General features: G+C 68.3%; 51 protein-coding genes, 1 tRNA gene, 1 rRNA gene and 1 pseudogene. 34 read left to right on the top strand and 20 right to left on the bottom strand.

What is annotated here, in order from left to right; genetic code table 11:
* The 4 genes and pseudogenes from FFS56_RS20715 to FFS56_RS17810 all read left to right on the top strand — a co-directional run.
* Positions 1–260, top strand: a pseudogene (locus FFS56_RS20715) (conjugal transfer protein TrbL); the annotation flags it as partial.
* 3 nt (positions 261–263) lie between these two features.
* Complete coding sequence (locus FFS56_RS17820) at positions 264–1,730, top strand: SCO6880 family protein (RefSeq protein ID WP_137772335.1); 1,467 nt, start codon at positions 264–266, stop codon at positions 1,728–1,730.
* 54 nt (positions 1,731–1,784) lie between these two features.
* Entirely contained in the window at positions 1,785–2,576 is a 792-nt protein-coding gene (locus tag FFS56_RS17815; protein ID WP_137772213.1) for a hypothetical protein, read from the top strand.
* Positions 2,573–4,057, top strand: coding sequence for an ATP-binding protein (locus FFS56_RS17810; RefSeq protein ID WP_137772212.1), 1,485 nt, complete (start codon positions 2,573–2,575; stop codon positions 4,055–4,057). Before FFS56_RS17815 ends, FFS56_RS17810 begins: the two co-directional genes overlap by 4 nt.
* Before the next feature lie 140 nt (positions 4,058–4,197).
* Here FFS56_RS17810 and FFS56_RS17805 read toward each other — a convergent pair whose 3' ends face one another.
* A complete protein-coding gene (locus FFS56_RS17805; protein WP_137772211.1) occupies positions 4,198–4,566 on the bottom strand; it encodes a nuclear transport factor 2 family protein in 369 nt (122 codons plus the stop codon).
* 168 nt (positions 4,567–4,734) lie between these two features.
* On the opposite strand from FFS56_RS17805, the gene FFS56_RS17800 reads away from it, so the two are divergent.
* The 5 genes from FFS56_RS17800 to FFS56_RS17780 all read left to right on the top strand — a co-directional run bounded on the left by FFS56_RS17800 (position 4,735) and on the right by FFS56_RS17780 (position 9,119).
* A complete protein-coding gene (locus FFS56_RS17800; protein ID WP_137772210.1) occupies positions 4,735–5,250 on the top strand; it encodes a hypothetical protein in 516 nt (171 codons plus the stop codon).
* Positions 5,247–7,025, top strand: a complete 1,779-nt coding sequence (locus FFS56_RS17795; RefSeq protein ID WP_137772209.1) for a TraM recognition domain-containing protein — start codon at positions 5,247–5,249, stop codon at positions 7,023–7,025. The genes FFS56_RS17800 and FFS56_RS17795 overlap by 4 nt, the downstream gene beginning before the upstream one ends.
* 81 nt (positions 7,026–7,106) lie before the next feature.
* A complete protein-coding gene (locus FFS56_RS17790) occupies positions 7,107–7,697 on the top strand; it encodes a hypothetical protein (protein ID WP_137772208.1) in 591 nt (196 codons plus the stop codon).
* Positions 7,694–7,906: a helix-turn-helix domain-containing protein gene (locus FFS56_RS17785; protein ID WP_137772207.1), complete on the top strand. Its 213-nt coding sequence runs from the start codon at positions 7,694–7,696 to the stop codon at positions 7,904–7,906. Before FFS56_RS17790 ends, FFS56_RS17785 begins: the two co-directional genes overlap by 4 nt.
* The gene (locus tag FFS56_RS17780) at positions 7,890–9,119 is read left to right on the top strand and encodes a site-specific integrase (protein WP_137772206.1); all 1,230 of its coding nucleotides are present in this window, start codon (positions 7,890–7,892) and stop codon (positions 9,117–9,119) included. Before FFS56_RS17785 ends, FFS56_RS17780 begins: the two co-directional genes overlap by 17 nt.
* Before the next feature lie 208 nt (positions 9,120–9,327).
* Here the strand turns inward: FFS56_RS17780 and FFS56_RS17775 are convergent.
* Positions 9,328–9,401: transfer RNA gene (locus tag FFS56_RS17775), tRNA-Pro, on the bottom strand.
* A 197-nt stretch (positions 9,402–9,598) separates the two neighbouring features.
* On the opposite strand from FFS56_RS17775, the gene FFS56_RS17770 reads away from it, so the two are divergent.
* From FFS56_RS17770 to FFS56_RS17750, 5 genes are all read left to right on the top strand, one after another.
* A complete protein-coding gene (locus FFS56_RS17770; protein ID WP_127012021.1) occupies positions 9,599–10,189 on the top strand; it encodes a GNAT family N-acetyltransferase in 591 nt (196 codons plus the stop codon).
* Between the two features lie 33 nt (positions 10,190–10,222).
* A complete protein-coding gene (locus FFS56_RS17765) occupies positions 10,223–10,678 on the top strand; it encodes a hypothetical protein (RefSeq protein WP_127012020.1) in 456 nt (151 codons plus the stop codon).
* Positions 10,675–11,400 (top strand): lysoplasmalogenase, encoded by a 726-nt coding sequence (locus FFS56_RS17760; protein ID WP_233437397.1) that lies wholly within the window; start codon positions 10,675–10,677, stop codon positions 11,398–11,400. The genes FFS56_RS17765 and FFS56_RS17760 overlap by 4 nt, the downstream gene beginning before the upstream one ends.
* Complete coding sequence (locus tag FFS56_RS17755; protein ID WP_171011041.1) at positions 11,400–11,771, top strand: RNA-binding S4 domain-containing protein; 372 nt, start codon at positions 11,400–11,402, stop codon at positions 11,769–11,771. The genes FFS56_RS17760 and FFS56_RS17755 overlap by 1 nt, the downstream gene beginning before the upstream one ends.
* Positions 11,772–11,833: 62 nt before the next feature.
* Positions 11,834–13,261 carry an HNH endonuclease signature motif containing protein gene (locus FFS56_RS17750; RefSeq protein WP_127012019.1) on the top strand — a complete coding sequence of 476 codons (1,428 nt, stop codon included), beginning with the start codon at positions 11,834–11,836 and terminating at the stop codon, positions 13,259–13,261.
* 51 nt (positions 13,262–13,312) lie between these two features.
* Here the strand turns inward: FFS56_RS17750 and FFS56_RS17745 are convergent, their stop codons facing one another.
* The 13 genes from FFS56_RS17745 to FFS56_RS17685 all read right to left on the bottom strand — a co-directional run bounded on the left by FFS56_RS17745 (position 13,313) and on the right by FFS56_RS17685 (position 26,742).
* On the bottom strand, positions 13,313–14,218 hold the full coding sequence (locus FFS56_RS17745) for an NUDIX domain-containing protein (RefSeq protein WP_127012018.1): 906 nt from the start codon (positions 14,216–14,218) through the stop codon (positions 13,313–13,315).
* 61 nt (positions 14,219–14,279) lie between these two features.
* Complete coding sequence (gene der, locus FFS56_RS17740; RefSeq protein ID WP_218867908.1) at positions 14,280–15,752, bottom strand: ribosome biogenesis GTPase Der; 1,473 nt, start codon at positions 15,750–15,752, stop codon at positions 14,280–14,282.
* Between the two features lie 40 nt (positions 15,753–15,792).
* Entirely contained in the window at positions 15,793–16,512 is a 720-nt protein-coding gene (cmk, locus tag FFS56_RS17735; protein ID WP_127012017.1) for a (d)CMP kinase, read from the bottom strand.
* Positions 16,505–17,641: a prephenate dehydrogenase gene (locus tag FFS56_RS17730; protein WP_127012016.1), complete on the bottom strand. Its 1,137-nt coding sequence runs from the start codon at positions 17,639–17,641 to the stop codon at positions 16,505–16,507. The genes cmk and FFS56_RS17730 overlap by 8 nt, the downstream gene beginning before the upstream one ends.
* Entirely contained in the window at positions 17,638–18,480 is an 843-nt protein-coding gene (locus FFS56_RS17725) for a pseudouridine synthase (protein ID WP_233437396.1), read from the bottom strand. Before FFS56_RS17725 ends, FFS56_RS17730 begins: the two co-directional genes overlap by 4 nt.
* Positions 18,477–19,085 carry an SMC-Scp complex subunit ScpB gene (gene scpB / locus FFS56_RS17720; protein WP_046749372.1) on the bottom strand — a complete coding sequence of 203 codons (609 nt, stop codon included), beginning with the start codon at positions 19,083–19,085 and terminating at the stop codon, positions 18,477–18,479. Before scpB ends, FFS56_RS17725 begins: the two co-directional genes overlap by 4 nt.
* Complete coding sequence (locus FFS56_RS17715) at positions 19,075–19,932, bottom strand: ScpA family protein (RefSeq protein WP_046749373.1); 858 nt, start codon at positions 19,930–19,932, stop codon at positions 19,075–19,077. Before FFS56_RS17715 ends, scpB begins: the two co-directional genes overlap by 11 nt.
* Positions 19,916–20,749, bottom strand: a complete 834-nt coding sequence (locus FFS56_RS17710) for a ParA family protein (RefSeq protein WP_168441067.1) — start codon at positions 20,747–20,749, stop codon at positions 19,916–19,918. Before FFS56_RS17710 ends, FFS56_RS17715 begins: the two co-directional genes overlap by 17 nt.
* Positions 20,750–20,925: 176 nt before the next feature.
* On the bottom strand, positions 20,926–21,828 hold the full coding sequence (gene xerD / locus FFS56_RS17705; RefSeq protein ID WP_127012015.1) for a site-specific tyrosine recombinase XerD: 903 nt from the start codon (positions 21,826–21,828) through the stop codon (positions 20,926–20,928).
* A gap of 2 nt (positions 21,829–21,830) precedes the next feature.
* A complete protein-coding gene (locus tag FFS56_RS17700) occupies positions 21,831–22,412 on the bottom strand; it encodes an NUDIX hydrolase (RefSeq protein ID WP_046749375.1) in 582 nt (193 codons plus the stop codon).
* Positions 22,405–24,099 (bottom strand): CTP synthase, encoded by a 1,695-nt coding sequence (locus FFS56_RS17695; protein ID WP_127012014.1) that lies wholly within the window; start codon positions 24,097–24,099, stop codon positions 22,405–22,407. The genes FFS56_RS17700 and FFS56_RS17695 overlap by 8 nt, the downstream gene beginning before the upstream one ends.
* Before the next feature lie 17 nt (positions 24,100–24,116).
* On the bottom strand, positions 24,117–25,808 hold the full coding sequence (recN, locus tag FFS56_RS17690) for a DNA repair protein RecN (protein ID WP_046749377.1): 1,692 nt from the start codon (positions 25,806–25,808) through the stop codon (positions 24,117–24,119).
* A gap of 13 nt (positions 25,809–25,821) precedes the next feature.
* Positions 25,822–26,742 carry an NAD kinase gene (locus FFS56_RS17685; RefSeq protein ID WP_046749378.1) on the bottom strand — a complete coding sequence of 307 codons (921 nt, stop codon included), beginning with the start codon at positions 26,740–26,742 and terminating at the stop codon, positions 25,822–25,824.
* Positions 26,743–26,899: 157 nt separating this feature from the next.
* Here FFS56_RS17685 and FFS56_RS17680 point away from each other — a divergent pair, with 157 nt between their 5' ends.
* The 20 genes from FFS56_RS17680 (at position 26,900) to FFS56_RS17595 (ending at position 43,818) form a co-directional block, all read left to right on the top strand.
* Complete coding sequence (locus FFS56_RS17680; protein WP_127012013.1) at positions 26,900–27,946, top strand: tyrosine-type recombinase/integrase; 1,047 nt, start codon at positions 26,900–26,902, stop codon at positions 27,944–27,946.
* Between the two features lie 944 nt (positions 27,947–28,890).
* On the top strand, positions 28,891–29,586 hold the full coding sequence (locus FFS56_RS17675) for a hypothetical protein (protein ID WP_127012012.1): 696 nt from the start codon (positions 28,891–28,893) through the stop codon (positions 29,584–29,586).
* Positions 29,583–29,783, top strand: coding sequence for a hypothetical protein (locus tag FFS56_RS17670; RefSeq protein WP_127012011.1), 201 nt, complete (start codon positions 29,583–29,585; stop codon positions 29,781–29,783). The genes FFS56_RS17675 and FFS56_RS17670 overlap by 4 nt, the downstream gene beginning before the upstream one ends.
* Positions 29,780–30,034: a hypothetical protein gene (locus tag FFS56_RS17665; RefSeq protein WP_127012010.1), complete on the top strand. Its 255-nt coding sequence runs from the start codon at positions 29,780–29,782 to the stop codon at positions 30,032–30,034. The genes FFS56_RS17670 and FFS56_RS17665 overlap by 4 nt, the downstream gene beginning before the upstream one ends.
* Complete coding sequence (locus FFS56_RS17660; protein WP_127012009.1) at positions 30,031–30,357, top strand: hypothetical protein; 327 nt, start codon at positions 30,031–30,033, stop codon at positions 30,355–30,357. Before FFS56_RS17665 ends, FFS56_RS17660 begins: the two co-directional genes overlap by 4 nt.
* 25 nt (positions 30,358–30,382) lie before the next feature.
* Positions 30,383–30,517, top strand: coding sequence for a hypothetical protein (locus tag FFS56_RS20955; protein WP_267901556.1), 135 nt, complete (start codon positions 30,383–30,385; stop codon positions 30,515–30,517).
* A complete protein-coding gene (locus FFS56_RS17655) occupies positions 30,514–30,768 on the top strand; it encodes a hypothetical protein (RefSeq protein ID WP_127012008.1) in 255 nt (84 codons plus the stop codon). The genes FFS56_RS20955 and FFS56_RS17655 overlap by 4 nt, the downstream gene beginning before the upstream one ends.
* 3 nt (positions 30,769–30,771) lie before the next feature.
* Entirely contained in the window at positions 30,772–30,927 is a 156-nt protein-coding gene (locus FFS56_RS20635; RefSeq protein ID WP_164734088.1) for a hypothetical protein, read from the top strand.
* An 86-nt stretch (positions 30,928–31,013) separates the two neighbouring features.
* Positions 31,014–32,573 carry a hypothetical protein gene (locus FFS56_RS17650; RefSeq protein WP_127012007.1) on the top strand — a complete coding sequence of 520 codons (1,560 nt, stop codon included), beginning with the start codon at positions 31,014–31,016 and terminating at the stop codon, positions 32,571–32,573.
* A gap of 158 nt (positions 32,574–32,731) precedes the next feature.
* Positions 32,732–33,823, top strand: coding sequence for a hypothetical protein (locus FFS56_RS17645; protein WP_212742681.1), 1,092 nt, complete (start codon positions 32,732–32,734; stop codon positions 33,821–33,823).
* Entirely contained in the window at positions 33,820–35,535 is a 1,716-nt protein-coding gene (locus tag FFS56_RS17640; protein ID WP_127012005.1) for a hypothetical protein, read from the top strand. Before FFS56_RS17645 ends, FFS56_RS17640 begins: the two co-directional genes overlap by 4 nt.
* Positions 35,536–35,552: 17 nt before the next feature.
* Positions 35,553–36,179, top strand: a complete 627-nt coding sequence (locus tag FFS56_RS17635) for a hypothetical protein (protein ID WP_127012004.1) — start codon at positions 35,553–35,555, stop codon at positions 36,177–36,179.
* A complete protein-coding gene (locus FFS56_RS17630) occupies positions 36,169–36,588 on the top strand; it encodes a hypothetical protein (protein ID WP_127012003.1) in 420 nt (139 codons plus the stop codon). Before FFS56_RS17635 ends, FFS56_RS17630 begins: the two co-directional genes overlap by 11 nt.
* Positions 36,589–36,599: 11 nt before the next feature.
* Positions 36,600–36,998, top strand: coding sequence for a hypothetical protein (locus FFS56_RS17625; protein ID WP_127012002.1), 399 nt, complete (start codon positions 36,600–36,602; stop codon positions 36,996–36,998).
* A 3-nt stretch (positions 36,999–37,001) separates the two neighbouring features.
* Positions 37,002–37,508, top strand: coding sequence for a hypothetical protein (locus FFS56_RS17620; RefSeq protein ID WP_127012001.1), 507 nt, complete (start codon positions 37,002–37,004; stop codon positions 37,506–37,508).
* On the top strand, positions 37,508–39,178 hold the full coding sequence (locus FFS56_RS17615; protein ID WP_127012000.1) for a hypothetical protein: 1,671 nt from the start codon (positions 37,508–37,510) through the stop codon (positions 39,176–39,178). The genes FFS56_RS17620 and FFS56_RS17615 overlap by 1 nt, the downstream gene beginning before the upstream one ends.
* The gene (locus FFS56_RS17610; protein WP_127011999.1) at positions 39,175–39,537 is read left to right on the top strand and encodes a hypothetical protein; all 363 of its coding nucleotides are present in this window, start codon (positions 39,175–39,177) and stop codon (positions 39,535–39,537) included. The genes FFS56_RS17615 and FFS56_RS17610 overlap by 4 nt, the downstream gene beginning before the upstream one ends.
* Positions 39,538–39,540: 3 nt before the next feature.
* Positions 39,541–42,813 (top strand): hypothetical protein, encoded by a 3,273-nt coding sequence (locus FFS56_RS17605; protein ID WP_127011998.1) that lies wholly within the window; start codon positions 39,541–39,543, stop codon positions 42,811–42,813.
* Between the two features lie 15 nt (positions 42,814–42,828).
* A complete protein-coding gene (locus FFS56_RS17600; RefSeq protein ID WP_127011997.1) occupies positions 42,829–43,026 on the top strand; it encodes a hypothetical protein in 198 nt (65 codons plus the stop codon).
* Positions 43,027–43,086: 60 nt separating this feature from the next.
* Positions 43,087–43,818: a fibronectin type III domain-containing protein gene (locus FFS56_RS17595; RefSeq protein WP_137772204.1), complete on the top strand. Its 732-nt coding sequence runs from the start codon at positions 43,087–43,089 to the stop codon at positions 43,816–43,818.
* A 78-nt stretch (positions 43,819–43,896) separates the two neighbouring features.
* Here FFS56_RS17595 and FFS56_RS17590 read toward each other — a convergent pair whose 3' ends face one another.
* The 5 genes from FFS56_RS17590 to rrf form a co-directional block, all read right to left on the bottom strand.
* Positions 43,897–44,694 carry a TlyA family RNA methyltransferase gene (locus FFS56_RS17590; RefSeq protein WP_127011995.1) on the bottom strand — a complete coding sequence of 266 codons (798 nt, stop codon included), beginning with the start codon at positions 44,692–44,694 and terminating at the stop codon, positions 43,897–43,899.
* The gene (locus tag FFS56_RS20630) at positions 44,691–44,867 is read right to left on the bottom strand and encodes a hypothetical protein (protein ID WP_164734087.1); all 177 of its coding nucleotides are present in this window, start codon (positions 44,865–44,867) and stop codon (positions 44,691–44,693) included. Before FFS56_RS20630 ends, FFS56_RS17590 begins: the two co-directional genes overlap by 4 nt.
* Before the next feature lie 51 nt (positions 44,868–44,918).
* Positions 44,919–45,956, bottom strand: coding sequence for an HAD-IIA family hydrolase (locus FFS56_RS17585; protein ID WP_127011994.1), 1,038 nt, complete (start codon positions 45,954–45,956; stop codon positions 44,919–44,921).
* Positions 45,956–47,863: a primosomal protein gene (locus FFS56_RS20885; RefSeq protein WP_249352999.1), complete on the bottom strand. Its 1,908-nt coding sequence runs from the start codon at positions 47,861–47,863 to the stop codon at positions 45,956–45,958. The genes FFS56_RS17585 and FFS56_RS20885 overlap by 1 nt, the downstream gene beginning before the upstream one ends.
* A 72-nt stretch (positions 47,864–47,935) precedes the next feature.
* A 5S ribosomal RNA gene (gene rrf, locus FFS56_RS17575) occupies positions 47,936–48,040 on the bottom strand; the annotation flags it as partial.

The raw sequence follows: 48,040 nt of genomic DNA, 5'->3' as shown, positions 1-48,040 counted from the left end.
GTGCCGGGGCGGGTGCTGCTGCGGCGGGTCCCGCGGCTGCGGTCGTCGTCGGTGCGCAGGTCGCCAAGGGAGCCGCCGAAGCCGGGCCGAGGGCCGGCAAGGCGGTCGCGGGCCAGGCGGAGACCGCCGCGAGCGGCGCCGAGGGGCAAGCCGGTGGTGGGGGCGCGGCGCCGTCGAAGACGCCCCCGCCGCCCTCCGCGCCCCAGCCGCGCACGCCCGCACCGTCCAAGCCGGCGCCGCCGCGCACCGGGAAGGAGTGACGCATGTCCACGAGGGAACGGAAGGCGCCCGGGAGCGAGCTGACCCCGGTGAAGTTCTCCCGTCTCACCCGGCGGGGTGTGCTGCTGGGCCTGTCGGTCTCCCAGCTCGTGGCCGCAGGCATCGGCGGGCTGACGCTGCTGGCGGCGTTCTATGCCGGCGCGGGGATGGTACTGGCCTACACCGCCCCGATCTGGGTGCTGGCCGCGGTGCTGACCTGGATGCCCATCGCCGGGCGGCCGATGGTCGAATGGCTCCCCGTCGTGTGCTGGTGGCTGTGGCGCTCCACCGGCGGGCAACTGCTGTATCGGCGGCGGATCGTCAGACCCCGCCCGGCAGGCAATCTCGCGCTGCCCGGCGACATGGCCCGGCTACGGGAGCATCTGGACCCCGAAACCGGGGCGTGCATGATCCACGACCCCCGCCAGCGCAGGCTCACCGTGGTCTGCGAGGTCACCCATCCCGCGTTCGTGCTGCTCGATCCCGGCGAGCAGGAACGCCGGGTCACCTCCTGGGGGCGGGTGCTCGCCACGGTGTGCCGGTCGGGGCGGATCGCGACGCTGCAAGTGCTCGAACGCACCCTGCCGGACTCCGGGACCGGGCTGGCCGAATGGTGGGCCGAGCACGGCACCGCCGACGAATCCTGGGCCGCGACCACCTACGCCGAACTGATCGAGCGGGCCGGTCCCGCCGGGGAACGGCACGCCACCACGATCAGCCTAAGCCTGGACATGAAGACCAGCGCCCGGCAGATCAGGACCGCCGGCGGCGGCATCCGCGGCGCCGCCGCGGTGCTCCGCCAGGAGATGGCGACCCTGACCGCCGCGCTCCGGTCGGCGGACCTGACCCCGGTCGGGTGGCTCGGCCCCGGCCAGGTCGCGGTGATCCTGCGCTCGGCCTACGACCCGGCCGTGGCCGCGACGCTGGAACGGCACGGACGGCTCGGCCAAGACCTCGCCACCGCCGGCCCTGTGGCTGTCACCGAGAGCTGGGGCACCCTGCGCACCGACTCCGCTTGGCATGCCGTCCTGTGGGTATCGGAGTGGCCGCGGTCGATGGTCTATCCGGGGTTCCTCGCCCCGGTGCTGCTGTCCACCGGCATCCAACGGTCGGTGTCGCTGATCTACACCCCGATGCGCTCCGACCAGGCCGCCCGCGACATCCGCAAGAAGAAAGTCGAACACATCTCAGACGCCGCCCAGCGCGCCCGGATGGGACAGATCGAGGACGCCGCCCAGACCGCCGAGTACCAGGACGTGCTGCAACAGGAAGCCGACCTGACCGCCGGACACGGGGTGCTCCGCGTCTCCGGCCTCATCAGCGTCTCCGCGCCCACCCTCGACGAGCTGGAAGCCGCAACCGCGGCGGTCGAGCAGGCCGCGATCCAAGCCTCCTGCGAGACCCGCCGGCTCGTCGGCCAGCAAGCGGCGGCGTTCACCGCGGCAGCGCTGCCGCTGTGCCGGACGGTGTGACCTGCGGGCTCACCTGGCCGGCATCGAGAGACCCTGCACGGATGGAGGCCCGTGATGCCCACGTTCACCGATCCCGCCCGCGACGCCCATGAGGCGTACGAGGCGTTGCGCGGGCTCGCGCACGCCACCCGCACGATCGAGGATCCGTCCGATACCTACGCGGTGATCGGTGACCTGCTGGGTGGGATGCGCTCGCTCCGGCAAGTCCTGGATCAGCTCGCCGCCGTCCATCTGAACCATCAGCACCAGGTCATCGACGAAGCCCGCGACTTGGCCGGCGGCGCGGTGGAGGCGCAGTCGGCGGCCGACGAGCTGCACCAGACCGGCACGCTCATCGACCAGGCCCACGACCGCCTCAACGCCGCAATGACCCACTCCGGCCGGATCGTCTGGAACCCCCACGGGCCGCTGACGGAACGGTGGGTCGGGATCGTGTTCCTGCACGGTGAGGAAGCCGACCGGGTGCTCGATCTCATCGACCGCGAGGGGCCGGAGGCGGGGATCGAGCATTTGTCCGGATGGGACTACGGGACCGAGACCACTGACGCCGCCTTGGACAACGGCGACCTACACGACAGCGCCCCGGTCTACGCCGGGGACCGTCAGGCCGAGACCGGCGACTACGCGATGACCTACAACCCGCAGGCCGGGCACGTCGCCCTCTACCGGCGACACCTGATCCGCCCCGAAGACGCCATCGACCCGCCCGCCGAAACGTCCGCGTTGGTTCGGCGTTCGCCGACCGCGACCCGCGAGACCACACAGCGTAGCGGCGGCCGCGACAAGTCGTGGTTCGGGCATCCCGGTGTCGCGTCGGTCAAGCAGAGCCGGGGGCTGTCGCTGTGAGCCGCGACGAGAAGCTGCACACCGCTGTCCTCGTCGCGCCCGCCTCCGAGCGGCGGCGGGCGCGCAAGCAGCGACGACACGCCGCCGCCCGGCTGGTCGCGGAGCAGCGCCAGGCCGAGAAGGCGACAGCGCGAGCCCGGATGGAGGCTGAGCGCGCGGAACGTCGCGCCACGGTCTACCTGCCGCCGGCGGGTGAGCCCGGCCCGGCACAGCTCCGCACACCGGGACGGTTCCGACTGCCGAGGCATCAGGACACCAGCGCCGTACTCGCCGGCCACTACCCGTTCCTCGCCGAAGCCGGGCTCGGGCCGCAGGGAATGTTCATCGGCCAGGACCTCTACAGCGGGTCGTCGTTCGTGTACGACCCGTGGGTGCTGTACCAGCGGGGCATCATCACTGCCCCGAACCTGATCCTGGCCGGGATCGTCGGCTCCGGGAAATCGTCGCTCGCCAAGAGCCTCTACACCCGCAGCCTGCCCTTCGGCTACCGCGTCTACGTTCCCGGCGACCCCAAAGGAGAGCACAGCGGCGTCGCCGAAGCCGTAGGCGGCAAGGCGATCATCCTCGGGCACGGGATGGGCAACCGCCTCAACCCGCTCGATGAGGGCTACCGACCCGCCGGGCTCAGCGACCAGGAATGGGCTATCACCCTCGCCGCGCGGCGCCGTGATCTGCTCGGCGCGCTCACCGAGACCGTGCTGGACCGCCCGCTCGCGCCACTGGAACACACCGCGATCGACACCGCCCTGGCCGGGGCGGTGCGCAACGCCGACGTGCCGATCCTGCCGATGGTGGTCGAGCGGCTGCTGCGCCCCGACCCCGCCGACGACCCAGACGGGCGGCTCACCGAAGACGGCCGCCAAGTCGGGCACGCGCTCCGAAGGCTCGTCGCCGGTGACCTGGCTGGCCTGTTCGATGGACCGAGCACCGTCCGGTTCGATCCGTCGCTGCCGATGGTCAGCCTGGACCTGTCCCGCGTCACCGAGAACAGCACCCTCATCAGCGTCCTGATGACCTGCTCATCGGCATGGATGGAAGCCGCGCTGCTGGACCCGAACGGCGGACGCCGATGGGTCATCTACGACGAGGCCTGGCGGCTCATGTCACATCCGGCGCTGCTGCGGCGGATGGACGCCCACTGGCGGCTCGCCCGCCACTACGGGCTGGCGAACCTGCTCGTGTTCCACAAGCTCACCGACCTGGAGAACGTCGGCGACCTGGGCTCGGCGAACCGTGCGCTGGCGAACAGCCTGCTGGCGAACGCCGAGACCCGGATCGTCTACCGGCAAGAGACCGACCAGCTCGGCCCCACCGCCGCCGCCCTCGGGCTCACCGGCACCGAGCAACGTCTCCTGCCGGGACTCGGCACCGGGCAAGGGCTCTGGCGGATCAAGGACAGGTCGTTCGTCGTGCAGCACCAGCTCCATCCCGCCGAGCTGGCCGCGTTCGACACCACCGCCCGCATGACCGGGAACGTCTAGAAGTTCGCATGAACATTGACGGTTCTGGCGGGAACTTCAATGTCCAGGAGGTCTCTGGGCTGGGTGGGGGTGGATGTTTGCGGAACATCCCGGCGCTCGGTAGCCGGGTTGGCGCTCGGGGCGCCCCGAGGGGTGTGGTTCTACGGCTGGGTCGGGACGGGTGTCTGCTGATAGAGGGCGAGTCGCCAGGTGCCGTCCTGTCGGGTGTAGACGCTGGACATGAGGGCGACGAACGCGGGCTCGTCCTCGTCGCGGTAGGCGCGGCCGGTGTAGACGAGGATCGCGTGATCTTCGCTGAGGGCGATGAGTTGCTCGTCAGTGATGTCGTAGGTCCGCCACGGGGGCGCTTCGTTCAGGGAGTCGATGACGGCCTTCCGGTCGAAGACCTGGCCGTGGGCGAGGATCATGACGCCGTCGCTGGACATGATCTGCCCGTAGAAGTCCGCGCCGGTGCTGTCACAGAGGGACTTCCATCCCTGGTGTTCGAGGTCGAGCAGCTCGTCGAGCACGGTGTGTCTCCTTCGATCGCCGGGGCTTCAAGCCTACGAGGTGAGGTCGAGGTGTTCGCGGGTGTCGAGGTAGCGGTTGGTGCTCCCGGTTGGTTCCCCGGACGTTCACGAATCCTGACCTGAGCCGCGCCGCTTTCACGCAGGAGGACTCTGGCTCACCTCGCGGCCATGAGGAAGCCCGAGCCCGAATCTGTTCCCGTATCCATTCCGCTCATCGTGCTCGACGTGCATGAGGACGGGACCGTAGCGGTCACGGTCGACGGGAATCCGCTGGTCCCGGACCCGGCCACGGGGTCGTGGCGGCGTTCCTCGTTCGGACAGATCATCGACCGCGCCACCAACGAGCGGACGATCCCGTCGCGGGTCGAGGTCCGCGAGGCGGACGGAACGACCTTCACCGACATCATCGCGCCCCAACGCCGCCGACCCTCCCGCCCACCACCCGCACCAGAGTCAGCGTCGGATTCGCTGCCGGTGTTCCACACCGTCACCGGTGACGGGTTCGTTCCTGGCGAGGACGTCGCGGTCGCCGTCGTCACCGGGCACACCGACGCCTCCGGCACCGGCACCGCCCGCGCCCTGATCGACCCTGCCCGACTCGGGCCGGATGCTCCGGGCGGGGTCGTGGAGGTGCTGCTGGTCGGTCGCATCTCCGGCACCACGATCATCCGGCGGCTGCCATGAACAGTCAGGGCCGGCAGACCGGCTCGTTCGGAGACGAGCTGACCAACGCCGCGATGATCGGGCTGGTCGGCCTGTTCGGCGCCGCTCTCGTGCTACGCGGTGCCGGATCGGTCGCGGCTTGGTTCACCGGCGCCGGTCAGCCCGCCGGCGGTCCCGCGTCCGGGATCGGTGTGCTGTTCGATCCTGGCGATCCGGCCGCTGCCCTGGACGCGCCCGGCCTGAGCCCGGTCGTCTACTGGCTCGTCACGAGCGTCCTGCTCGCCGTGCTCGTCACCGGCGCCGTGTGGGTCTGGTCGCGGCTGCGGCGGCACACGCACCGGGTCGAGCAAGACCCGCGACGCATGGCAGGCATCGCCACCCGGCATGAGGTCATCACCGCCGCGTCCGAGAAGGCGCTGCTGCGCCGCGCAGGGAACCTGCGCCCCGGCCTGGATGATCCCCGGCCACGAGATGTCGGCTACCGTCTCGGCGTCTCCAAGGGCGCGAGCGTGTGGGCGTCGGTCGAGGACTCGATCATGGTCATCGGCCCGCCCCGCTCCGGTAAAGGCCTGCATCTGGTGATCCCGGCGATCCTCGACGCGCCCGGGGCCGTCGTGGTGACCTCGACCCGTCCCGACAACCTGACCGCGACCATGCGCGCCCGCCGCCGGGTCGGGCCGGTCGCGATCTTCGACCCGCAACACCTCGCCGAGGGCCTGCCGGCCGGGATGCGGTGGTCACCGATCCGAGGCTGCGATTCCCCGCAGACCGCGATGATCCGCGCCACCGGGCTCGCCGCCGGCACCGGCCTCGCCTCGGGCGGCGTCGATGGCGGCGGGTTCTGGGAAGGCAAGACCCGGGCCGCGCTGCAATCGCTCCTGCACGCCGCCGCGATCGACCACCGGCCACCGGCTGAGCTGTTCCGCTGGACCCTCGACCCGACCGCGGCCGCCGACGCGGTGGCGATTTTGACCGGCTCCACCCAGGCGGCGACCGGATGGGCCGAGTCGCTGGAAGCGATGATCGACTCCGACCCCCGCACCCGAGACTCCATCTGGCAAGGCGTGTCCCTCGCCCTCGGATCGCTCGCCGACCCCAGAGTGCTCGACGCCGTCTCACCCGGTCCCGGTGAGGGCTTCGACCCCGAGCACTTCATCCAGAACCGCGGCACCCTGTTCCTCCTGGCAACCGGCTCCGGTGCAGGAGCCAGCGCCGCCCTCGTCGCCGCTCTGGTGGAAGACCTGATCGAGACCGCCCGCCGCCTCGCTGCGCGCTCACCCGGCGCGCGGCTCGATCCGCCGATGCTGCTGGCACTGGACGAGATAGCCAACCTCAGCCCGTTGCCGTCGCTGCCGACCCTCATGGCCGAAGGCGGCGGCTCGGGCATCACGACGATGCCGGTGCTCCAGTCGCTTGCGCAGGCGAGGGATAAGTGGAACGAGCACCAGGCCGGCGCGATCTGGGACGCCTCGATCGTCAAGGTGATCCTCGGCGGCGCGTCCAACAGCCGCGATCTGCAAGACCTGAGCGCACTGGTCGGGGAACGCGACGAGTACACCGACAGCGTGACCCTCGGCGACCACGGCACCCGCTCCAACCAGCGCTCCGTCCGCCGCATCCCGATCTTCCCGCCCGACCGCATCCGCCGAATCCCGTTCGGCACCGGGATCGTGCTGCTGCGCTCCGCGCCCCCGATCGTCACGGACCTGCACCCGTGGCCCAAGCGACCCGATGCCGCCCAGCTCACCGCCGACCGTGCGGAGATCGAGGCGCTGCTGCGCCGCACCGACGCCTGAACGTGCAGACGCGTCGTGGCCCACCTGCTTGCCACAGCGAGCCCCGGCATGACCGGGTGCGTGAGCAGACAGGAGCAGAGCATGTCCGACACCCCGCACGAGGACCCCGCCCTGGACGAGGTTCCCGACCCGGACCTGGACGACACCGACGACGGCTTCGAGGACCCGCTGGTCGCCGAGCCGCCTCACCCGGTCAACTGGAACCTGCTCAACGCCGACGACGCCGAGGTCGAGTGGCTGGAACTGAACCGGTGGGTGGACTGGCTCCGGCACACCTACGGCCTGCCCGCCGCCGTGATCCCGCCGGCTTGGTACGCCCACCCCGAGCTGCTGTGGGAGCTGTCCGCGCTGCACCTGCACTGGCTGTGCGCCTACGACCCCGAGCAAGAAGGCTCCGCCCCGCTCGGCTGGCACCGCGACTTCGCCGACGCCCGCCAACGTCTCCGCGAATGGGTCGCAGCGTCGGGCACCAAGCTCGACCACGACCGCCCCACCCGGCAGACCGTCTGGCCCGGCGAGGACCCCGCCGACCCGATCGAGGACATCCCGATCATCGACCGCGACGCCGAGTTCGTGGAGTTCGTCATGGCCGACGTCCAAGACCGCCGCGACGCCGAGGACGCCTTCTACCGCGACCTCGACCCCGACACCGACACCGGAGAAGTGTCGTGAGCGACAACGGAACGCTCCTGGTGTCTCCGCTGATGCACAGCCGGGAAGTCGCCACGTACTTGAAGGTGTCGGAGTCCACGCTGTCGCGGTGGCGCTCAGCCGGCACCGGGCCGCCGTTCCTACGGCTCGGCGGGATCGCCCGCTACCGGCTCGATGCCGTGGACCGCTGGCTGGACGAGCTGGAACACGACCATGCCGCGGAGAGCTGAGCCGCAGCCGACCGCTGAGCCCAAGCCGGTCCCGCCGATCGGGGTGAAGGTCTCCACGGACATGGAACGCCGCTCCTACGGCATCCGCGCCCGCGCCCGATGGACCGACCCGAACACCAAGCGCCGCGTGATCCGCTCGGAGATCGTGCGGGACGAAGCGGCCGCCCACGCCTTCTTCGACCAGCTCCGCAACTCCTCGACCAAGGGCATGGACGTGTCCATGACGCTGCTGGAGTTCGTCACCTCCATCGGAGACAGGTGGGCACGCGGCCTGGACCCGACCTCCACCGGCGAGACCTACGGGTACGGGCTGAAGCTGCGGGTGCTGCCCGCGCTCGGGCACCTGCCGGTCACCCAGATCACCGCGGGCATCATCGACCGCACCATCGATGAGTGGGAGAAGCGGCACGGGGCGTCCACGATCAAGAACACCATCGCTCCGCTGGTGCGGGTGCTGGACGAGGCGGTGCGCGATGGGCTGCTGACCATCAATCCGGCGAAGAACCGGGCCAAGCGGAGCCTGAACCGCAACGCCTTCCGCGGACAGTCCGCCGAACACGCCTCCCCGCGGGCGCACGCGATCCCGGACATGAAGACCCTCAACCGACTCGCCACGGCGTGCGGGAAAGTGCATCAGTCCTACAGCGACTTCGTGATGCTCGCGGCGCTGCTCGCGGCCCGTTCCTCGGAGGTGTCCGGGTTGCAGGTCGGGGACGTGGACTTCGGCAAGAACCTCGTCGTGATCCGCCGGCAGGTCTTCCCCGGCAAGGGCGGCCTGGTCACCAAGCCGACCAAGAGCCGCAAAGAGCGCCGCGTGCCGATCCTGGAACCTCTCCGGCCCGTGCTGGAACGCCTTGCCGACGGCAAGCAGCCGGAGGACTCGTTGCTGGTCGGCCCGAAGGGCGGCTACCTCACCACCGCGACCGTCCGCGACGCCACCAACTGGGACGGCATCGTCGCCAAGCTCGGCCTGCCCGACCTCACCCGCCACGGGCTGCGGCACACCGGGGCGACCTGGATGGCCGACGCCGGCATCCCGCTGCACGTACTCCAGGACATCCTCGGGCACGCCTCGATGGAGACCACTCGCGGCTATCTACACCCCGACGACCGCCACCTCGCGTCGGCGGCCGAGCAGGCCAACGCCTTCCTCTCCGCCGCCGGACAGCGCAGGCAGGCCCGCCGCGGCAGCCCCGCGGCCAGGACTCTGTGATGCGCTCCGCAGCCAGCGGGAGTGGTCCCGGAAGCGCTCTGGTCCCCTTTTGGTCCCCTTATCCACAGGAAGCCGGTCCGCGGCACCCTGCGCGTCCACAGGCGGTCGTCCCGCACCATGCCGGGGGGACCAGAGGGGGACCAAAGAAAACCACCCCCGGACATGATGAAGCCCAGGCGAGAAACCTACTCTCACCTGGGCTTTTACGTCGGGCTGACAGGATTTGAACCTGCGACCCCCTGACCCCCAGTCAGGTGCGCTACCAAGCTGCGCCACAGCCCGTGGCATCGATTTTCAGTTGTTTTGGGCCGCCCGGGAGGGGTAAACCCCTTAACCCCCAGTCAGGTGCGCTACCAAGCTGCGCCACATCCCGTTGTTCTGCGCTCTCGCGCAGGCAACTCCCCTATCTTAGCCGTATCCGCACCCCCTCCGCGAACCGAGGCGTTGCGAGTGTCGGATGCCCCGCGTAGCGTCGCGTCATGGCGACGATCACGACCGAGCTGGCGACGACGGCACGCTGGGATGATGTCCAGCACGCGCTCACGGGTGGCGGGGACGGCGCCAGTTGCCAGTGCATCTGGCCCGTGCTGAGCAACAAGGACTGGAGCGCGACCACGACGCCGCAGCGCACCGAGATGTTCCGCACCGAGATCGACGAGGGGCCGCCTCCGGGGATCGTCGCCTACGTCGACGGCGAGGCTGCCGGTTGGATCCGCATCGGCCCCCGCACGCGCCAAGCCAGGGTTCCTCGCACGCGCATCATCGCTGCGGCGAGCACCGAGCCGTTCGATGACGAGTCGGTCTGGGCGGTGACGTGCTTCGTCGTGCGCCGAGAGCACCGTGGCGGCGGGCTCAACCTTGAGCTCTTGCGCGCGGCCGTGGAGTACGCCCGAGAATCCGGGGCGCGCCTCATCGAGGGGTATCCCGTCGATACCCGCGGCGAGAAGCAGCGCTCCAACGACCTCTTCCACGGCACGCTCGGGACGTTCCTCGCAGCCTGCTTCATGGAACGGGCCGAGCTCAAGCCGGGCCGCACGCTCGTGGCACTCTCCTTCGATGACGACGGATGATCGCAACCGATGAGAAGCCGCTAGCGTGAAGTCATGAGCAACGAGACTCCGACCATCGACGATCCCGAGCTCGGCACGTTCACGCGTGCACGCTCGGAGCTCACCGATGGGACGGTGCTGACACACGATTGGTTCGTCGGCACGATCTCGGTCCACGGCACCGACCTCGAGTTGATGATGGAAGGCACGGCCCCTGATGAGGTCGAACCTCTGCTCCCCCGACTGCGCGACACGGTGAAGCGACTCGACATCGTGCGACGCATCGCCACGGATGCCGTCGTCACGAAGTTCAGCGCCGGCGAACCGGGAAGTCTCGAGCTCGACGAGGCCAGCACAGACCTCGCCGTTGAGGCCATCGAAGCGGCCGCCGACGGCACGGTCGTTCTCCATCTGACCGACGGCTGCGGCGAGCACTTCCCCGAGGGATACTGGCCGGCTGTGCATCTCGGTGTCGACGACAGCGTCGTCGAGGTCACCGTCGAATCGTGAACAGCAGCGCCATGCGGGACGGGTCGCAGGTGCCGTCAGCGCCGCGACACGACGACGAACTCCAGCGGCGCCGCGTGCTCTTCGCCTCGGCGTTCCTCCCCTACGCCGTCGTGTCTCTCCTCCACATCATCCTGCTGGCGGTCGACAGCCCGCTCGCCGCGCCCACCAAGCTGCTCCTGATGCCGCTGCTGGCTGTTCCGGTCGTGGTCTCTGCGCGACGCCTCGTTCCGCCCTCCGCGCTGATCCTGCTGCTTGCTGCCGTGTTCTTCTCCTGGCTCGGCGACGGAGCCGGAACATTCTTCCCCGGCGGCCCCGAACTGCCCCTGATGCTGCTGTTCTTCGGCATCGCCCACGTGGCCTACATCCTGCTCTTCGCACGTCACCTGTCGACCCGGCGCATGCCCTGGTGGGCTCTCGTGTACGCCGGCTGGTGGGTCGCCATGATCGCCGTGCTCGGTCCGCACACCGGTGGCCTTCTCGTCGCCGTCGCTCTCTACGGACTGGTGCTCGCGGGGACCGCCGCCTTCTCCGCGCGCTGCCATCCCGTCATCGCCGTCGGAGGGTCGTTCTTCCTCGCGAGCGACACGATCCTCGCTTTCCGACTCTTCCTCCCCGATTCACTGCCGCCCTGGAGCAGCCCCGCCGTGATGCTCACCTACACGATCGGGCAGGGACTGATCGTGTCCGGCGCTCTCGTGGCACTGAGGAAGAGGAGTTCCTGATGGATGCCGCACGCATCGACAGCTGGCTCTGGGCGATCCGTGTCTACAAGACGCGCTCGGCGGCGACGACGGCATGCCGCGCGGGGCATGTACGCGTGAACGGAGACAGGGTGAAGGCCGCGCAGCAGATCCGGGTCGGCGACGAGGTCCGCATCAGGATCGCCGGGTTCGATCGAATCCTCTTCGTCCGCCAGCTGCTCGTGAAGCGTGTCGGCGCTCCCGTCGCCGCTCTCGCCTACGACGACCGGACGCCCGAACGAGAGCCTCAGGCAGCACTGGGCGTACGCGACCGCGGAGCGGGGCGACCGACCAAACGCGAACGACGCGACATCGATCGGTTGCGCGGCCGCAACGACGATCTCCCGAGCTGATATCTCGGCATGCATCGCGGCCGCACCTTCTCGCTTTCGAAGCTTTGTTCTAAACTGAGTGCATGGCGAACGATAAGAAACCCGACCTCGACCTCGATCTCGAGGAACGTCGTCGAGTTCTCGACGCCTGGGTCGCGACCCGTCGCCGCATCGCCGCACTCGAAGCCGAGGCAGCCGAGCTGCTCACGGAGCAGATCGCCATCCACGATGCCGATGTCGCCTCGAGCCCGTTCCACCGCGAGGCGATCTACCGGTCGATGGTCGCGGAGTTCTCGGCCGCCGGCCGCCTGCCGAAGGGGTCCATGGAGTTCGCCTTCGCAGACGCCCAGGCCCTGGTCGGCCATCTCCCCGCGACCCGCGCTTCGTTCTCGCGCGGCACTGTCAGCGCTGGACACGTTCGCGAGATCGCCAGGGCCAGCGCCATCGTGGCCGAGGCCATCCGCAACCGCAAGATCGATCCGGCAGTCATGGAGCTGTTCGAGACGGCGGTGCTGGTGGTCGCCGAGCAGGACACCGCGGCGCGCACCAAGGCGCACGCTCGACAGGTCGTCGCCGCCCTCGTCGGCGAGACGCTCGTCGACAGACACCGACGTGCGGCCGAGGAACGGTGCGTGACGGTGAAGTCGCTCGACGACGGGCTCGCGCTGCTCACCGCCGTGCTGCCCGAGTGGATAGCCACCGCCATCGCCGACCGACTGAATCAGATGGCACGAGCGGTCGTACGCGCCCGGGATGACAGAGATGTCGTTCCTCCGCCCTGGTGGTTCGACGACGGGCGTGAGGGCATCAGCCCCGAGGACATCCCCCTCGACGATCCGGTGTTCGACATCCTCGATGACCGTGTGATCCGTGGCATCGACGTGAGCACGTTCACGGCCGACCCCGACGTCGTGCGTTTCCCGGCGGACACCCGTACGTGGGCACAGACCCAGGCCGACCTCTTCGCTGATCTGCTCCTCACTGCAGACCCGAGCGCCGCCCACGGGGACGGCCTCGACGGCATCCAGGCCCGCGTGCAGGTGACGATCGCAGCCAGCACCCTCACCGGCGCTGACGATGACCCGGCGGAGCTCGACGGGCACGGAGCGCTGCACCCCGACGTCGCGCGCGAGCTCGCAGCGCGCAACACGGGCTGGAGCCGCCTGTTCCTCGACCCGTCCGGCATGGTCGTGGAGACCGACACCTATACGCCGACCGAGGGCATGCGGCGTTTCCTCCGCGCGCGCGACCGACACTGCCGGTTCCCGGGATGCCGGATGCCGGTGCACCGCTGCGAGATCGACCACAACCACGATCATGCGAAGGGCGGCACGACCGCGCTCGACAATCTCGCGCACTTCTGTCGGAATCACCACACGCTCAAGCACCCGGACATTCCGGAGGCGCATCGGTGGACCGCTCAGCAGGAGAAAGACGGCAGCGTCACCTGGCACAGCCCACTGGGCCGGGACTACGCCGATTCGCCCCCTCGAAGGGTGATATTCGTCTGACGCCGGGCTTCCGGGTCGACGGTGACCGGACCGCGACGCAGGGACTCCACGTCAGCCCTGCGCGTCGAGCAACTCGAGCAGCCATCCCGCCGAGCTGATGTGCGCGGCGCCCGCGTGATCGGCCCGTTCCCTGAGGCCGCGGTCGCTGGTGACGGCGACGACGGATTCCTCGCGCGCGACCCGACGCTCGATCTCAGCGACGATCGCGTCGTCGCCCTCAGCCTCGGCACGTACCAGGCGGACGGGTCCCGGTTCGTCGGGGATGCCTCGCGCCTGTCCCTCGACCACCAGCGAGACCTCGGGGAACCACACATCTCCCCCGAGCTCCAGCTCCTCGGCGGGAACAGCCAAGCGTTCGAGACGGCCGCGAAGTCGAGCCGCCGCTCCGGCGCGGTCCTTCCACCAGCCGTCCGGGACCGAACCGACGACGTTCGCCGCATCCACCACGATCGCAGGACGCGTCCCGAGCAGCGCCCGCAGCGCAGGCCACGACGCCCCGAACCCCGGGTGCAAAGGGCGGGCGTCGACCTCATCCACCGGCACCCATTCCAGGGCGACGCTCTCGGGGTCGCTGATCACCGGCTCGAACGGCACCTGCACGTCGGCGATGACGGTCGTGTACGACCAGATCCCGAGGTCGAGCACGCTCGTGAACCGGGCGCGCACAGCACCGTCGGGCACGCCGGCCTCTTCCTGGGCTTCGCGGACGGCTCCGTCGATCGCGCTCTCCCCCTCGTGCAGCGCCCCGCCGGGAAGCCCCCACGTCCCCCCGAAGTGGCTCCAGGAGACGCGGTGCTGCAGCAGGATCCCGCGCGCGGGATCGTAGGCGAGAAGACCGGCGGCGCCGAAGCGCCCCCAGTACTTCTCCCCCGACTCCGAGATCACCCAGGCATCGCCGGGATTCCGCGGCCCCTCGGGGCGACGCGGCTCACCGGAAGCAGGAGGTACGACAGTCACACCCTCAGCCTTTCACAGCATCGGGGCGACGGCACCACGGCGCGACATGCGCCGGAACAGATCAGCGCTGACGCTTCTCGCGCACGCGCATGTTGATCACGATCGGCGTGCCCTCGAACGAGTAGAGCTCGCGCAGACGCCGCTGGATGAACCGGCGGTACCCGGGGTCGAGGAAACCGGTCGTGAACAGCACGAACGTCGGCGGGCGCGTCGATGCCTGCGTACCGAACAGGATGCGCGGCTGCTTGCCTCCACGCAGCGGGTGCGGGTGCTCCGCCACGAGTTCCGCGAGGAACGCGTTGAACTTGCCCGTCGGAATACGACGGTCCCAGTTCTCCAGCGCGGTCTCCAAGGCGGGAACGAGCTTGTCGAGGTGACGCCCGGTCTTCGCGGAGATGTTCACGCGCGGGGCCCAGGCGACGTGTGCGAGGTCCTGCTCGATCTCGCGCTCGAGGTAGCGACGACGATCGGCGTTCTCGAGGTCGTCGTCGTTGAGGCGGTCCCACTTGTTGAACGCGAGGACCAGTGCACGACCCGACTCCAGCACCAGGTCGATGATGCGCACGTCCTGCTCGCTGATCGACTCGGAGACGTCGAGCACGACGACAGCGACCTCCGCCTTCTCCAGCGCAGCGGAGGTGCGCAGCGACGCGTAGAAGTCCGCGCCCTGCGCCATGTGCACGCGACGACGGATGCCGGCGGTGTCGACCAGACGCCACATCTTGCCGCCCAGCTCCACGACCTCGTCGACCGGATCGCGCGTGGTGCCGGCGAGATCGTTGACGACCACCCGCTCCTCGCCGGCCGCCTTGTTCAGCAGCGACGACTTGCCGACATTCGGGCGACCGAGGATGGCGACCCGGCGGGGTCCGCCGATCTCCTGCTTGGCGACCGCCGAGACCTCGGGAAGCTTCTTCATCACGGCGTCGAGCAGATCGGCGACACCGCGTCCGTGGATGGCGGACACCGGGTGCGGTTCGCCGAGACCGAGGCTCCACAGAGCTGCGGTCTCCGGCTCCTGCCGGGCGTCATCGATCTTGTTGGCGACCAGGAACACGGGCTTGCCGCTCTTGCGCAGCAGCTTCACCACGTGCTCATCGGTGGAGGTCGCACCCACCATGGCGTCGACGACGAACAGCACCAGGTCGGCGAGGTCTATCGCCACCTCCGCCTGCATCGCGACAGAGCGGTCGATGCCGCGGGCGTCCGGCTCCCACCCGCCCGTGTCGACGAGCGAGAAGCGACGATCTCCCCACTCCGCCTTGTACGTCACGCGGTCGCGGGTCACACCGGGGGTGTCCTCCACGACGGCCTCACGGCGACCGAGGATGCGGTTCACGAGCGCGGACTTGCCCACGTTCGGCCGTCCGACGATCGCCACCACGGGAAGTGCGGGACTGTAGTGGATGCCGTCCTCGCCGAGCGTGATGCCCGCGAGGAGCTCCGCGTCCTCGTCGTCCAGCTCGTAGTCGGAGAGGCCGGCGCGGAGGGTCTCCGCACGCTGCTCGGCGAGATGCTCGTCGAGCTGGTCCATCTTCTCGGCGAGCTGGTCGGGGCCGCCTTCGTATTCGTCGTCAGCCACGGGGTGCTCCTTGGATTCGTTCGATCACCGTGAGGACGGCGTCGATGGTCTGGGGGAAATCGAGCTCCGTCGAATCGACGACCTCGACGCCTTCTGCAGCGTTCAGGAAGTCGACGACGGCACTGTCTGAGGCATCGCGCTTGTGCAATGCCGCGGCGACAGCAGCCGCATTCTCGCCGGCGAGTTCACCGGCACGTCGCGCAGCCCGCACTTCGGGGGCTGCGGTGAGAAGGATCCGTACAGGGGCGTCCGGTGCCACCACGGTCGTGATGTCACGTCCCTCCACCACGACGGCGGGGTACGACGACTCGGCTACCAGCCGGCGGAAGAGCTCGTTGACCTGTGCTCGCACCTCGGGCACGCGCGCCACGCCGCTCACCGCTCCGGAGACTCGCGGGTCGCGGATGGCCTCGGTGACCTCCACGTCTCCGACGAGCACCGTGCGGTCGTCGGGGTCGAGACCCAGCCGCACGGGGAAGTCCTGCGCGGCAGCAATGACCGCTGCCGAGTCGTCCGTGTCGGCCCCGCGGTCGAGCACGTACCAGGCGAGCGCACGGTAGGCGGACCCGGTGTCGAGGTACCCGAAGCCGAGCCTGCGCGCCACAGCCTTGGAAACGCTGGACTTGCCGGAGCCGGCGGGGCCGTCGATCGCGATGAACTTGTGTGCGTCGGTCACGTGCGCCTCCGCGGCGGAGAATGAGATGTCAGTCATTGGTGCTCCCCGCGATACGCCAGCCGCGTTCCTGGAGCCCGGTGATCGCGCCGTGCAGAGCCGCCGGGTCGACGCTGATCTCGGCGAGGCCAAACTGCGCTCCCGGCGAGTGCTCGAGGCGCAGGTCCTCGACGTTGACTCCGAGTTCACCCAGCTCGCCGAAGAGCCGCCCGAGCTGTCCGGCGGTGTCGTCGATCATGACGACGAGGGTGTCGAAGCGCTGGTTCTGTCCATGCTTGCCGGGAAGACGCTCGACCCCGTCGTTGCCCTGGCGGATGGTCTCGGCTACCGTGCGGCGGGCGCCGGGGGCGGCCGGATCGCGCAGGGCGTCGGAGATCTCACCGAGGTCGGAAGCGAGGGCATCGAGGATCTCGACCACCGGTTCGGCGTTCGCCCCGAGGATCTGCACCCAGAGTTCCGGTGCCGACGCAGCGATGCGCGTCGTGTCGCGGACGCCCTGGCCCGCGAGACGGAGCGCCCCTTCCTCGGCCTCTGCGAGGCGACCGGCGAGCAGACTCGCCACCACCTGCGGCACATGCGAGATCAGCGCGACAGAACGGTCGTGCTCCTCCGGGGTCATCTCGAGCGGCGTCGCTCCCACATCGAGGGCGAGGGCCTCGACGAGCGCGAGATCGGAAGCTCTCGTCTCCGCGTCTCGGCACACGACCCAGGGGCGACCGATGAAAAGATCAGCGCGGGCGGAGATCGCCCCACCGCGCTCACGGCCGGCGAGGGGATGCGAGCCGATGTAGCGGGTGAGGTCCGCGCCGCGCGTCTGAAGAGTGCGGAACGGCTCGAGCTTCACACTGGCGACATCGGTGACCACCGCCTGCGGGAACCGCTCGAGCTCGGCCTGGATCACGTCTGCCGTGACATCGGGCGGAACGGCGACCACCACGAGAGAGGGGGCGTCGTCCTCCGCCGCGATCCGGCCGGCGCCGTAGTCGACCGCGAGGCGCAGTTGGGCCGGCGAGGCGTCGGACAGCACCACGTCGACGCCCTTCGCACGGAGGGCATGACCGATGCTCGCGCCGAGGAGGCCCGCGCCGACGATGCGGACGGTCCCGGAGAGACGCGGCGCGACGAAGCCCGCTCTCCGCACCGCGGGCGCACTCGTCGTATCGGTCATTCGCTCTCCTGCTCGCCTGGCGCCTCGGCGACACCGGAATCACGGCGCGACATGGTCAAAAGCGCGCCGAGTTCGATTTTACTCAGTTCCCGCGTCTTTCCGGCCGGGAGGGTTCCCAGGTGGAGCGGACCGAACTGTCGGCGGACCAGTTCCGTGACCGGGTGGCCGACGGCCGCGAGCATCCGACGGACGATGCGGTTGCGACCGGAGTGCAGTGTCAACTCCACCAGGCTCGACCCTCGTGAGGTGTCCAGAAGCCGCGCCTTGTCGGCGGCGATCGGTCCGTCCTCCAGTTCGATGCCCTTGGTGAGCTTCGAGATCGTCTGTGGCAGCACCGTTCCCTCGACCTTCGCGATGTACACCTTGGTCACGCCGAACGACGGGTGCGCCAGCACATGAGCGAGCGCGCCGTCGTTGGTCAGGATGAGCAGACCGCTCGTCTCGGCATCCAGCCGTCCGACGTTGTACAGCCGCTCCTCGTAGTCGGCGGTGAACCGGCGCAGATCGGGGCGGCCATTCTCGTCCTTCATGCTGCTCACGACACCGGTGGGCTTGTTGAGCATGACGTAGCGCTTCGAGACGTCGAGCTGCACGGCGGTGCCGTCAACGTCGACGAGGTCGTTCTCCGGGTCGATCCGTCTCCCGAGTTCGGAGACCACGATGCCGTTGACGCGGATGCGGCCTTCGGTGATGTACTGCTCGACCACGCGGCGTGAAGCGACTCCTGCAGCGGCGAGCACCTTCTGCAGGCGCACGCCTTCGGGTGCAGCCCCGGAATCGTTCGAGGCTGCGTTCGAGGCTGCGTTCGAGGCTGCGTTCGAGGCGTCGTGGCCGGTCATCGGATGGTCCCTTCGTCGAATCCGTCTGCACCATCGTCGAGCAGCGGGGAGATCGGGGGCAGCTCGTCGAGGGAGTTGATGCCCAGATGCTGGAGGAGCGCGTCGGTGGTTCCATAGTTGATCGCACCGGTCTCGGAGTCTGCGAACAATTCGGTGATCAGTCCGCGAGCGACGAGCGTGCGGACGACGGAGTCCACGTTCACCGCGCGGATGGAGGCGACCTGGCTGCGCGTGACCGGCTGCTTGTAGGCGATGACGGCCAGGGTCTCCAGGGCGGCCTGCGAGAGACGTGCAGGAGCCTGACCGCCGATGAATGCCGCCACCACGTCGTCGAGCTCTTCCCTGACGTAGAGACGCCACCCGCCGCCGACCTCCCGAAGCTCGAAGCCGCGTCGCGGCCCCTTCCCGCGCCCGTCGTAGTCCTCGACCAGCATCTCCAGGGTCTGGCGCACGGCCGGGACCGGCGAGCCGACCGCGGCGGCCAGGGCGACGAGACCGATCGGCTCATCCACGATGAAGAGGATCGCCTCGATCCGCTCGGTCAGAGGAATCTCCTCAGCACCGGCCAGGTCGGCGTTCGTCTCGTCCGTCACGTCATCGGTCATAGTCGGCCCCCAGGGTCGCCAGCGTCTCATCCGACCAGGAGTCGGCTGCCCAGCGCAGCGTCAGCTCGCCGAGCGGTTCCAGTTGTTCGAACGACAGCGCCGCGTGCCGGTAGAGCTCCAGCACGGAGATGAACCGTGCCACGACGATGCCCGGCTCGGTCACGCCGGCCACGAGTTCGCGGAAACTCACCGACTCGGTGCCGCGCAGCAGCGTCACCACGATCGCCGCCTGTTCGCGGATGCTGACCAGGGGCGCGTGCAGGTGATCGAGCCCGACGTGCGGGATCTCCTTCGGGGCGAAGGCCAGGAGGGCGAGAGCGGCGAAGTCGTCGACGCTCAAGGACCACACGAGCTCCGGCGTCTGACGTCGGTGCTTCTCCTCCAGACGGACAGCGCGCACGTGACGACGGTCTTCGCGCTGCAGACAGCGGGCGAACCAGGTCGAGACCTCCTTGAAGGCCCGATACTGCAGCAGGCGTGCGAACAACAGGTCGCGCGCCTCGAGCAGAGCCACCGCCTCGGCGTCGACCAGCTCGCCCTGAGGGAGAAGACCGGCGACCTTCATGTCGAGCAGGGTCGCGGCCACGACCAGGAACTCGGACGCCTGATCGAGGTCCTCGTCGTCGTCGAGTTGGCCGAGGTACGCGATGAACTCGTTGGTGACCGCGCTCAGCGACACCTCGGTGATGTCCATCTCGTGCTTCGAGATGAGGTTCAGCAACAGGTCGAAGGGGCCGTCGAAGTTCGACAGCGAGACCGTGAAGCCGCTGGCCTCGGCGGAGGCTCCTTCGTCTGCGCTCTCCTGGAGCGACGGGTCGACGGGTGCTTCGTCAGGCGACGGCGCCACGGGCGACCAGCTCCCGCGCCAGCCGCAGATACGCCTGAGCGGCGGCGTGCTCGGGGGCGAACTCGGTGATCGGCACGCCCGACACGGAGGCGTCAGGGAACTTCACGGTGCGACCGATCACGGTTTCCAGCACATCGTCGCCGAATGCCTCGACCACACGCTCGAGCACCTCACGGGAGTGCAACGTGCGCGGGTCGTACATCGTCGCCAGCAGGCCGTCCATCGTGATCGAAGGGTTGAGCCGGTCGCGGACCTTGTCGATCGTCTCGATCAGCAGCGCGACCCCGCGCAGGGCGAAGAACTCGCACTCGAGCGGGATGATCACGCCGTGGGCCGCCGTCAGCGCGTTCACGGTGAGGATGCCGAGCGAAGGCTGGCAGTCGATCAGGATGACGTCGTACTCCCCCGCCACCTGGCGCAGGACGCGGGCGAGGATCGTCTCTCGCGCGACCTCGTTGACGAGGTGCACCTCGGCAGCGGAGAGATCGATGTTCGCCGGCATGACATCGAGGCCCTCGACGCTCGAGTGCACGATCGCATCGTGGGCGTCGCGCTTGGTGTCCAACAGCAGGTCGTAGATCGTCGGCACGTCGTGGGTGGGGATACCGAGGCCCGCAGAGAGCGCACCCTGGGGATCGAAGTCGACCGCCAGCACCTTCCGGCCGTATTCGGCCAGCGACGCGGCGAGGTTGATCGACGTGGTCGTCTTTCCGACGCCGCCCTTCTGGTTGCACAGCGCGATGATGCGTGCAGGGCCGTGAGACTTCAGCGGCTCGGGGATCGGGAAGCCGTGATACGGGCGGCCGGTGGGTCCCATGGGGGTCTCGTCGGCCTTCTGCGCCTTCGCCCTGGACTTCGCCACTTTCTCAGCCACCCGTTCTCCTGCTCCGTCGTGCTTGGTCGATTGTACCGGCCATGCGGTTCTCCGGCCGCCTCGGCACGCGGCAGAGCGGATCGGCGCGCGGCAGAGCGATCGGGCCGGTGCGGCACCCCTCATCGGGCGCGCGGGTGCGACGTCGCGTAGATGTCGCGGAGCGCGTCGACGGAGACGTGGGTGTAGATCTGCGTCGTCGCGACCGACGAATGCCCGAGGAGCTCCTGGACCACGCGCACATCCGCCCCACCCTGCAGGAGATGCGTCGCGAACGAGTGCCGCAGGGTGTGCGGGGAGACGTCGACCGTGATCTCCGCTCTCTCGGCGGCAGCGCGGATGACGAGCCAGGCGCTCTGGCGTGAGAGCGGGGCGCCCCGAGCGCCGAGGAACAGTCGGGCAGAGGCACGTCCCTTGGCCGCCAGTCCCGGACGCACGCGCGTCAGGTACGCGTCCACGGCGGCGCGCGCGTAGGAGCCCACCGGAACGATGCGCTCCTTGGCCCCCTTCCCCCGCAGTCGCAGCACGTCGCCGTGTGCCAGGTCGTCCACGTCGAGGTCGATGGCCTCCGACACCCGGGCTCCGGTCGCATACAGGAGTTCGAGCAGCGCGCGATCGCGGATGCCGAGCGGGTCCTCGGGCGATGGCGCGGCGAGAAGGCGCTCGACCTGCTCGATGGTCAGGGCTTTGGGGAGCCGTCGCGGCGCCTTGGGCGGGCGGAGCCGGACGCTGGGGTCGTCAGCCTCGATGCCCTCGCGTGCCAGGAAACGGTGCCAGCCCCGGACCGACGACTGCAGGCGCGCGAGGCTCGTCGAGGCGGGCGGCGGCTGGGCAGATGCCCGCTCCGCGATGAACCGGTCGATCACGGCAGGGGTCACTTCAGCCGTGTCGGCGATCCCTTCTGCGACCAACCACTCCTGATAGACACCGAGGTCACGCCGGTACGCCGCGACCGTGTGGGCACTCAGGCCCCGCTCGACCGTGACATGACGCAGGTAGGCGTCCAGGGCGCGCTCGAGCTGCATCGTCAGTCCCGGTCGCGCAGCCTCTGCGATGCCGCGAGCACCCCGATGGCGAGGATGCCGTTGCGCATCCGCCCCTCGAGCACCGCCGAGACGGCGTCCGAAAGCGGCACCCACGCAACCCGGATGTCCGCCTCCTCGTCCTCCCGGTCGTGTGCCGCGTCAGCCGAGGAGACCCCGGTCGCGAGGAACACGTGGATGATCTCGTCGTTCCCGCCCGGAGTCGTCCAGGAGGAGACCAGGGGTTCCCAGCGCTCGGCAACGAGGTCGGCCTCTTCGGCGAGCTCCCGCCGGGCTGCGGCAAGAGGCTCCTCCCCCTCCACATCCAGCAGTCCTGCAGGGAGCTCCCAATCCCGATGCCGAATCGGGTGACGGTACTGCTGGATCAGCAGGACGCGCCCCTCATCGTCCAGGGCGACGATCGCCACCGCGCCGGTGTGATCGACGTACTGTCGGACGATCTCACCGTCTCCGTAGCGCACACGGTCGGAGCGGACGTCCCAGACCCTGCCGCGGTATACGAGGTCGCTGTGAAGGACCTCCGGTTCGAACGGCTCGTCGCGGAGGTCCTGCGGCGACTCAGTCATCCGCGCTGACGTCGAACAGCTCGCTCGCGCGGTTCCGCTCGATCGCTGCGCCGACCAGTCCGCGGAACAGCGGGTGCGGAGCGGTCGGACGCGAGCGCAGCTCGGGGTGCGCCTGAGTGGCGATGTAGTACGGGTGCACGTCGCGGGGAAGCTCGACGTACTCGACGAGGTCGAGCTCCGGGTTGAGACCGGAGAACACCAGTCCGGCCTCCGAGAGACGGTCACGGTAGGCGTTGTTCACCTCGTAGCGGTGACGGTGGCGCTCGGAGGCTTCGGGCGCACCGTACAGTTCACGGGCGAGCGATCCTTCGGCGAGGGCGGCCTGGTACAGACCGAGGCGCATGGTGCCCCCGAGGTCGCCTCCGTCGAGGATGTCGACCTGCTCGGCCATAGTGGCGATGACGGGCTCCGCCGTCTCCGGGTCGAACTCGCTCGAGGACGCGCCTTCGATGCCGGCGACGTCGCGTGCGTACTCGATGACCATGCACTGCAGGCCGAGGCACAGGCCGAGCGTCGGGATGCCCTGCTCACGCGCGAACTTCAGCGCGCCGAGCTTGCCCTCGATGCCGCGGATGCCGAAGCCTCCCGGCACGCAGATGCCGTCGAGCTGGGCCAGCTGCTCCCTGGCGCCCTCCGGGGTCTCGCAGAGGTCGGAGGGGATCCAGCGGATGTTGACCTTGGTCTCCTGTGCGAAGCCTCCGGCCTTGAGAGCCTCGGTCACCGAGAGATAGGCATCGGGGAGGTCGATGTACTTGCCCACCAGGCCGATCGTCACCTCGTGCTTGGGGTTGTGCACCGCGTGCAGCACCTTGTTCCAGCGTGTCCAGTCGACGTCGGCCACCTTCTGGTCGAGGCCGAGGCGGCGCACGATGTACGAGTCGAGTCCCTGCTCGTTCAGCGTCGAGGGGATGTCGTAGATGCTCGGCAGGTCGACGGTGTTGATGACGCCCTCGACATCGACGTCGCACATCAGCGCGATCTTGTTGCGGTTGCTCGCGCTGACCGGGCGGTCGCTGCGGAGCACCAGGGCGTCCGGCTGGATGCCGACCTGGCGCAGGGCCGCCACGGAATGCTGCGTCGGCTTGGTCTTCTGCTCCCCCGAGGCGCCCATGAAGGGCACGAGCGACACGTGCACGAAGAACACGCTGTCGCGGCCGAGCTCGTGACGCAGCTGGCGCGCGGACTCGAGGAACGGCTGCGACTCGATGTCGCCGACGGTGCCGCCGACCTCGGTGATGATCACGTCGGGACGCGGGTCTTCCGACGCCTGCAGGCGCATCCGGCGCTTGATCTCGTCCGTGATGTGCGGAATGACCTGCACCGTGTCGCCGAGGTACTCGCCGCGACGCTCGCGGGCGATCACCTGCGAGTAGATCTGGCCAGTGGTGACGTTGGCCGCCTCCGACAGGTTGATGTCGAGGAAGCGCTCGTAGTGGCCGATGTCGAGATCGGTCTCGGCGCCGTCGTCCGTCACGAACACCTCGCCGTGCTGGAACGGGTTCATCGTGCCCGGATCGACGTTCAGGTACGGGTCGAGCTTCTGCATCACGACGCGCAGGCCGCGGGCCGTGAGGAGGTTTCCGAGGCTGGCCGCCGTCAGTCCCTTGCCCAAAGACGAAACGACACCACCAGTCACGAAGATGTGCTTGGTCGTGTCGTTCTTGGGTCCCGCAGAAGAAGAGTTCATCACGGGCTTCGATCCTATCAGGCGGTGGGCACTCGGAGGCTGAGAAGTTCACGCGCGTGGGTCAGAGCGGCGTCGGAATCGGTGAGCCCCGACAGCAGACGTGCCATCTCGGCTTCGCGCTCCTCCCCCTCCAGACGCCGCACGCTGGAGGCCGTGACCGCGCCGTCATTGGCCTTCACGACCGACAGGTGGTTGTTGGCGAAAGCTGCGACCTGCGCGAGATGTGTGACCGCGATGACCTGCGACTTCTCGGCGAGTCGGGCGAGTCGGCGTCCGACCTCGATGGCCGCAGCGCCACCGATGCCCGCGTCGACCTCGTCGAACACGAACGTCGGAACCGGGTCGGTCGCGGCGATCACGACCTCGATGGCCAGCATCACACGGGAGAGCTCGCCGCCAGAGGCTCCCTTCGAGACCGATCGCGGCTCGGCGCCGGGGTGGGGCGCGAGGAGGATCGCGACATCGTCTCGGCCGTGGGCGCTCTCGGTGCCCTCGGAGACCGCGACTTCGAGGCGGGCGTCCGGCATGGCGAGAGCGTGGAGCTCCTCCGTCACAGCGGCCCCCAGACGAGAAGCCGCCTCGGTGCGCACCGCAGTCAGTGCATCGGCGTGCGCGTCGAGCTCGACCCTGGCCGCATCGCGCTCGGCGATCAGCCTTTCGATGCGGTCACCGTCGTCGTCGAGCTCGGCCAGCCGCGCGGATCCGGTCTGCCAGAGAGTCAGAGCCTCATCGAGCGAGCCGTGGGCACGGATCAGGGTCCCGAGCGCCGCACGCCGCTCTTCGACCGCCGCGAGCTCATGCGGACCGGTCTCGTCGAGGTCGGCGAGATAGGCGGAGAGGAGCCCCGCCGTGTCGGCGATCCGGTAGCCGATGTCGGCGAGGTTCTCCCCGATCTCGGTCAACTTGGCATCAGAGGCTCGTTCGAGCACGCGACGTGCCTCCGCGACGAGCGCCGCGGCATCGGGCTCACCGTCTTCGCTCGACAGCGCGGCGTGGGCGAGAGATGCTGCGAGACGCAGCTCCTCGGCGTTGGCGAGACGCTCGGAGCGCTCGGTGAGCTCCTGGTCCTCCCCCGGCTCCGGCGCGGTCGCCTCGATCAGTGCGATGGCCTCCCGCAGTCGCGTGGCTTCCTCGGCCCGCCGATCCCGGTTCTCGGTGATCTCCGAGATCTCGGCGTCGAGCGCACGCCAACGAGCGAAAGCGGCCGCATAGGTGTTCACGGCTTCCGCGATCGGAGCACCACCGAAACGATCGAGCGCATCGCGCTGGGCGGTCGCTGATCGCAGCCGCAGCTGCTCGGACTGGCCGTGGACCACGACAAGCTCTTCCGCGAGCGAAGAGAGTACTCCCGCCGGAGCGGCGCGGCCACCCACACTCGCGCGGGAGCGCCCTTCCGCGCTCAGCGTGCGCGACACGTAGAGTTCGGCGCTGCCGCCACCCGCGGGCTCCAGCTCTCCGCCGGCGTCGGCGACGATCTCTGCGACGCTGCCCTGTTCGGGGACGATCCACACGCCGGCGACCGATGCCTGCGACGCACCGGCGCGCACCGCCCCGGAATCGGCGCGCTGGCCGAGGAGCAGCCCGAGTCCGGTGACGACCATGGTCTTGCCCGCACCGGTCTCACCCGTGACTGCGGTGAAGCCGGGGCCCAGCGGCAGAACGGCATCGGCGATGACGCCGAGCCCCTGCATCCGCATCTCCTCGATCATGACGACCTCTCGCTCACGACGTCGCTTCCGTCGCCTGGCCACGCCACCCGGCGACGGGCAGCTGGAACTTGCGCACGAGACGGTCCGTGAAGGCCGTGGGGTGCAGGCGCGCGAGCCGCACGGGACGTGAAGAACGACGCACCACCACACGAGCGCCCGGCGGCAGTTCGTGCGAACGGCGTCCGTCGCACCACAGGATGCCGGAGCCGTCCGTGCGCTCGAGCATCTCGATCGCGACCGACGCGTCCGGGCTGACCACCAACGGCTTGGCGAACAGCGCGTGCGCAGACAGCGGCACCACGGCGATCGCTTCCACACTGGGCCAGATCACGGGGCCTCCCGCCGAGAAGTTGTAGGCGGTCGATCCGGTCGGAGTGGACACGACCATGCCATCGCAGCCGAAGCTCGACAGGGGGCGTCCATCGATCTCCAGCACGATCTCGATCATCCGCTCACGGCTGGCCTTCTCGACCGTCGCCTCGTTGAGCGCCCAGGTCTCGTAGACGACCGTGCCATCGACATCTTTCACCCGCACCGACAGCGCGAGCCGTTCTTCGACCTCGTAGTCGCGATCGATCACACGGCGCACCGCTTTGTCCATGTCATCGCGGTCGATCTCCGCGAGGAAGCCCACGTGCCCCATGTTGATGCCGAGCACGGGTGCGCCGCTGTCCCGCACCAGTTCCGCGGCACGCAGGATCGTCCCGTCCCCGCCCAGCACGATCGCCAGCTCGAGGTCGGCCGGGTCGACGGAACGCCCGAGCACGTCGGTGTCGACGAAGAACGGGTCGACGGCCGCGAGGTCCTCGTGATCGTCGACGGCCAGAACGGGTCGCGCTCCGGCCTCTCGAAGAGCGTCGATCACCCGACGGGCGGCCTCGACGGTGTCGACACGGCCCGCGTGAGCGACGACCAGGATGCAGCGCTCGTTCATCGTCCTCCTGCCAGTCGGTTGATGGTGTCCAGCCATTCTGTCGGATTTGTGGGCGACTCCGGTCATCCGCGGAATCACGCGGGTCTCTCGACTTCCGTGCCCGAGCGTGCCCATTCCTGGTCGCTCAGGCGTACAACACGTGAAGGGAGTACATCACATGGAACAGCCGAGGAAGCTGACATCGGGACGTTGGCAGGCACGAGTGAAGGACGCGAACGGGCGGCGGATCAACCCGACGCCCGGCGTCACCTACAAGACCAAGAGGGAGGCGCAGGAGGCGCAGATCGCCTGGCATGAGGAGACCGAGGGCGGCACGGTGGACACCTCGATCACGTTCGCGGAGTACGCCGAGGTGGTCATCCGAGCCCGAGAGGGCGAAGCATCGGAGGGCACTCTCACGAACGAGGAGCGCTACATCCGGAAGTGGCTGATGCCGACGTTCGGGTCCATGCGCGTCGTGGACATCCGACACACCACGATCAAAATCTGGTTCAACGGACTCCCCCGGACCAGCGCTCGCCGGTCCGCCTACATGGCCCTCTCCATGGTGATGGAGCATGCACTCCAGGACGGCATCATCCGGGTGAAGCCGAGGGTGAAGGGTGCGACCGCCTTCGTCACCGAGGTGAAGCGGGTCTTCACCGCTGAGGAGATCTGGAACGTGCTGGATGAGCTGCCCGAGTTCGCCCGCGTCTTCTACTTGGTCCAGTGGGGTGGAGCGCTCCGGATCTCGGAGGCGCTGGGTCTGGACTGGGATGCCGTGGACTTGGAGCGTGGCGTGGTCGAGGTTCGCCAGCAGCTCTACAAGGGCAAGATCAAGACCGATCTGAAGACCAAGCGGGCACGTCGCCAGGTTCGCCTCACAGACGACGCCGTAGAGGCCCTGCGAGCCCTCAGGAAGGCTCAGCCGTCCATCGGTGCAACCCCGGTCTTCGTGAACCCCTCGACAGGTCAGAGGCTCATGCACGGGCGCGCGTACGACCTGTGGTCCATGGCTCGCGAGAAGGCGGGCGTCCCGGACATCGTGCCTCAGGCCCTCCGCCGCAACGACCTCGACGGGTACCGGCGAGCGACGGGCGACATGGTCAAGGCGATGGCTCGCGGCGGTCACTCCGACTACCGGTCGGCCTTGGCGTACCAGGGCGTGGAGCTGGACCTGGACGTCACGGCGCTGAGCGCGATGAAGAAGCGGCGGACGTCGTGACTGATCGATGCCGGGAGACCGGGAGGGCGTGCTCCACGGCCTACAACGAGGGTTGCCGCTGCTTCACGTGCAAGGCGTACAACTCCGCAAGGTCCGACGCTCGCCGTCGCAAGCTGGGCGCACGGGTCCAGCTCCGCAAGCGACCGGGCGTCGTGCTCTGCCCCGTCACCGGGCTGACTCCGCCCACGGCCTACAACACCAAGGGATGCCGCTGTGGCGTCTGCCGCGCCTACCTGAGAGACAGGGAGCGCGAGTACCGAGCGGCCCAGCACAAGGCCACGGGGAAGCCGCTGACGGACAAGCACCTCACCACCAGGTACTCCGACCTCTGGGCACAGGCGGACGCAGCGTTCCGCGTGGACCCGGAGTATGTCATCGCCATTGCCGAGTCGATGCATGAAGTCATTTCCGAATTCGACGTTAGTGCGTATGCGGCGTAATAGCGCATAACGCGCAAAAATGAAGAATGGCCCTCACCCGGGAGTACATCCGAGTGAGGGCCATTCTCGCCTCTGGCAGGCAATGATCCAAGGACTGGACCAGCCTCCACTCTACCCGTCCAGGACCGGAATCACAGCGCTGGAGGGTGGCTCAGATGAACTAGGCAGGGTGGCTCAAATGAACTAGGAGATGCCTGGCTCAAATGAACTTATCCTGCCACGCAGGATGAACAAGAACACATCCACTGGATACTTGACCTTGCGCGCAATAGGCGTATGCTGAATTCAGCAACAAAGCTTGGTTCCATCTGGTAGGAACCGTTCGAATTCATTCGGACTGGTCGCATCGGGTCATCTCGATGGGGTAGCTCTCGCAGCAGCACTCCAAGGACGACCATGAAGCTTCTACCCTTCCCGGAGCCAAGGCTCCATCTCCGTCGCCGGGCCACCTCGAAAGGCTCGCCGGAGACGTACTGGGATCACCCCACTCGCATCGTGCGCTGGATGGGCCGCAACGCTCTCCGGCGCATCACCGAGGTCTACAACACCTCCGGTCGCTTCCCGACGTTGGACGAGCTGGAGGACTGGATCTCCGACCACCACCGCCAGGCCATCCGCTTCATCGATGACTACGACCGGACGGTCCTGAACGCGGCCATCTTCGCCCTCGATGTCTACAGCCTGGAGGAGTACGCCAAGCGCGTCATGTGGGCCTCCAACGGTGGCAAGAAGAGCGGCTGGAAGAAGGGCGCACGAGGCAAGCGCCCACCGACGTACACCACCACGCAGCTCCGCGAGGTCGAGGACCTGAGCATCGCTCAGCAGGCCGACAAGCTGGGTTGCTCCCCCGCCACGATCAAGCGCATCCGGGCTCGCCTGAAGGCTGAGAAGGCCGCAGCGCAGGAGGCGGAGCTGGACGCTCTCTTCGGCCCGCAGGAGGCCGTACAGCCGCTCTCCGAGGACGAGGAAGACGCCCTCCTCGCATCGCTGGACGATCACAGCCACCGACGCCCGTTTCCGAAAATGAGCCCCGAGGCTGCACCGGGGGCCGAGCCCGTGCGTATCACCCCCATGAGCGATCCCATTCCCGACCACGTCCCTGCCTCGTGGATCGACAACGTCCACGAGCTGGTGGCGCAGAACCAGCGCGAGCTGGAAGCGAACGTGAGCTTCGCCACCTTCGAGGAGATCGAGCTATGAGCGATCAGTCCGGCTACCTCGATGACGCCATCATCACCGCCATCACCGCACAGGTCGAGGACCATGGCCACTTCGCCCTGATGGACGTGGTGGACGACGTCATGGCCTCCATCGCACCCGCCGACTACGCCTCCACGCTCCGCCTCATCGTGAGCCAGCGAGCATCCGTCATCACACCCATCCGGAGTACACCGTGAACATCTCGCCCGCCCGCTGGACCCGCCGCGCATGGATCGCCGCCTTCACCATGCCGCTGGCTCTCTCCCTCGCCCTCACCGCATGCGCACCCACCACGCCCACCCTGGAGGACGCCGGGAAGCGATGCATCGAGTGGCAGCAGGAGACGTTGGGCATCGACGTCGAGGGCGCAGACACCATGTGCGAAGCCGACTACGACCGCATGGGTGAGCGCCGCTTCATCGAGCTGTACACGGGAGAGCTGCCGTGACCACCAAGCACCGCTCCCCCGAATGGTCCCGCACCACCCGCACAGTGCGAGCCCAGGCCCGACGCGCCCACGCACAGGGTGACGTCGTCGTGTGCTGGCGATGCGGTCAGCCGCTGCCCGTGGACGCAGAGGACCGCCTGATCTTCGACGTTGGGCACATCGACCCCAACGGTGGCGAGGGCGTGGACAACGCCGCTCCCGAACACCGCAGCCGGTCCGGCCTGTGCGTCGGCAACCGAGCCCACGGTGGGCGCATGGGTGCCGCCATCACCAACGCCCGCAAGAGCACCAAGACCACCTTCAAGCCACTGCCCTGGGCCTAGCCCTAAATCGCGAATCGAGAACACCATGTCCATCCGCATCCAGTACACCGACCCGAACACCGAAGCCACCATCACCATCGAGAGCGAGTACACCGACACTGCCATTGAGCAGGCCAAGGCCATGGGTGTGCCGCTCAGCACCAAGGAGCAGAGCGCATGAACCCCGCGGTACGCCAGGCCATCGAGGCCCGCATCGAAGCACTGGATGAGCAGATCACCCACTCCACCGAGGTGCTGACCAGCTACCAGACCGCACGAGACGAGGCCGAGGCCAACGTCACCCTGTGGTCCGCATCCGTCGCCCACCTCACCACCGAGCGTGACGAGCTGGTCGCTGCCCTGCCCGAGCCCGCCGAGGTGGAGGAGCCAGCACCCGACCTGGACCAGCTCATCGAGAGCGGGGAGGCGTGAGCCATGCGCGTCACCGTGGAGCAGGCAGCAGACAAGTTCATCGAGCTGGCCATCGAGCAGGGCATCGACCCCGACTCCCTCGACCGTGCCGCCATCGAGCGCAACTTCGCTGAGGTCTTCGCCCGCAAGACAGCCGAGCAGCACGAGGCGAGCAGTTAGCGCGCGACGCGACTTTTTTAAGCCAGATCAGAGCAACCCCCGCCTCCGGCTCAACAGACGCCCCTTCCCCCGAAAAGTGAGACGCCATGGTCCATCCCACCCTCGAAGACCTCCAGAATGAGGCCACGTGGCTGGAGCGGCGTGCGCTCATCCCGGAGCCGATGCACTCCACCGGCTTCGTCACCACGGAGGAGAGCCGACGTGAGTTCCTGGAGGGTGCCCGGCTCCTCCGTCTCGACCAGAAGCGGAACTTCGCCGGGGAGATCATCGGGCCTACGCCCATCCAGCTCGCAATCACCGACACCCTCGCAGCAGGGCACAAGGTCAACGGCATTCTGGAGCCGCGACGTACGACGAAGACCACGGCCATCCAGGCCACCCTCCTGGGCCGGTGCTCCCTCCGCGAGGACTACTACGTGGGCTGGACCCTCGCCACGACCGGCGCGAAGGCAGGCGAGCGCTTCAAGATGGACATCGCGTCCCCGCTGGAGCGCCTGTATCCGGACCGGAAGGTGCGCGAGCAGTTCGTGAAGATCGGCCTGTCCAAGGGCTCCGAGTCGCTGGTCTTCCGCAACGGCAGCTACTTCTCCGTGTACGCCCCCTCCGGTGACGGCTTCCGCTCCAACGCCTTCGACGTCGCCTGGGTGGACGAGGCCGGAGAGGCAGAGCTGGAGCTGGGTGAAGACCTCATCGCTGCCATCCGCCCGACGCTACACACGCGCCACGGCGCACAGTTCATCATGTCCGGTACCGCGGGTAGCTTCCGCTCCGGACAGCTCCTCTGGGATGCGCTCACGGACCCCTCCGCCGCCATCCTCCGGCACGGCCTCCCGGACGACGTGGACCCAGAGGAGCTGGAGGACTGGGAGCCCAGCGAGGACCACCCGAAGGCGAGGGTCCGCGAGTACGTGGAGCTGGTCCACCCGGGCATCGGATGGACCACGCCGCTGGAGGTCATCAAGGAGGACTGGGATACCCCGGCCATGCGGAAGAAGTTCCCCGCCGAGATCCTGTCCGTCTTCGCGCTGGAGGGCTCCAACACCGCTCTCCTCTCGCAGCCCAAGTGGGTGGCGTCGGCGCTCCCGCTGAGCAAGGCGGGCACGACTCCCCCGAAGGTCTTCTGCATGGTGCCCTTCGTGCACCCGGATGGCACGTACGCCTCCATCGGCGCAGCGTGGAAGGGACCCAAGGACACGGTCCACGTGGGTCTCCTTCACCACCAGACCGGCACCGAGGGCTTCGCCCAGAAGCTCCTGGACCTGGCACGCAAGCACAAGCGGGACATCGTGTACGACACGAAGAACGCCGCCACCGAGGTGGAGGTCCGCCGTGTCCGTGAGGCCCGACGTGCTCCCGCCGAGCGCCCCGTCCTGTCCGCCGACATTCAGCGTGCGGCCATCAACCTGACCAAGATCCTGAATGAGGGCAAGCTCCGCCACTACGACCAGCCCGAGCTGACCTCCGCCGCCGAGATCGCCGTCAAGCGCGGATGGAACTACAGCAGCAGTGGCGGGTGGTCCCTGGGACGTCCGAAGGGCCAGGAGGAGCTGGACATCTCCGGCCTGGAGGCCATCGCGCTCGCCGCGCACAAGCTCTCCGACGAGCGCGAGCGCGGAAACCTGGCCGAGTCCATCCAGTTTGGTTAGCGCGAACGCGCAATATGTGCACAACTTGTCCAGATATCCACAGATTTGCACATTGATCTAGGCAATGTCTGAGCAAAATGGTAAGATCTAGCTAAGTCCCGGCAGCAGCCGGTGAGGGGCCTGACCTCCGACTCTTCGATTCATCGAAGGAGCGGGCGTTGGGCCTTCTTTCGTTTCTCACCGGTGGCATGCGACTGACACAGTCCGCAGCCCCGATGCTCGCGTCCCCGTACTCCGGTGACCACCTCGCCCAGGCCATCGTCTCCGACTACTTCGGTCAGCTCCCTGGCGAGCTGGTGGACCGCAACGTCGCCCGCCGCGTCCCCGAGGTGAAGCGCGCGCTGGCCGCTCACCAGGCCCTGGTCACCAAGCTTCGTTTCGAGAAGTACGCCGCAGGCACTCCCGCCGCCCGCATCGAGACGCAGCCCTTCTGGGTGTCGTCGTGCTCCTACCCGGGGATGAGCCGCTGGCTCGCCGTGAAGCAGCTTGTGGAGGAGCTGTACTTCGAGGGCTTCGGCGTCCTTGGATGCTGGCTCGACACCGAGGGCCTGGTCTACGACTGGATCACCATCCCCCGGAACCTCTGGTCCATCGACCAGCAGACCCAATCCGTCGTCATCGATGACACCGTCCCGGCTCAGTACCGGATGCTCGCCGTCGTCGTCCCGCTGGGCAGCGCCGGTCTCATGGCCGATGGCATCGACTCCATCCGGCAGGCCCGGAAGATCGAGCTAGCCCGCCAGATGCGCCTGGACAGCCCGCCCGCAGCGACCGAGCTGCACATCACGGACCAGTCCTACGACGGCATGGAGCGCGAAGAGCAGCTCACTCTGATCGCGAACTACAAGGAGGGCCGCAACAAGTCCTCCGTCTCCGTCACGCCGAGCTACGTGGACGTCAAGGAGCGTGGAACCACCGGTTCCCTGGATCTCTTCGAAGAGGCCAAGAACTCCGTCCGCATCGATCTCGCGATGCACACGGGCGTCCCGCTCAACTTCGTGGGCGCGTCCAAGGAGGGCAGCGGCGGCGGCAACGTCCAGTACCAGAACGTGAACGGCGAGTCCTCCGAGCTGTGGACCTTCGGGTCTTCGGAGTACGCCGTCGCCATCGCCGCCGCGCTGTCCGCCGACGTCGTCGTGGGTGAAGGCGCAGAGGTCCGCGCCGACGCCTCCGCCTTCGCAGTACCCGCCCCGCTGTCCATCGACCCGGAGGCGGGCGACAGCGCTGCCTCCACGGAGGTATCCGAATGACCACCACCGAAGCGGGACTCTTCTCCCGCGTCTCCGACACCCGCACTGTCCGCGGTCTTCTGCTCCCGTTCGGTGAGCTGAGCCGCCCGAGCCTCTCGAAGACCGAGCCGGTGATGTTCTCCGCCGCGTCGGTCTCGATCCCCCGTGACCCTTCCGCCGTCACTCTCAACGACGAGCACGACCGCTTCAACCCCATCGGTCGCGCCACCTCGCTGGAGGTCACGGACGCCGGAGTCGTGGCTGAGTTCTCGATCTTCAACACCGACGAGGGCGACGCCTACCTGGCCAACCCGACCAAGCGGAAGCTGTCCGCCGAGCTGGGCTCGCTCATGCGCGCCGGGTCCAAGGCCGTCCGCTCCCGCCTCACCGGAGCCGCCGTCTGCACCGAGGGTGCCTTCGAGTCCGCAGCTCTCTTCTCCCTGGCTCCCGGTGTGAATGCCGAGTTCGCGGAGGAGGTGCCGTCCTCCGACGAGTACACCGCGCCCGAGTCGGCGTCCACCTCCGAGTACACCACCGAGTTCGTGGACGACGAGGGCACCCGCTGGCGTCGCGTCGAGACGTCCAAGCGCGAGACCACCGTCACCAAGATCACCGACTCCGCGCCCGCGGACGAGGAAACCCCAGAGGACTCCGAGGAGGAGACCATGACCGCATCCGCCGCGGGCCAGACCCCCGCACCACTCGTGACTCCCGGAGTCGCACCCAAGACCGAGGACGTGGACCTCCACGCCGTCTTCTCCGCCATGGCGTCCGTGAAGTCGGGCGTCCAGTCGGAGGACAACGAGAGCGCCCTCTTCGCCCTGGCCGACATCAAGACGACCGGCTCCGGCGCGCTCCCCGCCGCTGGTGTCGTCCAGCCCGCCTGGGTGGGCAAGCTGTGGCAGGGCAAGGAGTACGTCCGCAAGTACCTCCCGCTCAACAACCACACCTTCGGCCCCATCGAGATCGGTGGCCGCGCGGGCTTCCGTCTCGACCAGGGCACCGCGCTGGTGCAGAAGCGCGGCGGTGAGAAGACGGAGCTGCCGACCGGCTCCGCTTCGACCTCGAAGCGCGAGAGCACCCGCGAGAGCTACGGCTACGCCGCCGACGTCGCCGCGGAGTGGACCTACCTCTCCGGTGGTGCCGAGATCCTGGAGTCCTTCTGGAAGGGCGTCGCGAACTCCTACGCCAAGGTCACCGACGAGGAGGCCCTCGCCACGATGTTCCGCGTCGCATCGCGCGACGAGGGCGCAGCGCTCTCGCGTCGCGTTGCACCGCAGACCCTGCCCACGGGCACCCCGGCCAACCTCCAGTACTACCCGGGCGTGGTCATGCTCATCCAGGCACTGGAGGCCATCTCGGACGCGGACGACGACCCGGCGTGGGCTGTCGTCAACCCCGAGCTGTGGCGTCAGCTCCTCTTCACCCCGAAGGACCTCCTGCCGGAGTTCGTCTCGCTGGGTGTGACGGCTGGCACGGGTGAGGGCAACGTCGAGGGCAAGGTCCAGGTCCGCAAGGCTCCGCAGACCGCCTTCATCGGCACCAAGGCGGCGGACCCGCAGGTCATCGCGGGCTCCAAGAACGCCATCGAGTTCCGCGAGCTGGGCACCACCCCGATCCAGATCGACGCGCTCAACGTCGCCAAGTTCGGCGTGGACCGCGCCACGGTCGGCTTCCTGGAGACGTTCGTCGTCCGCCCGGAGGCCACCGTCTTCATCGGCACCGCGGCCTGATCGACGGGGCGAAGACGATGACCACGTGGTACAGCACCACCAGTCTCCAGGAGGCAGAGCGCCTTCTGGAGGCTTGGCCTGACGCGCCTACGGACGCGCCGGAGCTGTGCGCGTACATCCTGGGCACCGCCCGTGACCAGGTCATCGCCTTCGCCCCGCCGCTGGTCGAGGACCCCGCACACGTCCTGGTCAATGGCTTCACGGAGGACGGCAAGTTCACCGCCGATTTCATCGCGATTGACGGCTGGGTCCATGTGGTCGCGCGGCTCGCAGAGGGTACGTCGGTGACCGCTCCGGTGGGCACCGTCCCCGAGGCATACCGACCCGCAGGTAACGCGCTCTCCACCCACGGGGCGCAGTCCTTCACCGTCTACCCGGACGGCGCGGCCTGGTACCTGGGTACGGCGGGCGAACAGGTCCGCCTGTCCTACCCACTCCCGGCTGGCGTGCCGAGCCCCGCTTTCAACGTCCCGGAGCGCTACGTCCTCGCGCAGCTCCAGCAGGCCAAGAATCTCTGGAACTCGGGACGCGCGCAGCAGGACGGGAACGTCGGCACCGAGGGCTACTCCTTCGTCCCGCGTCCTCTCGACAAGACCATCCAGCAGATGATCCGCCCGCGCGGAGGTGTTCCCCGTGTCTTCTGAGCTGGCCACCGTCGCTGCCGATCTCCAGACCTTCCTGGAGGCCGAGGTCCCCACCAAGTGGAAGGTCATCAACGCCGAGACCCTGGGCACCTCCAAGACGACCGGCGTCGTCGTGACGTGGGAGCAGCTTGACCTGTCGCAGATCGCGGAGGACCAGAAGCTCCCCGAGGGCTGGCTCTGGGTCACCTTCCAGATCGTGATCTCGGTTCCGGAGACAGACGCCACCAAGGCCATGCCCCGCCTGACCAAGGAGACCGGCGTGCTCCTCCAGATCTTCGACGCATCCCCCGAACTCCGTTGGGGACCCGACGCCACCCGTACCCGGCTGGAGACGGGCGAGTCCGCCTTCGTGATCCCGCTCGCTGTCCTCGCCTCCAACAACCCACCCACTGCAACACCCGCTCCCTGAGGAGGGACATCATGCCTGTCATCGCCGCGAACATTCGCCTCATCACCGCCACCATCTCGGTGGGCACGGACGACTACTCCGCCCACATCCAGGACTACTCCATCGACCCGACCCCGGTCACCGCCGAGGTTACCGACGTCACCGGCAAGGTCACCCGCCTGGCCGGTCAGTCCGGCTGGAGCGTCACGCTCAACGTCTTCCAGGACTTCGGGTCCACCGGTCTCGCCCGCAAGATGTTCAACGACGAGGGCACCAACGTCGTCCTGAAGATCGTGGACGGCCCCACCACGTGGACCCAGACCGTCACGCTGGTGGCTCCCAAGATCGGTGGCGCAACCAAGGCCGTGGGTGTCAGCACGGTGGTCCTGCCGGTCGCATCCGGCAAGCCCGTCCCGACCGTATCGGTCTGACCCATGGCCCGGGGAGCAGGTTCGATCTCGCTCCTCATCGACAGCCCGCTTCGTGACCTGGCGCTGGCGATGCGGGCGGTGCCGACCGACGTCAAGAAGGAGATCGGATCTCAGACCAAGAAGGCCGGAAAGCCGATCTGGTTTGAGGAGACCCGAGGGCGCGCAGCCACGCGCATCCAGCAGCGGGTCCTGGTCAACTCTGCCGACGTCTCCGTCACCGCCCGCAACATCACCTTCAAGGCCGGAGGCAAGGGACGCCTGAGTTCCGGAACTGAGGTCCCCCGGCTGGCGCGCTCCGCTGAGTTCGGCATGAACCCCGGCAAGCAGATCGCCTCCAAGTCCAAGAAGGGCAAGGCGTACACCCGCAGCGCGGGCAACGCCTTCGGTCCCAACCGTCGCGCCGGAAACGTCGCCTACCCCGCAGCACGCGAGGCCATCCCCCGCGTCGCCAGCCTCTGGGTGCAGACCGCACGCAGATCCATCCATGAAGCAATCGAGGAGGTGTCCTGATGGCACGCGGTGAGATCAAGATCCCCATGGCGGTGGACACCTCCGGCATCGCCCGCGAGATCGACAACGGCCTTGTCCAGCCGCTGGAGGACGCAGAGGACGCGCTGAAGAGCCTGTCCAAGGTCGATGCCGGGAAGGACCTGGAGAAGGATCTAAAGCGCGCCGGGGACGCCACCGACGATCTGAAGGACGAGCTGGACGACACCCGCGACAAGCTGAAGAAGCTGGGCTTCGCAGCGAAGGACGCCGGGGACGACACCAAGCGCGGGATGAAGGGCGCTGAGGACGGCGTCAAGGAGATGGGCGAAGAGGCCAACTCCACCGCGAAGGAAGCCGCTGCATCCTTCGACGGCTCCGCGGAGTCCATCATCGACGCCTTCCAGGAGGTCGCCGCCAACGCCTTCGCGGGCTTCGGTCCTGCCGGTGCGCTCGCCGGTCTCGCCATCGCTGCCGGTATCGGTATCGCGGTGGGCGAGTTCCAGAAGGCTGAGGAAGCCGCGGAGGAGCTTCGCCAGAAGGCCATTGAGTACGCCGACGAGGCACGCGAAGCGGGCGTCTCCACGGATGCCTGGGTGACCAGCGCCGCCCGCATCGTGGACCGCATCAAGGAGCTGGAGGAGACCAAGTCCACCGACTTCCGGTTCTTCTGGCAGGACGACCCTTCGAAGCTGGAGAAGTGGACCGACGCCCTGGCCGAGATGGGGCGCGGCTCCGACGAGGTCAACCAGGTCCTGAGCGCCAGCGACGACGTTCTGAAGGACTACACGCGCAGCCTGGAGAAGAGCCAGGACGCCCTCATGGAGGAGATCCAGCTCCGCCGCGAGACCGTGGACATCACCAATGAGGCCGAGGTCGCGAAGACCCAGGCGCTGGTGGATGAGTACGAGGCACACCAGGAGGTCCTGGACCAGCTCTCTGAGGAAACCGATCTTCGCGCCCAGGCGCAGGAGTCCTCCGAGCGGCAGTCCGCTGCCGGTATCGATGGCGCTCTCGCTCAGGCCGAAGCCGAAGAGGAGAAGGCGGAGCGGATCGCATCCGCCGAGCAGGCTGTCCAGGACTCCGTCACGAGCGCGTACGACTCGATGCGCAACGCCGCCACCGAGTACGCCACCACCGAGGACGGCGCACTCGACATCAACCGTTGGCTGACGTACACGCAGGAGCACGCCGCCGCGGTGGCCACCTACCAGTCCAACCTCCAGTCCATGCGGCTGAGCCCGGACCAGTGGTCGAACCTCATGGAAATGCCGGAGGACGCCCGCATGCAGTGGGTGGCTCAGTTCGTCGCGCTCCCCGAGGCCGCACGCGACCCGTACGCCGCCGCGCTGAATGACCTGGGTAGCTCCGGAGGATCGAGCGCCGCCGTCGCGTTTGACGACTCCTTCAACCCGGACGCCGACGTCGAGATCTCCGCCGAGACCGGCAAGGCGGAAGCCGACCTTTCGGATGTCTCCCGCGACCGCACCGCCGAGATCAAGGTCAAGACCACCGGCAAGGCTGACGCCAAGAGCGACCTGGACGCGCTGGCCCGGACCCGCCACGCGACCATCAACGTCCGCGCCGACACCTCCGACGCGAGCGCCAGCGTCAACTCCTGGCGACGCAACCAGGAGAGCCGCCCCATCTACATCACCGTCCGCACCCGCAACGCAGGGAGCCAGTTGGTATGAGCCACACGATCACCGCGTCCAACGGCGCGGGCACCACCAGCCCTCTCGCCGTCGCCGGATACGACTCCAGCCGCCGCTCCCGGAACATCATCCACGACCTTCTGGACGGCTCCATCGGTGTGTCCTACATCGCGCCCCGTCCCCGCTCCGGGGACCTGGTGACGGCCTACACGGACCGCGCTCAGGCGTTCGCGGCCTTCGCTCTCTACTCCCAGGAGACGAGCTTCACGTACGTCTCCGACGAGCTGGGCGAGCTGGGCATGACCTTCGTGCTGGACGGCTCCCTTGACATCGAGTCCGAGGCGCTGGACGAGACCACCACCGTCTGGTGGGTCCGCGTCGGATACCAGGAGGTCTGACCCATGGCCTTCGAGAACAACCCCAACGCGACCGCCACCATCACCCTGGACGACCCGGTCATCATCGAGCCCGGCTACGACGTCACCCGCCCCGCGCTGGGGATCTACAGCTCCAACTTCTCCAGCTCGCTTGACGGGTGGACGGAGACCGTGGGGACGCCGACCTTCTCTGGGACTCTGGACTGGCTCTCCAACGGATCGAACAGTGGGCTGGTCCAGCGCAGCATCGGCGGCCTGACTGTGGGACGCGCGTACACACTGACGGCCCGCTTCGCCACCAACAACACCACGGCGGGCAACGTCCGTCTAGGTGTCACGGGCATGACCTACAGCACCGTGACACCTCCCGGAATCTTTACCAACTTCACGGTCACGTACAGCTTCACGGCGAGCACGACCACCCACCAGATCTACGCCTACAGCCTGCCGCCTGTCGGTGGAGCCTCGACCCGAATGGACCAGGTGTCCCTGATCCAGAATGCCTGGGTCGAGCACATCCCTCCTGTGACGACGAACGTGGCGGAGCTGAGCCTGTCGGACGGAGACCTCACGCTGGACTCCTCGCGCTACCCGTACGCCGAGGCATCCGTGGAGGTACCGCTGACCACGGACGACCTCCTGGAGCGCATCGAGCCCGGCCAGCGGGTGAGCATCGACGCGACCACGGAGGGCTCCTGGACCAAGACGTACACACCGTGGGTGGAGCAGCGCCGCAACCTGGTCAACAACCCGACCCCGGCGACCACCTCCGGGTACTCCGGTCCGGGTGCGGCCACCGTGACCGCTGACGGCTTCACGATCACCGCCACCGTGACGACCACGCCCTACATCTTCTCGTCGCCGTCCAGCACGGGCGCGACGTTCGGTCGCGTCTATGCCTTCCGGGCGAAGATCAAGGCGCTTGCCGCCGCGGGCTCCGTCTTCACCAACGTGAACGTCCGCCCGCACAAGAACACCGGCAACGCCTACTACTCCGTGACCCCCGCTGTGACGCTCGACGCGGACGGCGTCGAGCGCGAGATCTTCTTCTACTGGAAGGCCACGGTCAACATCCCCGCGGCGGAGTCCTTCAACCTGAGCATCGTGGGCAACGGCACCGGGGTGGTCGGGACCAAGTACTCCATGCGAGACGTGATGATCGAAGACGTCGGCACCGAGATCCCGACCGTGGACCCCGCGGAGTACTTCGCGCCCTCCTCTCCCGGGGAGTTCCAGCAGACGCGATTCACCGGCACCGTCAACGCCTCCCCATCGGTGCTGGAGGCTCGCGAGCTGGACCGCGTGGACTGGGTGCCCGCAGCAGGGCTGTCGGCTGACCTGGTGCTCCGTGAGCGCAAGGTGTCGCACGACGGCAAGAAGATCACGATGAGCCTGGCGTCCGACGAAGCCCTCCTCTCGACGTGGGCGGACATCGTGGACAACTCCACGCCACGCACCTACGAAGCGAGCCTCCGCGACCTGGTCAACTACGTCCTCGCGCAGCTCCCCGGCACGCTCCGCAACCTGGAGCCGAACCCCACGGCGCTCAGCACGGGCTCCGCAGCGCCGTACGGAACCCGCTTCGGATGGGCTCGCACGTGGGTTGGAAACGGCGCGGAGAACGTCCTCCCGTTCGGCACGCTCGCACGCTTCACGTCCTCCGAGACCGGCACCGTCGCCGGGCGTGGCATCGACTCCTACGGCAACCAGGACCTGACCTCTCCAGCGACCACCGGAGACTTCGTGGGCGGTCCCACGGTCACGCCCGGCGAGACCATCACGGTGAGCCGCTACGTCCGGATGAACGTCGCCACAGCCGGTTACCTCCTGGGCGTCCGGTTCCACAACGGAGCTGGTGGCTGGGTCGGAGGCACGTCCTTCGGTGAATGGATGGGAGCCGGTGCCGGTACCTCCTGGGTGCGCGTGTCGTGGACGGGCGTCGTCCCCGCGGGAGCCACCCGGTTCTCCGTATCGACGCGCATCCAGACGGTGGCGGTCACGCCCTCGACGTTCCTGGACGTCACCGGCCTCCTCACCGAGCGGGTAGGCCGCGTTCGGGATTGGCACGACGAAGCCCTCCAGCCCGGCACGGCCAACGCCGACGTGACTGCGCGCTGGACGATGAACAACGAGTTCACGAACCCGGCACCATCGAGCGCGACCGGCTACACCGCAGGATCGGGAACCAGTGGCATCCTGTACGGCTCCGGCTTCGGCAAGACCGTCATGCGCTGGACCGCCGCGGGAACCGGCACGAGCTACCTCAACATCGCGTCTGCCTTCTCCGTGCGCCCGGGGAACATCTACACGATGGCCGGGGACCTCGCCTCCAGCGTCGCCCGCAACGTCGGCTTCATGGTCCGGTGGACGAACAACGAGGGCGTCATCATTCGGGACGAGCACCTGCCGACCGTAGCCACCAACGCCTCCACAATGGTCCGCAGCTCGCGCCAGGTGGTCGCGCCGCCGACCGCAGCCAAGGCGAGCATCTTCGCCTACTCCCTGGTCAACACCGCTGGACAGTTCCACTGGGTCTCTTCGCTCATGTGGTACGAGGGCGTGCAGACCGTCCCGTACTTCTCCGGAGCCACCACCAACGGTGGCGGCTACCTGTACTCCTGGGAGGGCGCAGTGGGCGACTCGGTGTCCACGCGCGTCCCCGCTGACGGCGTCGAGCGCCTGCCGGAGGTCTTCACCTGGCAGGCAGGTCAGAACGCCTGGGACTTCCTGAAGCCACTGGTGGCGACCGCGGGCTTCCGCCTCTTCTGCGACGAGCAGCGCCGCTGGTGGCTCATCGACCCGGTCGGCTACTCCATCCCCGGTCGCTTCAGCGCACGGCCTGACAACGCCGTGGAGGGCACGGACACGATGGACGTGGACGACGAGGACAACGGCGTGACCGGCGTCGTGGCGATCTTCAAGTGGACCGACCCGGACGGCTCCAGCCGCACCAAGAAGGACGCCGCGGGCACGCCCGGCAAGGTCAAGGTCCTGGAGTTCGACCGCCAGTATCCCGGTCCCGGCATCGCCGCAGCTCACCTCTCGAAGGTCCAGGGCCTGGGCCGCGTGCAGGACGTCACCGTCGCCACCGACTACTCCGTCCGCCCGGGCATGGAGATCCAGATCGACCTGCCCGGCACGTACGCCCAGCTCGGAACGCTCACCAGGGTCCGGTGGGAGCTGACCAACGGGCTCATGAGCCTGGGCTCCGCTGGCCTCCGCGAGACCCCGCCCGGAGCCATCGACCTTCTGTCCGGAACCATCGACGCCCTCACCGGCACCATCGACAACCTCTAACCCAAGGAGACCATCATGGCCACTGGAGACACCGCAGCCGCAGCCGGGCTCCCTCTCGTGCCCGGCACCGCCCAGGCGAACACGCTGGAGACCATCGAGAACGAGACCCGCGACTTCATCGGTCGCATCATCCTCGATCACCCGCGCAAGGAGACCGCCTCTCCCACCGCGCCGACGTCGCCCCAGGAGGGTGACATCTGGTTCAAGGGGTGAGTCATGGCCTCCTACTCCGTCCAGATGAGTGGAGCGTGAGACGACGTCCTGACGCTCTACGTGGACCTGGCATCCCAGAACTATGGGGCGAACACCTCCGTCGTCTCCTGGTCGCTTGTCGCGTCCGGAACGTGGGGGTCCTTCGGTAACTACGCCACGAGCTGGAGCATCAACATCGGTGGCAACACCGCGTCCGGCTCCATCGGCTCCTTCAACCCGAACCCGAACCAGACCATCGCATCAGGCCAGACCGCCATCGGTCACGACGGCAACGGGTACGCGAGCATCGGCGTCTCCGGCTACTGGGACTCGCGACACTCGAACATCGGCGCGGGCAACCCCGGAGGTACCTTCACCCTCCCGCGCATCCCGAAGGCTCCGGCACAGAACGGCGCGCCGGTCGCCTCCAACCTGATGCCCACCAGCGTGAAGCTCACCTGGCCCGCGAACACGAACAACAACGGCGCGGGCATCGACCAGTACCTCCTGCGCGTGCACACCATCAGCCCGGCTGACTCGGCGGGGTACAAGGACTATCTGGTGGGAACCGCCCTCACGCACACGGTGACGGGCTTGAAGCCGGGCACCCAGTACTACGCCCTGGTCTACGCTCACAACTCCCAGGGCTTCAGCCCGAAGAGCGCGCAGACCGCCTTCAAGACCCTGTCCGGCGCGTACGTCCGCCGAGGGTCCACGTGGGTGCCGGTCGAGGTCCTGGTCTATCGCTCCGGGCAGTGGCAGAGCGCGGAGGTGCTGATCTACCGATCCGGTGCGTGGGTCCCCGCGACCTAGTCGGCGTGCCCACCGCGTGCCCAAAGTGGTGCCCCGGAACGACGCGCCGACTAGTTCTAATTTCAGAAATAGCGCGGATTACCGGGCGTACGCTACGTTCTCAATGGCGGCCAAGAAATCTGTCGGATTGCTGCCCCGCCCCGGGGCGAGGTGCACGAGATACTCCGCGTTCCCGTGTGTACCGAGAATCGGGGAGGGAAGGATCCCGAGCATGCCGAGTCCCAGATCCCACGCGCTCCACACCGTTCTGGCGACGGCGTCGGCGCGCGTTGCGGGGTCGGTGACCAGACCGCCGCGGACGGCTGTGCGCCCGACTTCGAACTGGGGTTTCACGAGCAGCAGGATGTCCGACTCCGGCACTGCCACGGCGGCGACGGCCGGAAGCACGAGTTCGAGGGAGATGAACGAGAGGTCGCCGACGATGAGATCGGGTGCCGCCGTCTCGCCGGTCGCCGCGGTGAGGTTCTCGCGTGTCATGTGACGGACGTTGTAGCCCTCGACGGCGATGACGCCGGGGTCGGCGGCGATGGACGGAGCGAGTTGCCCGTGCCCGACGTCGACCGCGAGGACCGTGCGCGCGCCGCGTTCGCGCAGCACCTGCGTGAATCCGCCGGTGGATGCGCCCATGTCGAGCGCGAGACGCCCCTGCACCGGGACGGCGAAGCCGTCGAGACCCGCGATGAGCTTGTGCGCGGCCCTGCCGACGTAGTGGTCGGCTCCGGCGATCGTGATCTCGGCCCCCTCGCCGACCGACGTCGACGCCTTCACGACCGGTCGGCCATCGACACTGACGAGCCCCTCTGAGATGAGGGTCGCCGCGTGGGTGCGCGAACGGGCGAGTCCTCGGGAGGCGAGGGCGGCGTCGAGTCGCGTCATCGGGATCCCGACGTCTCCCGCTGCTCGACCTTCGCACCGGTCTCGAGGCGACGGGAGAGCTCGTCGTGCAGCGCAGAATACGCGTCGGCACGGGCGGGAAGCGGCTGACCCTCGATCAGGCGCAGCCGACTCCACAGACCATCGGTCGGTGCGCTCGTCGTCTCATCGCTCACGGTTCTACTGTACGCGGCCCCTCCGACGCAGGAGGGCGCCACGCGACGGCGTCAGGGGCGGTGGAACGGATCCTCGTAGAGACGCTCGGGAACCCGCAGCACGAACACGGGCGTTCCCGAGGCCCAGATGGCGGCAGCGCCCGCCCGCAGGAGATCGATCTGCTCTGCGGACTCCGCCACGATCTCGACATCGGCACCGGTGACACGCACGGCGGCGCCGTTGACACGGAAGATGCCGTCCTGCTGAGTCACTTCAGGGTACGGAAGATGCAGCTCGCGCAGGTCGCCGAGGATGTACGTAGGACGCGACCCCTCCGGTGCCGCCAGCACATGCTTGGGCCGATCGATGCCCGTGAGCACCAGAGCGGAGTCGATGCCCGCCCGGCTGGCGCCCATGATGTCGGTGTCCAGACGGTCACCGATGAAGAGCGCCTTCGTCGCACCGAAGCGTGCGAGCGCCTCCTGGAAGATCGGCTCCTCCGGCTTCCCCGCGACGGTCGCGAGCCGGCCGATCGCGGTGTGGACAGCGGAGACGAGCGTTCCGTTCCCCGGCGCGACGCCACGCTCCCGAGGAATCGTCCAGTCCGTATTGGTGGCGATCCACGGGATCCCGCCCTCGTCCTCCGGGAGCTTCAATGCGAAGGCCGCCTCAGCGAGATCGGTCCAGGCGACCTCGGGCGCGAAGCCCTGCACCACGGCGCTGGGTGCATCGTCCGCGCTGCGGGTGACCGTGTAACCCGCCTTCTGCACCTCGTCGACGAGCCCGTCACCGCCGATGACCAGGATCGTCGCCGGTGCGGGCACGATCTGGGCCATCAGACGCATCGCGGCCTGCGGGCTGGTGACGACATCCGTCGCCTCGACGTGGAGCCCGAGGCTGCTCAAGTGCTCAGCCACGGACGCGTCGGTCCGCGCAGCGTTGTTGGTGATGTATCCGAGCCGAGCGGACTTCGCCGCCTCGTTGAGACTCTCGACCGCGAACGGCAGTGCCCCGGGACCGGCATAGACCACCCCGTCGAGGTCGGCGAGGACAGTGTCGACACCGTCGAGCGGAGTAGGTACCGACCGCTTCCGAGAGAACAGCGCCACTACGCCTCCGGCTCCGACTCGTCGTCCTCGTCCGCGTCCTGATCTTCGTCCTGATCCTCGCCGAGCAGCTCGCGCACCTCGTCTTCGACCGAGGGCTCTTCCTCGTCTGATGCGTCGGACTCAGATGAATCGGACTCAGCCGCTTCAGACTCAGCCGCTTCAGACTCAGCCGCATCGGACTCAGCCGCATCGGAGTCAGCTGCTTCAGACTCAGCTGCATCGGCGTCCGCCTGGGACGCCGCGGCCGAGGCGTCGTCCTCGTCGGGGAACTCGCCCTCGATGAGGCTGTCCTCGATGAAGATCTCTTCGTCGCCGGCTTCGTCGATCCCGAGTGCTTCCGCGGCGACCTCGGCACGGTGCGCCCAGAACTCCGCCTCGTCGGTGCGCCCGAGGTCTTCGAGCACGGCGGCGCGGGCAGCGAACAGAGCGGGGCTCCATTCGAACGCGCGATCAGGGTCGAGCTCGGGGATCTCCAGCTCACCGAGCGCGAGCTCGAGATCGCCCTGATCCAGCCGGGCTCCCGACATGGCGATGGCGAGTGCGACGCGGACAGGCGTTTCGAGGGCGGAGCGATCCACTGCACGCCCGGTCTCGAGCGCACGGTCGGAGCGACCGATACCCCGCTCACTGTCAACCATCAGAGCGATCTGATCGTCCTTGCCGGAGATGCGACGGTAGGTGCGCAGTTCGCGCAGCGCGAGAGCGAAGTCCTCCGTGGCGTACGCGGTGATGCCGAGGGTCTCCCGGACGATCGCGATGCGACCGGCGCGTCGGGAGGCGGCCAGTGCGTGCTGGTGGGCGAGCGCAGGATCCTCATCGATGAGCCGTGACGCCATCGCGAGGTGACGGGCGACGTGCTCGGCATTCTCCTTGCTCAGCGTCTTGAGCTCGTTGCGCGCCGCCCCGTTGAGGTCACGCGCGGTGACATCGTCGGGGATGTGGGGTTCATCGAACCGCGGACGCTCGTTGGCGGCCTGCGCCGGCCGCTCCCGACCCGCTCCCCCGCGCTGCGGGAAGGAACGCCCAGCGGAGCGGTCGCCGCCCTCGCGGTTGTAGCCACCTTCACGACGGGGCGCACCACTGTCGCGGTTGTACCCGCCCTCACGACGGGGCGCACCACCGTCACGGTTGTATCCGCCTTCGCGACGAGGGGCACCACTGTCGCGGTTGTACCCGCCTTCACGACGAGGGGCACCACTGTCGCGGTTGTACCCGCCTTCACGACGGGGCGCACCACTGTCGCGGTTGTATCCGCCTTCGCGACGAGGGGCACCACTGTCACGGTTGTATCCGCCTTCACGACGAGGGGCACCACCTTCACGACGCGGGGCACCACCGTCACGGTTGTAGCCACCTTCACGACGCGGGGCACCACCGTCACGGTTGTAGCCACCTTCACGACGCGGGGCACCACCGTCACGGTTGTACCCGCCCTCACGACGAGGGGCACCACCGTCACGGTTGTACCCGCCCTCACGACGAGGCGCACCACCGTCACGGTTGTACCCGCCCTCACGACGAGGCGCACCACCGTCACGGTTGTAGCCACCCTCACGACGCGGGGCACCACCGTCACGACGGGGAGCACCGCCATCGCGGCTGTAGCCGCCCTCACGACGGGGAGCACCGCCATCGCGGCTGTAGCCGCCCTCACGACGGGGAGCACCGCCATCGCGGTTGTAGCCGCCCTCACGACGGGGGGCGCCACCATCACGGTTGTAGCCGCCCTCACGACGCGGGGCACCACCGTCACGACGGGGAGCACCGCCATCGCGGTTGTAGCCGCCCTCACGACGGGGGGCGCCATCATCGCGGCTGCTGTAGTTGGGGCGTCCGCCAGAAGCGCGGTTCCCGCGCGGTCCGTTGTCGTCGTTGCGACGCGGACGGCGCTGTTCCTCTTCTGGCATGATGCTCCCTGTTCTCTTCGTGTAAACGCAAAATGGCCACCCAACGATGGGTGGCCATTTTGTCTAAAAGGAGTCCGGCGGTGTCCTACTCTCCCACAGGGTCCCCCCTGCAGTACCATCGGCGCTGTGAGGCTTAGCTTCCGGGTTCGGAATGTAACCGGGCGTTTCCCTCACGCT

Source organism: Microbacterium sp. Beta (genome assembly GCF_005502545.1).
Taxonomy (GTDB): domain Bacteria; phylum Actinomycetota; class Actinomycetes; order Actinomycetales; family Microbacteriaceae; genus Microbacterium; species Microbacterium oxydans.
The sequence above is the reverse complement of the archived record's forward strand: the minus strand, read 5'-3'. Positions and strand labels throughout refer to the sequence as shown.

Excerpts from the sequence above, each read along its gene's own strand:
- FFS56_RS17685 (WP_046749378.1), bottom strand. The coding sequence starts at position 26,742 with ATGAACGAGCGCTGCATCCTGGTCGTCGCTCACGCGGGCCGTGTCGAC.
- FFS56_RS17680 (WP_127012013.1), top strand. The coding sequence starts at position 26,900 with ATGGAACAGCCGAGGAAGCTGACATCGGGACGTTGGCAGGCACGAGTG.
- FFS56_RS17800 (WP_137772210.1), top strand. The coding sequence starts at position 4,735 with ATGAGGAAGCCCGAGCCCGAATCTGTTCCCGTATCCATTCCGCTCATC.
- FFS56_RS17615 (WP_127012000.1), top strand. The coding sequence starts at position 37,508 with ATGGCACGCGGTGAGATCAAGATCCCCATGGCGGTGGACACCTCCGGC.
- FFS56_RS17700 (WP_046749375.1), bottom strand. The coding sequence starts at position 22,412 with ATGACTGAGTCGCCGCAGGACCTCCGCGACGAGCCGTTCGAACCGGAG.
- scpB (WP_046749372.1), bottom strand. The coding sequence starts at position 19,085 with ATGACCGATGACGTGACGGACGAGACGAACGCCGACCTGGCCGGTGCT.
- cmk (WP_127012017.1), bottom strand. The coding sequence starts at position 16,512 with ATGACTGACATCTCATTCTCCGCCGCGGAGGCGCACGTGACCGACGCA.
- der (WP_218867908.1), bottom strand. The coding sequence starts at position 15,752 with ATGGACCAGCTCGACGAGCATCTCGCCGAGCAGCGTGCGGAGACCCTC.
- FFS56_RS17780 (WP_137772206.1), top strand. The coding sequence starts at position 7,890 with ATGCCGCGGAGAGCTGAGCCGCAGCCGACCGCTGAGCCCAAGCCGGTC.
- FFS56_RS17590 (WP_127011995.1), bottom strand. The coding sequence starts at position 44,694 with ATGACGCGACTCGACGCCGCCCTCGCCTCCCGAGGACTCGCCCGTTCG.
- FFS56_RS17620 (WP_127012001.1), top strand. The coding sequence starts at position 37,002 with ATGGCCCGGGGAGCAGGTTCGATCTCGCTCCTCATCGACAGCCCGCTT.
- FFS56_RS17695 (WP_127012014.1), bottom strand. The coding sequence starts at position 24,099 with ATGAACTCTTCTTCTGCGGGACCCAAGAACGACACGACCAAGCACATC.
- FFS56_RS20955 (WP_267901556.1), top strand. The coding sequence starts at position 30,383 with ATGTCCATCCGCATCCAGTACACCGACCCGAACACCGAAGCCACCATC.
- FFS56_RS17625 (WP_127012002.1), top strand. The coding sequence starts at position 36,600 with ATGCCTGTCATCGCCGCGAACATTCGCCTCATCACCGCCACCATCTCG.
- FFS56_RS17770 (WP_127012021.1), top strand. The coding sequence starts at position 9,599 with ATGGCGACGATCACGACCGAGCTGGCGACGACGGCACGCTGGGATGAT.
- FFS56_RS17650 (WP_127012007.1), top strand. The coding sequence starts at position 31,014 with ATGGTCCATCCCACCCTCGAAGACCTCCAGAATGAGGCCACGTGGCTG.
- FFS56_RS20635 (WP_164734088.1), top strand. The coding sequence starts at position 30,772 with ATGCGCGTCACCGTGGAGCAGGCAGCAGACAAGTTCATCGAGCTGGCC.
- FFS56_RS20885 (WP_249352999.1), bottom strand. The coding sequence starts at position 47,863 with ATGCCAGAAGAGGAACAGCGCCGTCCGCGTCGCAACGACGACAACGGA.
- FFS56_RS17655 (WP_127012008.1), top strand. The coding sequence starts at position 30,514 with ATGAACCCCGCGGTACGCCAGGCCATCGAGGCCCGCATCGAAGCACTG.
- FFS56_RS17710 (WP_168441067.1), bottom strand. The coding sequence starts at position 20,749 with ATGGGACCCACCGGCCGCCCGTATCACGGCTTCCCGATCCCCGAGCCG.
- FFS56_RS17730 (WP_127012016.1), bottom strand. The coding sequence starts at position 17,641 with ATGACCGATACGACGAGTGCGCCCGCGGTGCGGAGAGCGGGCTTCGTC.
- recN (WP_046749377.1), bottom strand. The coding sequence starts at position 25,808 with ATGATCGAGGAGATGCGGATGCAGGGGCTCGGCGTCATCGCCGATGCC.
- FFS56_RS17815 (WP_137772213.1), top strand. The coding sequence starts at position 1,785 with ATGCCCACGTTCACCGATCCCGCCCGCGACGCCCATGAGGCGTACGAG.
- FFS56_RS17610 (WP_127011999.1), top strand. The coding sequence starts at position 39,175 with ATGAGCCACACGATCACCGCGTCCAACGGCGCGGGCACCACCAGCCCT.
- FFS56_RS17675 (WP_127012012.1), top strand. The coding sequence starts at position 28,891 with ATGGGCCGCAACGCTCTCCGGCGCATCACCGAGGTCTACAACACCTCC.
- FFS56_RS17635 (WP_127012004.1), top strand. The coding sequence starts at position 35,553 with ATGACCACGTGGTACAGCACCACCAGTCTCCAGGAGGCAGAGCGCCTT.
- FFS56_RS17600 (WP_127011997.1), top strand. The coding sequence starts at position 42,829 with ATGGCCACTGGAGACACCGCAGCCGCAGCCGGGCTCCCTCTCGTGCCC.
- xerD (WP_127012015.1), bottom strand. The coding sequence starts at position 21,828 with ATGCAGCTCGAGCGCGCCCTGGACGCCTACCTGCGTCATGTCACGGTC.
- FFS56_RS17750 (WP_127012019.1), top strand. The coding sequence starts at position 11,834 with ATGGCGAACGATAAGAAACCCGACCTCGACCTCGATCTCGAGGAACGT.
- FFS56_RS17670 (WP_127012011.1), top strand. The coding sequence starts at position 29,583 with ATGAGCGATCAGTCCGGCTACCTCGATGACGCCATCATCACCGCCATC.
- FFS56_RS17640 (WP_127012005.1), top strand. The coding sequence starts at position 33,820 with ATGACCACCACCGAAGCGGGACTCTTCTCCCGCGTCTCCGACACCCGC.
- FFS56_RS17765 (WP_127012020.1), top strand. The coding sequence starts at position 10,223 with ATGAGCAACGAGACTCCGACCATCGACGATCCCGAGCTCGGCACGTTC.
- FFS56_RS17725 (WP_233437396.1), bottom strand. The coding sequence starts at position 18,480 with ATGACCGGCCACGACGCCTCGAACGCAGCCTCGAACGCAGCCTCGAAC.
- FFS56_RS17820 (WP_137772335.1), top strand. The coding sequence starts at position 264 with ATGTCCACGAGGGAACGGAAGGCGCCCGGGAGCGAGCTGACCCCGGTG.
- FFS56_RS17795 (WP_137772209.1), top strand. The coding sequence starts at position 5,247 with ATGAACAGTCAGGGCCGGCAGACCGGCTCGTTCGGAGACGAGCTGACC.
- FFS56_RS17790 (WP_137772208.1), top strand. The coding sequence starts at position 7,107 with ATGTCCGACACCCCGCACGAGGACCCCGCCCTGGACGAGGTTCCCGAC.
- FFS56_RS17755 (WP_171011041.1), top strand. The coding sequence starts at position 11,400 with ATGGATGCCGCACGCATCGACAGCTGGCTCTGGGCGATCCGTGTCTAC.
- FFS56_RS17605 (WP_127011998.1), top strand. The coding sequence starts at position 39,541 with ATGGCCTTCGAGAACAACCCCAACGCGACCGCCACCATCACCCTGGAC.